We start from the raw sequence: 55243 nt of genomic DNA, 5'->3' as shown, positions 1-55243 counted from the left end.
ACCGTTGTCGGTATTGCCGGCGTCAAGGGCGTAGTGGATGCTGTCGCTTCCGTATGGGGGCCTTCGTACATCAATAGCAACACCTGTTACGGCGTTCCCTTGTACAACCCTCGGGGTGGCCTTGCGACTATGCCAGCGCGGGACTGCTGGTAGCAAAGGCGCTGCTGACCAGGGAGAAACCATGAAATGGTACAGGTACGTTCATCCAGCAATTTTCGTTGCTTCATTCGTGCCGCTCGTGTTCTCTATGGTTCCGTTTTGGCACGGCGTCGCAATACCGCTCATTGCTCTCATCCCCTTTGCGGCCAACGAAATCTGGCTTTCCCGAAAAGTCAGGAAGCCGTCTGGCGCTAAGACCCCGTAGGCATCCTGGCGGTGAGCCCTCGGCGCACGGACATTTGACCGGCGCCGAGGGTTTGCACGTCTGAAGGGCTTGGGCCACCTAGACGAGGCTCGTTACACCACCTAGACGAACCCAAACAGCCCCTAATTTCGTCCGATTCACCACCTAGTTTTGCCGTTCCGCCCTGTGGCGCCCCCGGCCGCACGTAGTGTCGATTCCAAGAACGAACACGCCGAAACTGGGGGAAGGTCACAGATGACAACCACACCGGAACGGGCCATTGATCCTGTCCTGCAGGCCTTGGAAGGCGGAAGCCGTCCCGGAGAACAGCAGGAGATCCACGGATGCCGCCTTTATGACCACATCCTCTCCAAGGACCTGACGGAGATTCCCGAGATCGTGGCCGCGGTTGGTGAAACCCATGGGCCGATCCTTGAAGTGGCCCCAGGTTCAGGCCGCCTCACTTGGCATCTCCGTTCCTTGAAGCGGGAGGTGGGTTTGGGAGAGGTGGGTACAGCTTGGGGCGCTTTGGTGGAAACGTATGGCTGCGTCGTCCTTGGGGCCAGTTATGCCACACTCCTTGAGCCGCACCGCAGGCGAATGCTGTTCCGCGAGGTGAGTCGGGGCTTGGCTCCGGACGGACGCTTCCTGATGACCGTGGTCAATGCTGATCACCGCGCCGAGGAGGAAACCATCAACGGCGGCACCACAATTTCCCAACTGGGGGAGGACGCATTCCTGATCACTGTTGAAAGCCGGGATGCCCTTAACGGCGCACGTCACCTGAACATGAGCTACGTCAGCTTCAACGAGTGTGGAACCTACCGGTCGTCTGAGTACACGAGTGATATCGCTTTAGTGAGCACCGAACTCCTCGAAGAAGAGCTCAATGCGGAGGGTCTCAGCGTTCTGGAGCGCCGGCCCATCGCGGTTGTCCCCGAAAGTGCCGACATTCAAGAGCTCAACCTTTGGGTGTGCGCCCGGAATCAACAGGGCCAGACAGAAGTAAAGGATCGTCCATGAGCAACAAATCGATGAGCTGGCTAATCCTGGCCATGGTCCTGGGATTCTATTCCCTGTACATCTTCATTTCCGGTGCCAGCGACTCCGTTTGGTCGCTCACCACCGGAGTCGTTTGCGCCCTCGCTGCCTGCACAGCCTACTGGCGTTCCCGGCTGGAACGCAGAGCGGACCGCGGCTGACAATGCCGCGGTCCGCTCTGACGGTAGAAAGCTACTTGGGCTTAGGACCCTTTCCGGGGCCTTGACCGTGGTCGGAGACCACCATCGCAGAGCCACCTCCTCGGCGAGTCGGCTCGGATACGGCGGTGAGCTTGCCGCCGTCGCCGAATTCAATGGCAGTAGCCGCGCCGATCTCAGCCGCAGATGTGAAAGCATCACCGGCCGGAACCAGATCGTGTCCCAGGGACTCCAGCGCCGGCCCATAAGCGTCAATGAACGCTGGTTCGGAGCTGACGGTGGTTCCGTTCCTGGGCGCTGCCCGTGGAGCCGCGAGGGCTTCGGAGATGCTCATGCCCAGGTCAACCCGGTTGATGATCGTCTGGAGCACAGTCGTGATGATGGTGGAACCGCCTGGCGAGCCGAGGGCAAGGAACGGGGCGCCGTCCTTCACGATGATCGTGGGAGACATGGAGGAACGCGGCCGTTTCCCCGGCTGGATACGGTTAGGGTCGGCGGCGTCGTAAACCGTGCTGAAGTCAGTCAGCTCGTTGTTCAGCAGGAATCCGCGGCCGGGAACAACGATTCCCGACCCGCCCGTCTGCTCAATCGTGAGCGTGTACTCCACCACGTTTCCCCACTTATCCGCAACGGTCAGGTTGGTGGTGGAGATGTTCTCGGTGTCGGATTCTTTGGCGAGCGGTGCCGCCGAAGTCGGGCACGCGCCGTCGTAATTGGCGACGTCACCCGGGGCTACCGGCTTCTTGGCCGCCGCTGCCGGATCGATCAGGCAAGAGCGTTCCTTTCCGAAAGCAGGGTCCAGGAGGGCCTGGGTCGGAACCTTCACGAACGCAGGATCGCCGACGTATTTGCCGCGATCTGCGAATGCAAGCGAACTTGCCTCGAAGTAGTGGTGCAGCGCGTCCGTTGCTTTCATTTCGGAGAGGTTGAACGGCGCCAGGATATTCAGCGCCTCCCCGACAGTGGTGCCGCCGCTGCTGGAGGGGGCCATGCCGTAGACGTCATAACCGCGGTAGGTCATGTGGGTGGGATCCTGATCCACCACCTTGTAGTCGGCCAAGTCCTTGGCTGTCATGAAACCAACAGGAACGGGCAGCGTCGGTTTGGCGACCTTGGGCGGCGCCTTGACGGTAGCGGCGATTTCCGTAGCCAGCTTGCCGCCATAGAAGGCGTCCGTGCCTTCCTTGGCAAGCAGCCGATAGGTCGCCGCGAGGTCGTGGTTCTGGAAGACGCTTCCGACGGCGGGAGCCTGGCCTCCGGGGAGGAACAGGTCCTTGGTCGAGGTGAAGTTGCTGAATCGTGCCTGGTTGTCCTTGGTTTGCTGGCGGAACGTTTCGTCCACCACGAAGCCCCGGGTTGCCACCTTGATGGCTGGCTTCAGCGCGTCACCCAGGTCCATGCTGCCCCACCGTTCCAGGGCGCGTTCCCACGTGGCCGGAGTACCGGGGACACCGACGGAGACGCCGCTTGTCACCAGCTGCGGGGTGAAGGGGTAGGGCTTCCCTGTGGCGGGGTCAATGAATGCATCGTTCGGCATCGCCGCCGGAGCAGTTTCGCGGCCGTCGATCGTGCCGACTTTTCCGGTCTTGGCGTCGTAGAACACGAAGTATCCGCCGCCTCCTATGCCGGCACTGTACGGTTCGGTGACTCCCAAGGTCGCGGCAGCGGCGACGGCGGCATCGGCTGCGTTGCCGCCCTTTTTCAGGACCTCAATCGCTGCTGCCGAGGCTTCCGGATCCACGGTGCTGACAGCTCCGCCATATCCGGTGGCCGTAGCTGTTTTCTCGGTTTCACGAGGATCGGCGGAAGCCGGGCTTGCTATCCCCACGCTCGTTGCGCCGAGTGCGAAGGCTGCTGCGACAGCGGCCAGCTGACGTCTCACATGTGTCATGGTTTCTCCCAGAACTTTCCCAGACGATGATGTGGGCGAACGGTTCGGTCACCCTACCCCGGGGTTCTGCGAGGGACAACGGTTGATTCTTGAAGCAGTGGGTATTGACCTACTGCTTGCCAGCGGCCTGTCGTGCGGCGATGGTCCGAACGGCGACGCCGACCAGGCCGATACCCAAGGCCAACAACACTGTTGGACCGGCACCGCCGTCGGGCCCCAACGCTGCGGTCAGGACCTGCTGGCCCATGAGCACCATCTCAGGGATATCGCCGGCAATGACCCGGGTCCCCAGAACCGACTGGACAGCTGTGAAAACCGCCGGGATAACCCACAGGAAAACAAGGTTCAGCACCCACACCACTACACGGCGGGTAGGCTTGAGCCCGCACCAAGCCAGGGCGCAACCCACCAGGACAGCAGGAACCCAATGGGCGATGGCCGGTACTTGGATGGGCAGGTTCTGCCGCCCTGCGACACCGACTGCCCACGCCACAGCCCAGGACGTAAAGGGGACGGCCACGAGTCCTATACCCAAGGCTGCGATGGCCCGCGTCTTTGCTGCGATCAGGAGAAGCGCCACAAGGGAGGCAGCGAGCGAGGAGATGACGCCGGCGAGGAGGCCAAAGTAGTAGTAGTCCGTGAGCCTTCCACCAGCGAGGCCGTTGTTCAGTGCCGTGAACGACTGGACCGTCGCTACAACCTGGACCATCAGGACACCGCCCACCGCACACCACGTCGCTACCCCTCGGTGAACGGGCTTCCAGAGCCTGATCACCAGTCCGGCCGCTGCTCCTCCGGTGGTCAGGAGTGCGATCAGGGTCAGGACTTCGTATTGGCTAAGGGGCAGCAGCGCCAAGGGCATCTGATCCGGCATGACCTGGTTGGCCCAGAGGTTCTGCAGGGGGAGCTTCGCGCCGGTAATCCACCACGGGGTGAGGCCGAGCGCTGCGGCAAGGAAGCCGATCGACAAGGCCACTGCGGCCTCGCGGGCGGCACTGCTATGGCGGCTTTCCGACGCCGGAGCGTGGTTCAGTGCCTGCGGGGCGTGGCTCACGGAAGCTCCTTTGTCTCTGTGGGATTCATAGGCGTGATGGGCATGAAGAGCGACGCCAAACCACATACTACATTGACTGGATTAACCGTTGACGCGGTGGTTTCCCATGATCATTGTTGGCTTCGGCCCCCCAAACCTAAACAACCAACCGCAGCGGCCGTTGCCCCAACTGCACCGTGATCTCCTGCCCCCAGGAAGCCGTCAACCGGTCGTCCTCCATGCCATCACCGAACACCACCAGCTGGTCGGATGCCACGGTAATGCGCAGCACTTCTCCGGCTTCCAGCACGCCTTCGGTCAAAGAAGCCCCGGTGACCGGTGATGGCCAGGCTTCGCGGACGAACCAGGCGAGGCGCGGATCCGTAGGGGAGGGCAGGGCCCGCCCGCCACGTTCCAAGGCGATGGACGCGCACCATCCGGTGGCCCCGGTTCCGGTGGAAACAATGAGGCCCGACGACGACTGCCGCTCGGTCTGTCCGCCGGCCTGGGTGAAGCTCGGCGCTGCGAGCGAGTACTTCGCCGACTGGTGCGAGGCGTGCCCGACGAAAACTTCGTTAAGCGCCGAAAGCTGCTGGCCGTCGTCGAGCGTTGCCGTCACGGTGGTGAGGTCCTGGCAGCGCAGCCGCCCGACATCTCCAGCAGCCAGGAGTGCAGCGGCGGCCGTTGGCGTGTGACGGACAAGGACGCCGGGGTTGGCCCCCGGCTCGGGGTCGATGCCGATCACCGGCTGCCCGTTCAGGTACTTGGCGACGTTCGCAACCAGTCCGTCCTGCCCGACGACTGCGATGATGTCCTCCGCCGTGAGGAGGAAGCGGCTGAGGTCCGCGCGTTCCACTTCGGCCTGCCGCCAGTCGGACGGCACCGCTTCCCGGACGGTTGCGAGGGCGGCGGTGAGGCGGTCGTGCCGATCCTGAACGTCCTGGATGCTGCGCCCGCGGGTGCTGAGGAAGAATTCGGCCTGGCCGCGGGTGGCGTGCCGGTCCAGGAGTTCCTGAAGTTCGGTCCGCCGGTGGACGAGGACGATGCGAGGGGTTGCCATGACAGATCCTTACTTGGTGACTTCAGCGGTGGCAGCGGGTTCCTTGAACAGTCCGGCAAGTGCTCCGCTGAGCAGGTCCGGGGTGATGGTGAGGTTACCAATGTTCGGCAGGCTGCCTGCTGCATCCTTGAGGGCCAGTGCCAGCAAGGTGGCTTGTTCCATTCCGCGGTAGACCTCCATGGTGGCGGCTTCGCGGGCAGCTGCCGCTTCGCCGACCAGCCGGATCTGGTTGGCTTCAGCCGCGGCGCCGATGCCCTTGCGTTCGGCAGATCCCTGGGCCTCGATCAGACCTGCCGCTGCCTTCTCTTCGGCGGCGCGACGGGCGTTGGCACCTTCCTGGGCCACCAGGTTCTCGCGGCGGACCGCCAGTTCGATCTGGCTTGCCATCTCGTTCTCGGAGATAGTGCGTTCACGTTCGACGGCGACTGCCCGCCTTTCGTAAACCGCCCGGTCCGCTTCGGCTTGGAGCTGTTCGCGGACGGGTGTCTGCAAGGCCCGTTCCACGTCGGCTTCGGGCCGGACGGCCAGGACCTGCACGCCGAGGATTTCGATGCCGGTGGACTGGAGCCTTGCATCGGCGCGGAGTGCTTCGGTGAGAACCAGGCGGAGTTGGCTGACGCCGCGTTCCAGGGCTTCGGCGAGTGTGGTGGTGGCGATCTGGTCGATCGCGTGGCTCTGGCACAGCTGGCCGATGATGGTGGAAACCTGTTCGCGACCGGTGGCCGGTGCCTTGCCTGCGGTCTGCAATCCGAAGTCCAGGCGTGTGGACACGGCTACTGGATCGATGAACCGGTAGGTCACGTTGGCCTGAACGCTGACGTCCTGGTGGTCCCGGGTGATGGCGTGGAAGAGGGTGGGCAGTTCCTGGTCGTCCACGGGAACTTCGCTCAGTACCGAGTTGGCGGGACGGAAGAAGAATGCCTGGCCCACTCCCTGGTGCTTGACCGTCCCCTTCTGCAGGTGGACGACGTAGCCGGTGGGGCTGCCGAGGAAGTGGCTGATCCAGGGGTAGCGCTTGATGATGGCCATGATGTTCTCCTTTACTTATTGTCGTCAATTTGACGATAACTAAACAGTAGGAGCTTCCCGCATTATTGTCAACATGACGATAACTTGCCTAGAATTGCTGCATGCCTGAATCCCATCCGGCGCCCCAGCGCTTCCCGGTGACCGTTGACGTCGTCGCCCTCACCGTGCGCGACGGCGAGCTGAACGTCCTGCTCATTACACGCCTCATCGAACCCTTCAAGGGCAAACCCGCGCTGCCGGGCGGCTTCGTTCTCGCAGGCGAGGACCTGCAGGAGGCGGCGGTGCGCGAACTAGCGGAAGAGACCGGCGTCGAGCGCCTTCCCGGGCACCTCGAACAATTGGGGAGCTACGGACCCAAGGGGCGCGACCCCCGCGGCGACGTGCTGACCGTCGCGCACCTCCTCCTGGCACCGGACTTCCCGGTACTGGCGGCCGGCAGTGACGCGGAGAACGCCGCGTGGTATCCGGTGACGAAAGTCCAAAGCGGAGAGCTGGAACTCGCCTTCGACCACGCCAAAATCCTCGACGACGCCCTTGAGCGGGCCAAGTCGAAACTCGAATACTCACCCCTCGGCGCGGCTTTCTGCGGCGAGGAGTTCACCATCGCCCAACTTCGGGCCGTGTACGAAGCCGTCTGGGGCACGCGCCTGGACCCGCGGAACTTCCACCGGAAGGCGACGGGGACGCCCGGTTTCCTGGAGGACACCGGCCGCATGACAGCGGGCGACGCCGGCCGCCCGGCTGCGCTGTTCAGGCTCGCCCCGGAGGCACGTCCGACGGCGGGCCACCCCACGCGCGCGGTCCTGAACCCGCCGCTGATGCGCCCCGCTGCGCCCAAGTAGGCGAAAGCTAACGCTCTCTTGGGAACCTAGGGGGACGTTATCCGTCCCTTAGTTTGTCGGCGTGGGCGAGAACCGCCGTCGCTGTCGCCTCCGGCTCCGGCGTCGAGACGATCCAGATGCGGTTCGGCAGCAGCAAAGCTATAGCCAGAGCTGTTGTGATCAACAGGACGCCACTGGGAATCGCCGTGGCGATGATTAACAAGCAGGCCACCCCCACAACGCCTGCGATGACCTTCCGGGAGTTGCGGCCGATCCGCGCCTCAGAGACGACTGACGAGTCCGAAGTCAAAGCCGGCAACCCGCTCACTGCGGTAGGTCCGGTTCCGAAGGGGCATCCGCGGCCTTCAGGCCAGGGTGCTTGCTGAACCCTAGCCGCAGCCATCCATCCAGGTAAACCGTGGCCGCGGCCACCACAAGACCCAGAAGAAGGGATGGCAGTGGGCCCAACGTGGATAAGAGGATCATGTAGGACCCGAATCCACTGATGAAGATAAGGAGCCCTCGCCGGGTTTTGGCGCTCATTAACTTTCCCCCAATCGCTGCCCGCATTGATGTGGACATGTGGCGAGCCTACCCGGAGCGCGCCAGGGAGCAAGTCAAATGCTGCCTACGCATGAATCCGGGAAGGCGCCACTTAGGAGGACGTTATCCGTCCCTCATTGCCTGCGTGGGCGAAGGGAGCCGGCTCCGTTGCTGCAATGAGCCGGTTCAGTTGGGCCCGCACCTCTTCCGGGGTGCCGTTGGCGTCCACGACAACAAAGTCAGCGAACCCAGGGAGAGCGCGGTAGGCGTCCCGAAACCCCTGCAGTTCGGCCAGGCTTTCTTTATCGATGCCGCGTGCCATGACACGCTGGTGCGCACGGCGCGGGTCGACGTCGAAATGAACTGCCAGGTCCGGGGTGGGCAGCGTCCGCAGCAGCCACGGCAGCAGTCGTCCGTGTTCCAGGCCCTTGCTTTCCCGGAGCGCGAGCTGGCAATGCAGGTGGCGATCCATGACAACCAGGCCGTCGGTCCGTCGGGCGCGTGCATGGTTGACGAGCACGGTGAAAAGGCGCACGCCTGTCTCAATGAAATCTGCCACGCGCGGCGGAAGCGGGTAACTGAACCGCTCGGCCAGCAGGGATAACTGCCTCCGGCCGGCGTGATTGCTCAGCAGCAGGGCATCCCGCCCCTCAGCGCGGGCCGACTCGACCAGGGCGCGGGCCGCCGTCGTTTTTCCTGAACCGTCGATTCCTGTCAGAACAATGAGCATGAGGCCTCCCCTCGTTTCCTGTCCAACGAAGGGGAGCGGGCTCTTGTGCCGTGAGTCGGCACACAGCTCGGCGGGCGTCCTGAGGGCGGTCCCGGGGGCATCTCCGCAAAACGGTAGTAAGTTTCCTGACGAACTGCTTCGCCAAAGAGGAAAGCACGCCTATCATGATGCTATGTACGTACTCCTGACGGGCAAAAGATTCGTTTGGATCCTTTTCCCTGAGGGTACGTAAGAAATACGGAGATGAATTTCTCCAACCGGTGCCCGTTGGCATGGGTGGCGCTCCACACGGTGTGGAGTACCAGCGGACGCCTTCCTGAATAGACAACAGTTATTGAAAGGGATGCGTAGCTCAATGAACACACTCTTGATAATCGCCGGCGTAATCGCGATCATCCTGCTTCTTGTAGGCGGATTCAACCAAGCACTCAGTTTCCTGCTTTGGGTAGGAATTATCCTGCTGGTGCTGGCACTTATTGGTTGGGTCGTCGGCAGGGGCCGGTCGCGCGTATGACAACTGATCCAAGCGAAGTTGCCGGTTTTTCCCAGGTTCGCGACGGAACCACCACCCCTGGCCATCCCATTCCCAGGGAGCCGGGGGTGCCAGAAACCAGCGGCCCGGGAGACGCCGGTGACGCATCGTCGGGAAGTCAGGATGACTCCGTCGATGCTGGTCCCAGCGAATCTGCCAATCCACCCGGGCCGGCAGAAGAAAAGGATGAAAAGACAGCGGACAACCGCGGTCTGACAACCGAAACCAATCCCACGGATTGATCGGATCAGCGGGGCGGTGGGCGGGAGATATCCGGTCCGCCGCCACGCTCCTTTAGGGTCCCAAAACCACGGTTTGTCACTAATTGCTGAGCGTTGTCAGTTAGCGATTGGGGTAGAAATGCGAATCGGTTCAATCATCGGGCTATTGGTTGTCGTCTGGCTCGTTATAGGGGCAGTTGCCGCCGGGCAACGCGGCTACTACAGCGACCCGCCCGCCCAGTGCTCGCAAGTGGCAACCATTGCGCTGAATATAGTTGCCGGCCCACTGAATTACATGGGCATGAATCCTCAGGGTGGGTGCGAGATTCCGAAGCCGTCATGAGTAAATCTACGCGGCTCCGAACCGTTCTCCTCACTCTTCTGGTGGCTGCTGCCGGCGTGCTGGCCGGCTGTTCGCAGCAACCCTCAGCCGACGCCCTGAAAGGGCCGGCTGATGAGGTTTCATCGGCCGTGCGGGCGGCCAGCCTTGCGGTGGATCTCAGGATTTCGGACAGTACGACGGCGGCCGCCGCTGCTACCGCTGCCGACGACATGCTGGGCGATGTGGAGTCGGCCACGAACGAGGTGCACGGACTCACGGCGCAAACCCAGGAAGAACGCGTACTTCGCAACGATGTCCTGGCTGCCTTCTCCTCCATTTCCAGGGCTCTCCTGCACGCGCGGGATGCCCTTTCTTCATCGTCGAACGGTCCTGACGACGGGCAAGGGAAAGCCAGGCTTTCCACCGTGCAAGGAGAACTTCGCGTTACCACCGAGCAACTGGACAGTCTGATGACCAAGGCCGGCATCCAGTGAAACGGCTCCTCGGTGTTGCACTCGGCATCCTGACGGCGATCGGGGGCTTTGTCGACATCGGGGACCTCGTGACGAACGCCGTGGTGGGCTCACGGTTCGGCATGTCGCTGGCATGGGTGGTGTTGGTCGGCGTCGTGGGTATCTGCCTCTTCGCCAACATGTCCGGCAGGGTGGCTGCAGTCTCCGGCAGGGCCACTTTCGAAGTCATTCGGGAGCGCCTTGGACCCCGGGCCGGATTAGCCAATCTGGGTGCGTCCTTCCTGATCAATGTCATGACGGTAACCGCCGAAATCGGCGGCATTGCCCTTGCCCTCCAACTAGCCAGCGGGGTGGCCTATATTCTCTGGGTTCCTTTTGCGCTGCTGGCCGTGTGGCTGGTGGTTTGGCGGGTGAAGTTCAGCATCATGGAGAACGTCACAGGACTTGTGGGTTTGTCCTTGGTGGTGTTCGCCGTCGCCCTGTTCCTTCTCAAACCTGATTGGGGTGCCCTGGCCGAGCAGGCGTTTTCTCCGTCCGTTCCGGCCCAGGAAGGCGCCGGCGTGTACTGGTACTACGCCATTGCCCTCTTCGGAGCTGCGATGACGCCGTATGAGGTGTTCTTCTTTTCCTCCGGAGCAGTGGAGGAGCGCTGGAAGATCAAGGACCTGGCCCAGTCACGCCTCAACGTCCTTCTCGGTTTCCCGCTCGGCGGGTTCTTGTCCTTTGCGATCGCCGGGTGTGCCGCCGTCGTTCTTCTCCCAGCCGGAATCAGCGTCACCTCGTTGTCGCAGGTCGCGCTTCCCGTGGCGCAGGCGGGCGGCCAGCTTGCACTGGCTGTGCTGATTCTGGGGGTGGTGGCAGCGACTTTCGGGGCGGCCTTGGAGACAACGCTGTCCAGTGGCTACACGCTTGCACAGTTCTTTGGATGGTCGTGGGGCAAGTTCCGCCGCCCGGCCCAGGCAGCCCGGTTCCACGTGTCGATGATCGTGGTGTTGCTGGCCGGGGTGGCGGTGCTGGCCACGGGCGTTGATCCCATCCTCGTGACTGAATACTCCGTGGTTTTCTCGGCGATAGCGCTTCCGTTGACCTACCTGCCGATACTCATCGTGGCCAACGACCCGCAGTACATGGGCAAGTATGTCAACAACCGCGCGGTGAACATCGCCGGAGTGATCTACCTGTTCATCATCCTGGTTGCCTCCATGGCGGCCATCCCCTTGATGATCGCCACAGGAGCTGGAGCATGAACAAGAGCAAGCCCAAACGCTTCCAACCGCAGCAGCTCCACGCTGCACCCTATCCGGCGGGCCTTGTGCTCGACGCCCAGCTGCACTTGTTGGACAGGCAGATATTGGACGTCGACGGCGTCCCTGTCACCACAGTCGACGACATCGAGCTGAGCGGGCCCGAACCCGATGAGAAGATCCCGGAGGGATCGGCGCCCCCGCAGATCACGGCTTTGCTCACCGGGCCGGTACTGGGAACCCGCATTTTCGGCGGCAGGCCGCCGTCGAGCCGTTTGATCCGTATTCCGTGGAAAGTGGTGGCGGGCGTGGACACGGTGGTGTCGCTGGGGGTCCGCGCCGACTCGATGGATGCCTCATGGGTTGAGCGGTGGCTGCGAAACCATGTCATTGCGCGGATCCCGGGAGGCAGGCATGAACCTTAGCGACGTGTTGGGCAGCGATGTAGTGGATGGGGCCGGCCAGCGGTTGGGCGAGGTGTCGGACGTCCGGTTCGCGTTGGATGCGGGAGCAGGCCAGCTCCTTAGCCCGGCCAGACTGGTGGGCATCGTGGTAAGTCCGCGGACGGCGTCGTCGTTTCTGGGCTACGAGCGGCAGGAAATCAGCCAGCCTTGGCCTGTTGCTCAGCTGCTCCGTTGGCGGCACAAGGGGTCATTTCTGGTGCTGTGGGAGGACATCGCGGAGATGGGTCCGGAGAGGGTTGGGCTGCGGCCCGGCTTCACCGCCTACGATGCGCGGCTGACACGATAGACCATCGAAAAGGGAATTGCTAAGTTTACTGATAATTTTGGCGTAGCATGGACATGCCACTAAGCATCCTTATAGGTTCGAAGTGTTCCATCAACACGTTCGCCGCATCGGAAAGGACTAGTCATATGGACAAGCAGGACGCCACACCCGAAGAGGAAGTAGGAGGCTACGGCACTCCTACGGCAGAGCAGGAAGCCGGCGGAGGCCAGGCCCAGCCGCGCGTTGAAGAAGACATCGACGAGGCTGCATTGGGTGAGGGTACCGGTGCGCCGAACCTCAGCCACTTGAATCCGGAAGACTCGGACAGCTCCGGCGAGCCGGGCGCAGGCCGCTTTGGCGGCATCGATGAACAGTCCCACGCAGAGCAGTCATCCGTGCCGGATGACACTGAAGAACTGCCCGATGGCAGCGGAAACGACCTTCCCCAGGAAGAGTCGCCGAACGATGATGACGAAGAAAGTTTTGACGCCGGCTAAGAGCTTTGGCTGGCGCGCTTATACTGGCGCGCCACTGGTTAAGCAGCCAGCCGGTTGGTGCGCCGCCGGAAATCCCGAATCTGGAAACAGAGACTAGATCGAAGGAGCAAGACCCATGGCAACGGTGAACAAGTCAATTGACGTGGACGTGCCCGTGTCTGTCGCCTACAACCAATGGACGCAGTTCGAGTCCTTCCCGGAATTCATGAATGGCGTGGAGTCCGTGAAGCAGATCGATGACACGGCCCTGCACTTTTCCACCAACGTGGGAGGGGTCAAGCGCGAATACAACGCCCAGATCATCGAGCAGGTTCCTGACGCATTGGTGAGCTGGACAAGCGTTGACGGGCCGCGGAATTCGGGCACAGTCAGCTTCGTGCCCCTCGAGGATGCCCGCACCCGGGTCAACGTGGCCATCGACTGGGAGCCTGAAGGCCTCGCCGAAAAGGCCGGATCCGCGCTTGGCGTGGATGAACTGCGGGTGGGCGCCGACCTCGACAAGTTCAAGAAGTTCATAGAAGCCCAAGGGCACGAGTCCGGCGCCTGGCGCGGAACAGTGTCTGGTGGCGATGTGGGCGACGCAGGCGGAGCGCCTCTGTAAATCTTGCTGCACGCGAGGGCCGGCCGTTTCCACGGACCGGCCCTCGCGGCATACTTGGAGTAACCGTGAAGGGGAGTACCGAAAGCCATGGCAACGTCCAGCAGCGTAGAGGCAGAGCAGAAATTCGACGCCCTGGAGTCCACGCCGCTTCCGATGCTGGACGCCATCGACGGCGTGGGCAGAGTCGGTGACCCGGTAAGCCACACACTGGAAGCCACTTACTTCGACACCAGCCGGCTTTCGCTCGCACGCCACGGAATCACGCTGCGGCGCCGCACCGGAGGACACGACGCCGGCTGGCACCTCAAACTGCCGCTCGGCCCCGGAAAACGAACCGAAATCCACGCTCCTTTGGGCAGTGCAGACACCGTTCCGGTGGAGCTCATGGACAGAGTGCTCGCCTATACCCGGGCGCACGCCGTCCTCGCAGTGGCCACCCTGCATACGGATCGTATGAGCTACGCCCTGTACGGAGGCCAGGGCGAGCGTTTGGCCGACTTCGTGGATGATCGGGTCCGGGCCCATGTCACGGTGGGGGACGACCGCCGGCTTGAATGGCGGGAATGGGAGGTGGAGCTGGCGGCCTCCGACGGAACCGGTGACTCCCTGTTGGCTACCTTGACCCGCCAGCTTTCCGCAGCAGGTGCGACTCCCAGCCATCGAAGCTCCAAACTGGCCACCGCCTTGGGCGGCTTGGGTGGCGAATTGCCCATGGCTGGGAAAGCTGACCGGAAGCCAGACGCCGCCAAGGGCGCCGGTAAGAAAAGGGCAGCGGACGCCGTGCTCAGCTATTTGCAGCGGCAGCTCGCCGGCCTGCTTCTCCAGGACGCCCACGTGCGGCTGGGCCGTGACGATTCCGTACATCAAATGCGGGCGTTCACCCGACGGATACGCTCGGTCCTGCACAGTTATCGTCCGCTTTTTGCGCCCGGGCCCGTCAATGACCTGGAACGCGGGCTGAAATCCTTGGCGGAGACCCTGGGCCGGTACCGCGACACCGAAGTCCTGCATGAGCGCCTGCGGGATGCCCTTGATGAGCTGCCGGAAAACCTGGTCCTGGGCCCGCTCCACGATGAGCTGGACCAGCGGATGATGATCAGGGCCGATACTGCACTGGCCGCCATCCGGACGCGTCTGACCAGCCCGGGGTACTTCCGTCTCCTCGACGACCTTGAGGCGTTCATCGAAGCGCCGCCCCTGACGGAAAAGGGGCGCGCACCGGCAAGGAAGACCACCGCGAAGCTCGTCAACAAAGCCGTGAAGCGGCTCCGCAAGCGCCACGACGCGGCGGTATCGGCCGCCGTCGGGCAATCACGCGACGAAGCCCTGCACCGCGTGCGGAAGTCCGCCAAGAAGCTGCGTTTCGCGGCGGCGGCCGCAGAGAGCGTCCATGGCAAGCCTGCAGCGAAGCTTGGCAAGGCTGCGCACAAAGTCCAATCGGTTCTGGGTACCCACCAGGACAGCGTGTTGGCCCGCAGAGAATTGCTGGACCTTGGTTCAGCGCCCGGGACGGCCAGCGCGGCCTTCACCTACGGGGTGCTGCATGCAAGGGAATCCGCCGTTTCAGACGCAACGGAGCGCAAGTACCTTAAGGGCAGTGCCAAGACCTTGAAGCTGCGCCTTAAGAAGTAGGTTCCGGGTTGCCGGCCGGTGTGGCCCGGGCACGCTCCGCGTCGTGGAGCCGGCGCGACGCAGCCACGGCGTCCATGTTGTCCTCAGCCCATTCCTTCATGTCGAAAATAATCGGCAGGAGTGAGCGGCCGCGGTCCGTGAGCCAGTAGTCGGTCCGGACGGGGACGGACGGCGTAACTTCCCTGTGGATCAGGCCATCGCGCTCCAAAGAACGCAGCGTGGATGTCAGCATTTTCTGGCTGGCCCCCGGAATGTGCCTGCGTAACCCGCTGTGGCGTTGCGGTCCCTCTTCCAGCGCCAGCATCACCAAAGTCACCCATTTGCTGCTGATCGCTTCGAGCAATTGCCGGGCCGGGCAGTTCTCCAGGGAGGCGTTGTACTGGTGCCGGGCTTTCTGGCGGGTCTGCTCAGCCGTGAGTGTCATACCCCCAATCATTGCAGGCACTTCGACGTGCCTTGGGCACAAAAAAGTGCGTTCTTATGCTGTGCCGGGGAACCGGGCGAGGATCAGTAAGGGGTCGGAACGTCCCCCGTTTGAAAGGAAAACCATGCCCTCCATCCTCCATATCAACGCCTCTCCCCGTTACGGCAGCAGCGATTCGCTGGGACTTGCCCGTCACTTCATCGATTCGGTCCAGTCTGCGGCTCCGGAGACTTTTGAACTGGAGACACTGAACCTGTTCGACGACGATGCACTGCCGGCTTTCGGTCGGGTCGCCGCCTCCGCGAAAATGGCGGTCTTCATGGGCCAGGAACAAACGCCGGAGCAGATGGCAGCGTGGGAAGCGGCACGGTCGGTCTTTGACCAGTTCGCGGCGGCGGATGCCTACGTGTTCAACATTCCCATGTGGAATTCGGGGATTCCCTATGCCTTGAAGCAGTGGATCGACATCGTCACCCAGCCCGGTTGGAGTTTCGGTTTCCACCCGGAGCATGGGTACACCGGTCTCATGGAAGGGAAGCTGGCGATGGCCATCCACACCAGCGGTGTCTACGCCCCAGGGGTCCCGGCAATGTTCGGTGCCGACTTCAGCAGTACGTATTTTGCCGATTGGCTGAACTTCGTGGGGATCCAGGACGCCGCCCACATCCGATTTGCGCCTACGGTCCTGAATACGGACGTGGACGGCAGCCGCCACCTCGCGGAAAGGGAATTGAGCGACGCGGCACTGTTGTTCGCAGGGAAGCTCGATGCCGTTCGGGCCTCGGAACTGATCAGCAAGTGAGGTGAACCGGGGGCGTTGTCCGGGTTGCCTCCACAACGCCCCGGTTCCCTCTAGTTGCCCACAGCAACCAGACGTAAACTGGCCTTCGGTTTCACTTCGAAAGCTCGGAGACAGCATGCTCTGGAAGGTACTGGTTCGCTTCCTGCGGCCGCATCAGCGGTTGCTGGTGGGCGTCGTCATTTTTCAGTTGGCGCAGTCGATTGCGTCCTTGTACCTGCCGACGCTCAATGCCGACATCATCGATCACGGCGTAGCCACCGGGGATACCGACTACATCCTCCGCATGGGCGGGCTCATGCTGCTGATCACTCTCCTGCAGATCGCGTGCGCCGTGGTTGCGGTCTACTTCGGGGCGAAGGCTGCGATGGGCATGGGCCGCGACGTGCGTGACGCGATCTTCAGCCGGGTGGGGGAGTTTTCCGAACAGGAAGTCACCAGGTTCGGTGCTCCTTCCCTGATCACCCGGTCCACCAACGACGTCCAGCAGGTCCAACAGCTGGTTCTGATGTCCTGCACGCTCATGGTCGCGGCGCCGATGCTGAGCATTGGCGGCGTGATCATGGCCGTGCGCCAGGACGCGCAATTGTCCTGGCTGATTGCCGTGTGCGTGCCCGTGCTGTTGGTTGCCGTCGGGCTGATCGTGACACGGATGGTTCCCCTGTTCCGCAAGATGCAGGTGCGGATCGACGCCGTGAACCGGGTCCTGCGCGAGCAACTCACCGGCATCCGCGTCGTGCGGGCTTTCGTGCGGGAGGACATGGAAATCAGCCGGTTCGCCAAAGCGAACGACGACGTCACCGACGTCGCGCTGCGGGCCGGCCGTTTGATGGCGCTCATGTTCCCTGTGGTCATGCTGGTCATGAACGTATCCAGCGTGGCAGTGATCTGGTTCGGGTCCTTCCGGATCGAGGACGGCTCCATGCAAGTGGGCACCCTGATCGCATTCCTGAGCTACCTCATGCAGATCCTCATGTCGGTCATGATGGCCACGTTCATGGCCGTGATGATCCCGCGCGCGTCGGTTTCTGCCGACCGCATCGGGGAGGTGCTGGATACCGACTCCAGTGTCCGGCCGCCGTCGAACCCTGTCACCGGCGGCATCCGCCGCGGCGAGTTGGAAATGCGCGACGTCGGATTCGCCTACCCGGGTGCCGAGCGGCCCGTGCTGAGTGGCCTGACTTTCACGGCCCGCGCAGGGCAGACCACCGCGATCATCGGCAGCACCGGAGCCGGCAAGACCACGCTGGTCAACCTCATGCCCCGGTTGTTCGACGCCACAACGGGCTCCGTCCGGATGGACGGTGTGGACGTCCGCGACCTCCACCCGGACCTGTTGTGGGGGCACATCGGATTGGTGCCGCAGCGGCCGTACCTGTTCTCCGGCACGGTCCGCAGCAACCTGCAATACGGCAAACCGGACGCCACCGAAGACGAACTGTGGCAAGCGCTGCGCGTGGCCCAGGCTGACGACTTCGTACGCGGCATGGACGGGGGCCTGGATGCGGCCATCTCCCAGGGTGGGACCAACGTTTCGGGCGGGCAGCGTCAAAGGCTCGCCATTGCGCGGGCCCTGGTGAAGCAGCCGGAGCTCTACATTTTTGATGACTCCTTCTCCTCGCTGGATACCGCCACCGACGCGCGGCTCCGGCAGGCCCTCAAGCGCCATACCAACGGCGCCACCTTGGTGATCATCGCCCAGCGTGTGTCCAGCATCGCCGACGCAGACCGGATCCTGGTGCTCGACGACGGCAGGATCGTCGGCCAGGGGACGCACGAAGAATTGTTGGAGACATCCGAAACGTACCGCGAAATCGTCTCGTCCCAGCTGGCAGCGGAGGAGGCAGCATGAGCACGTCCACCGCTGCAGCCGGCGGCCGCGGACCCCAGCGCCCCGCAATGGGCCCGGGAAGGGGAGGCCCGTTCGCCGGAATGAACATTCCGGCAGAGAAAGCGTCGAACTTCAAGGCTTCGGCCCGCAGACTCCTGGGAACCCTGCATCCGGAACGGCTCTGGCTGGCCCTGGTGCTGGTCTTCGCCGTGGCCAGCGTTGCGCTGTCCGTGATCGGTCCCCGCTTGCTGGGCGAAGGGACCAACCTGATCTTCGCCGGCATCGTGTCCAAGCAACTGCCCGCCGGGGTGTCCAAAGAGCAGGTCATCGCGGGCCTGCGGGCCTCAGGTGAGAACAGCAAAGCCGACATGCTGGGCGCCATGACCCTCACACCCGGCGTCGGAATCGACTTTGGTGCGTTGTCCTCCGTACTGCTGTGGGCACTGGCCCTGTACGTCCTTGCCTCAGCGTTCGGCTGGATGCAGGCCTACGTGCTCAACGGCGTCGTGCAGCGGACGGTGTACCGCCTCCGCCAACGCATCGAAGCAAAAATCCACCGCCTGCCCCTGCGCTACTTCGACTCCATCCAGCGCGGTGAACTGCTGAGCCGGGTAACCAACGATGTTGACAACATCTCCCAAAGTTTGCAGCAATCGATCAGCCAGGTGGTCTCGTCCCTGCTGACTGTGCTGGGCGTTCTGGTCATGATGTTCCTGCTCTCGCCCTTGCTGGCGCTGATCGCACTGGTGACCATTCCCCTGACGCTCGGCACGACGCTCCTCATTGCAAAGCGCTCGCAGAAGCTGTTCGTTGCCCAGTGGAAGAACACCGGTGAGCTCAACGGCCAGATTGAGGAAACCTACACCGGACATGCCCTGGTGAAGGTGTTCGGGCGGCAGAACGAGGTCCAGGAAAAGTTCCGCGCCAAGAATGGTGAGCTGTTCCAGGCCAGCTTCGGAGCGCAGTTCGTCAGCGGTCTGATCATGCCGGCCATGACGTTCATCGGAAACCTGGTGTACGTAGGCATTGCCGTGGTTGGCGGCCTGCAGGTGGCTTCCGGTTCCATGCAATTGGGTGATGTGCAGGCGTTCATCCAGTACTCACGGCAATTCACCATGCCCCTGGCGCAGCTCGGATCCATGGCGAACATGCTGCAATCCGGCGTTGCCTCCGCCGAGCGCGTGTTCGATCTCCTGGACGAGGACGAAGAGTCGCCCGAACCTCCTCCTTCGGGCGCTTCGGCCGGGCGCGGTCGCCTGGTGTTCGAGAACGTCTCCTTCCGCTACTCCCCGGACAAGCCCCTGATCACGGACCTCAGCCTGGTGGCAGAACCCGGCCAGAGCATCGCCATCGTCGGGCCTACGGGGGCGGGCAAAACCACCCTGGTGAACCTGATGATGCGCTTCTACGAGCTGGACTCGGGGCGGATAACGCTCGACGGCGTCGACATCGCCTCCATCTCGCGGCAGGAGTTGCGCTCGCGGATGGGCATGGTCCTCCAGGACACGTGGCTGTTCGGCGGCACCATCCGGGACAACATCGCCTATGGCCGGCCCACGGCTTCTGAAGCCGAGATCGTCGAAGCGGCGCAGGCAACGTATGTGGACAGGTTTGTCCGGTCCCTCCCCGAGGGCTACGACACCGTTCTCGACGACGAAGGCGGCAACGTCTCGGCCGGCGAGAAGCAATTGCTGACCATCGCCAGGGCCTTCCTGTCCCGGCCATCGGTGCTGATCCTGGACGAAGCCACGAGTAGCGTTGACACCCGTACCGAGGTGCTGGTGCAGAAAGCCATGAATGCCCTCCGCTCGGACCGGACCAGCTTCGTCATTGCCCACCGGCTCTCCACCATCCGCGACGCCGACCTGATCCTGGTGATGGAGGACGGGCAGATCGTGGAGCAGGGCACGCACTCGGAGCTGCTCTCTGCCGGTGGGGCCTACTCCCGGTTGTACGAGGCCCAGTTTGCGGCGCCGGCGTCGGAGGAAGTTTGAGCTTTCCGGTTGCGGGGCAGGTGGCTTCCTGACCCTCTTATGGGTTGCTTCCTGACCCACTTTGGATGCGGAAATGCCGTATTTCAACGCTATTTGGTTGTTTTCGGATCACGCTGCGGCCAAAGAGGGTCGGGAAGCGCACGTGCCGGCTAAGGCAGCCTCGAAGGCCGGAGCACGTTTGCCTCGCCCGCCTTGCCCGGGTCGAGCGGCACCGGGCTGGTCAGGACAGCCGGCCCACGATGCAGCAGTCCGCCGGAAACAACCTGGCACCGCACGCCGCCGCGCCCGCGCATCGCCTTGTGGGCACCCGGGGCGAGCATCTGGTCCATCCAGGCGCAAGGATGGGCTGGTCTGCCGGCCTTCAGCGTCACCACGTCTCCGCCGGACTCCAGCGTGAATCCGTGGCCGAGCAATGGAGCCAGTTCCACTCCCCGCAGCACGACGTTCCGGCGCGTCAGCAGCGGATCGAAAGGCCCGGCGTCGAGTTCGGCAGCAATGGCTTCCAGTGCCTCAACGGCGAACACCGTCACTGCGGCGTCCATGTGGGCGGCCTTGCCGAAGAACCTGTCGCCAACAATCCCCTTGCCGGCAACCAACTCAGCGTGGTCGGCGTCGGCAGTTGGAACGTCCGCGGCGCCTTCGCGCGCACGGCCAAAGTAGGCGTGCGCCGGCGACACCAAAAGGTGCAGCACTTCGACGTCGTACCTGTAATCAGTCATGCTTCAACGCTAGCCCCTGTCCGCGTGGAACGCAGGGGCATTGTTCCGCGGTGTAAAGCGTGCTTTACTTTGCCTATGAGTAAAGCGTCCTTTACATCCCGGCGGGTCCCGGCCCAGCACTATGTCTTGGCCGTCATCCTCGGCGCCATCCTGACAATCACGGTTGCGGTGGTGGTGGGAGCAACAAACCCGGATGATTTCTGGCCCGCCGCAGGGATCGGGGCGCTATGCGCCGGGTACCCTGCGATGTCCCTCGGAGTGCGGGTTTTCGTCTCCAATAACACCGTCACCCGGGATCCGAACGGGGAACAAAGCGTGGAGCTGCAATGGATGCGCCAGGCCGGGGCCGGGGCCTTCATTGACGTGCTGGTCGCGACGATTGTTGCTTCGCTGGTGCTGGCCATCGGCCGTTTCCAGGTTGATGCGGTCCCACTGCTTCTGGGGCTCGTTGGCCTCAGTACGCTGGATGCCGGCCTCCGTTACGTGGCCATCCGCCACCGTGCTCTGAAGTGAAGAACAACCTTGCCGAGCGCCGAGCCGGCCGCAACTGGACCCAGGCGGACCTGGCCGCCGCGCTCGGAGTGTCCCGGCAGACCGTCATCTCCATCGAGCGAGAGAAGTTCGACCCGTCATTGCCCTTGGCGTTCCTCATTGCGCGGACCTTTGGCTGCGCCATCGAGGACGTCTTCACCGCGGAGTGACACCACGGTAAAGATAAAGTGGCACCGTGAACTTTGCTGAAGCAGCCGACGGCGTCGAACTCGCCTGGACATCGGAGGGCGAAGGCGAACCCATGCTGCTTATCGCCGGGCAGGCCACGTCCATGGACGGTTGGGGCCCGACGGCGGAGCTTCTGTCGCGCTATTACCGCGTCATCCGCTTTGATCACCGCGGGATTGGCCACAGTGGGAGGGGTGACGCTGAGCGGTACACCACTCGACGTCTCGCCAACGATGCTGCGGCCGTGCTCAGCGCGGCCGGGGCGGAGTCAGCACACGTGTACGGCCATTCAATGGGCGGACGCATAGGCCAGTGGCTGGCCATCGATGAGCCGCAAAGGGTTCGTACCCTGATCCTGGCGGCAACGAGTGGCGGGAGCATGCCGGACAGCGCAGCCGAGCCGGACAAAGCCGCCCTTGACGCCCTTGACGCCCTGGTCAGTGGCGACCTCGCCCGTCTGGAGCCGCTCTTTTTCGACTCTGAGTGGGTCAGGAACAACCCCGAGGCGACCCACACTTTCTTCAATTCCCGCGCGTCGGCGTGGGCCAAGGCGCGTCATTTCAGGGCCAGCCGCGAGCACGATGCCTGGAGCGAACTGGGTGCGATTACGGCTCCCACCTTGATACTCCATGGCACCGAAGACAGACTTACTCCCTTGCCCAATGCGCTGCTGCTACGCGGGCACATAGCCCGTTCGGTCCTTGTCCGCGTACCGGGTGCGGGACACGGGCTGCACCTTGATCACCCCGGGACCGTCGAGTGGATCCGGCAGTTCATCGCGCGCAGGAGCGGCTAGCTAATACTGCGGGCCGGCCTGGGACGATTCCCCGGCAAGCCGTTGTACCAGCGCGTCCACGATTGGCAGTTGCCCTTTGACGAGCTTGGTCCGGGCCACGGCTTCCTCAAGCCATTGGGCGTCGTCGATTTCGGGAAAGTCCTTGATGGTGCCAGAGCCTTTGGGCCATTCCATGGGGAATGTGTTGCTGACAATCTCTTCGGGCTGAAAACCACTGGCTTCCGCGATGAACGCCGTGATCAGTTTGCCCGAGGGCTGCCGGAATGTACCCAACAGAACGTAGTCCCCAGATGGCGGCGGAGTGCCGATTTCTTCAGTGAATTCCCTTCGTGCGGCAACCAAAGCGTCTTCGTCGTCGGAGAATTCGCCCTTGGGAATTGACCACGCGTGCTGATCTTTCCGCGCCCAAAAGGGCCCACCCATGTGGGCTATCCAAAGCTCCAATTGTCCGGCGGTATTTCGCCGGTAAAGGAGGATTCCTGCGCTGCGGATAGTGATGTCGCCTCCCGGGGTAAAGGTGCTGCACACATTTGTTGGAACACCTCAAGGCTACGCCGCCAGGCGCGGCCGTTATCCAATCGATGTTAATTCCCGGATCTTGGGTACCAATTTCGCTTCCCGCAAGGCCACGGCTACTCGATAATCGAGGAGTTGTACGTTCTCCGGGGGGAGGAGCGTATTGCGGCCAGCGGGACCAGCCGCTGGCATTCTGGGCGCATCAGCAGGAGGAAACAGCTATGGCATTGTCAATGAGGCTCCTTCCACGTGGGGGAAGAAAAGTTATGGGGGTAGCCGTAATTGCTGCGGTTGCCCTGTCCATGTTTGCCGGCACAGGACCATCGCATGCGGCGGACACAACGCCTATGGCAGATGATCCCGGCCCGGTGGGCAGTTTTGCCTGGAAGGGATTCAATTGGCAGAAGCGTTTTTGGGGTGGAGCGCCCATGTACAACGCGACGTGGGATGCCAACAATGTCAGCAACCCGGATGCCAACGGCTACGTGAAGCTGTCCATAAGCAATCCGACAGGTTCGGCGCCCAAGGGTGCGGAATTCCAGTCCACCCGTGAAGGATTCGGTTACGGTACATACAGCACCACGGTGGAAAAGGATGTCAGCGCACTCCAAAAGGAAGTGGTGTGGGGCTGCCTTTTCACCTATGACCCCAATGCCGTTCCCGGCTACACCGAGATCGACCTCTGTGAAGCGTCGGCGTGGGGCGGGGGCGCCGCATATGGCGAAAGCTGGCCGGTGACCCAAGGGCACGGTTACTGGTTCGATGCCACCTTGCCTCCGGGCCAAGGCAACAACACGGTCACCTTCGATGTCACGAATGCCCCCATCCTCACCCACCGGATGGTCTGGGAGCCGGGCAAGCTGACCTTTGAGACGTTTGCCGGGGAAGGGTACGACGGGCCACTCCTCAAGAGGACAGTCCTGGAAGGCTCCACTGTTCCCACTCCTGCCAAGGAACAGATTCACTTCAACCTGTGGGTCACCGGCGGCGGCGGTGGAGACGCTGCACATGTTGCACCGGAAACCGTCACGATCAGGGACTTCTCCTTTGTCCCGGCGAACCAGCTCACGGGTCCGGTTCCGACTATCACCGGCACGGCAGCGGTGGGCTCGACACTCACCGCAGTCCCGGGCACCTGGCCTGCCGGAACAACCTTGGCGTATCAATGGTTCAAAAACGGCACGGCCATTTCAGGAGCCACGGGACCCACCCGAGTCCTGGCCGCTGCGGACCAGGGCGCCAGCCTGACTGTGCGTGTGACGGGAAGCCTGGCCGGGTATGCCACGGCTACTAAGGAGTCGGCCCCGACGGCGGCAGTGGTGGCCGGAACCTTGCTGGCTCCGACCCCCACCATCACAGGTACGCTCACAGTTGGTTCGACCCTGACAGCAAACCCCGGAACGTGGACTTCCGGTACCGCACTGACGTACCAGTGGTACCGCTCCGGGACCTTGATAGCTGGAGCGACGGCCAAGAACTACAAGCTTGTGAGCGCAGACCAGGCGGACACCATGAGCGTCAGAGTCACCGGAACCAAAGCCGGCTACACCGCGGTGTCCAGGGTTTCAGCAAGCACCGCGGTGATCCCCTAGGAGGCGGACGGCAGGTTCTTCTGTGCGCGGACGGGAACAATCCTCTTGATCGCGAGCCCCAATGCCAGCATGGCGAACGCGGCCAGGGCGAACCAGAAAAGGTCGCCTGCTCCGGTCAGGGCGAGGGTACCGGATCCCATTCCGGCCGCGGCTGCTCCGGCTGCGGGGGTTACTGGGCTGTTGTACATGAGTCGATTACCAAACTTTCTTTCTGTTGAGTGCTGCGTCCAGGTAAGCCTTGGCGTGGACTGCCTGGAGGAAGATGTCGATCACTGTTTCGTACATGGTTGCGGCCAGCAGCATGTGCCTCCAGCCCCGGAACCGCACCGTGATGACGCGTTCCAGGATGAAGATGCCGGTGACTGCAATCCAGAAGGGCTGGAGGTTCAGACCCATCCCTGAAATGAGCGCGAAGAGGATGGAGCCAAAGTAGGCCAGCGTCACTACGACGCCGATCATTGAAAGGAACTGGCGGCCCCAGTAGGGCCTGGTCACTTTGGTCCATCCGTATTGCACGCAGTTCTCCACCGCGCCCCGCTTCCACCGGAGCCGTTGCGCCCACAGTTCGCGCCACGTGGGCATGACCTCCGTGACCAGCGTGCAGTTGGCTGGTGAAGCGATCCGGTAACCCAGTGTCAGCAGGGCGAAGGAGAGTTCGTTGTCCTCTGTCAGGACGGACGTGTCGTAGATGCCGCCCTTGCCGTTTCCGGGAGGGAGTGTGCCGCCAAGGCGGGCAGCTGCGACGTCGCGAAGAGTCTTGACGCGGAAAAGGGCGGCGGTCCCTGTGACTACCAAGCACTTGCCGTGGAGGCGCTTGACGTCCCGGGCGTAGCGGGCGTATTCGTTGCGCTGGAGGTGACCTACAAAGCCGCCACCGGGACCTCCGCTGAAGACACCGCCTACCGCGCCGAGCAGTTCGTCGGCGAGCAGGTTTTGTGTGGCGTTCTCAATGAAGTCAAGGGCGAGCTGGGAGTCTGCGTCCTGGACCAGGATGAGGTCCTCGGGGTCGGCGTCGGGCAGCAGCCGGCTGAGGGCGAAGTTCAGAGCTCCGGCCTTTTTGTCCTTGTTTCCCACCGTACGGATGACCTCAGCGCCCTGGGCGACCGCGAGGTCCTCGGTATCGTCGGTGCAGTTATCGGCCACCACGATCACGCGGTCCGGGCGGCGGGTCTGGTTGTTCAGGGAGACAAGTGTGTCGGTGATGCCGGCGGATTCGTTGTGGGCCGGAACCAGGACAGTTACCACGCCGCCGGCGGCACGGTGGGATCCGCGGGGCGCGGTGGCCGGGGCCGGTGAGGCAGCGGTGTCCGTTGATGCGTGGACCGTGGTTTCCGTGAGCATTGTGATCCCTCCGTTCGTTAGCTGGAAGCGTTGACTCACTTAGAGTTCCAACGCCAACGCAAGAAACGCGCAGGCAAAGCGTCAAGGAAAAATCAAGGTTTGCTCAGGGTTTGCTTGAAGCGTCACGCAAACGGCCACGGGATCAGGTGCAGCCTTAAACGCAAGAGGACGACGTCGGGAGGTCCCGGCGTCGTCCTCTTGCGTTTGTTGTCGAGCAGCTTAGCGGCTCAGGCTGACCGTAAAGGTCTTCGGTCCGCTGAGGGTCACGGCAATGCCGCAGTTTTCTGCCGCAGCGCGGTGGGAAAGGGACTGGATGGCGGCATCGATGGTGTGGTCGATGGCCGACTTGTCCCAGATTTTCAGCGTGATGGAGTCAGTATGTGTCGTCATTGTCAGTACTTTCACTCAGGCTGGTGACAGCCCCAAGCTTCGTCGCCCGGGGCCGCATCCTCGTCGGTGAGGATTGCTGATTCAGCTTGTATGGGAACGGATTCCCTCATTCATGGTTCATGCTGCCCACCGTGATTGACAAGCGAATCCAGCCAAGTGTGACCGATTACACGTTGCTTGTTACTCCGTGTAACCGGTGCTGACAGTGAGCTCCCGCCAACGATCCACCTCGGCCCGCTGGGCTTCCGCTACGGCGTCAAAGGCCTTGGCGGCGTCCTCACCGAGCAGCAGGAAGCCAGGAGTTTCAGAGGCCTCGACAGCGTTGATAATCACCTGGGCTGCCCTGTCCGGATCACCCTGCTGCGTCCCATGCACCGTGTCATTTTCCTTGCGTCGCTTGCCGGCAGTCTGGGCGTAGTCGTCAATGGCTTCTGCGGATTGCGTGAGCGACCTTCCGGCGAAGTCCGTCCTGAAACCACCCGGTTCCACGGCCGTGACTGTGATGCCCAACGGCGCCAGTTCCTTCTGCAGGGAACCGGAAATGCCTTCCAGCGCGGCCTTTGTTGCCGAGTAATAGCCCGACCCGGGTGGGCAGATGCGGGCGCCGATCGAGGAGATGTTCACGATCGCACCCGAACGCCGGGTACGCATCCCGGGCAGGACGGCCTTGATCATGGCGACGGGACCGAACACGTTGGTATCGAACAGCGTCCTGACGTCCGCGTCGGCGCCCTCTTCGATCGCGGCGCGATAGCCGTATCCGGCGTTGTTGACCAGGACGTCCACACCGCCGAAGCGCTCCACGGCCTGCTGCACGGCCGCTTCCACCTGCGACTGATCGGTGACGTCGAGCGGGACGGCGAGTGCCGTCGTCGGGAATTCCGCGGCGAGGTCCTGCAGAGTGGCGGTGTCGCGCGCGGTCACGACGGCGTTATCGCCTTTCGCGAGGACCGCCCGGGCAAGTGCGCGGCCGAGACCGGTTGAGCAGCCTGTGATGAGCCAGGTAGTCATGATGTTCCTTTCATGGTTGACCTATCCCACTGAACGCTACTCCCCGGCGCCACGGGAGTGACGGCCCATACAGGCATTGCCGGTGCCACCCGGGACAGAGGACGCCGCTCAACCGACGTGCACCCACGGGCGGCGGCTCACCTCCGGTTCGGCCTCCCTGAGGACCTCGCGGGTCACCGGGGCTATTTCGCCCTCGCCCAGGAACAGGAAGCGCAACAGGTTGGTCATCGGGTTGCCCTCAGTCCAGCGGAAATATATGTGGGGCATCAACCCTGTGACGTCACGGATATGCAAAAGCACCGAGGCAATGGTGTTCGCCACCACCGGACCATGCACCTCAAGGATCCGGTAGCCGTGCCGTTCGATGCCCTTGACGTACAGTTCGGTCTCGAAATCCGAAGTGTCGTCGAGCACCACTTCAAGGAACAGGCCGTGGTAGTTGAGGGGGAGGTGGCTGACCTCGATGGCCGAGACCAGCTTCGAGCGATAGGCCTCCGCCGTAAGCCGGAGCGGTTCGTGCGCGATGAGCCGTATGGGTTCGGTGCCGTCGTCAAGGATGAATTCCAGGGCGTTGCGGTCCATGTGGACCTGTGTGGCGTGCAGCTCGAAGGACCTGCGCACCCGGGACAGCAGGGAGATGCCGATGATGCCGGCGATGAACACGGCCGCAATCCGGATGCCTTCGGGTCGCTCCACGACGTTGGCCACCGTGGTGTAGACGAACACGGCGGCGATGGCGCCGAAGCCGATCATGCGTTTGCGCTGATCACGACGGCGGGTGGACAGTGTCACGGCAACGGCGGCTGACGTCATCAGCACCAGGACACCGGTGGCGTAGGCACCGCCCTGGGCGTCCACGTCGGCGTTGAAGACGAAAGTGATGAAGAACCCCACCAGCGTGAAAACCAGCACCAAGGGGCGAACCGCCTTGGCCCATTCCGGAGCCATGCCGTAGCGGGGAAGGTACCGCGGTACAAGGTTGAGCAGGCCGGCCATGGCGGAGGCGCCTGCGAACCACAGGATGGCGATGGTGCTGATGTCGTACACCGTGCCAAAACCCAGGCCCAGGTACTCGTGGGCGAGGAACGCGAGGGCACGGCCGTTTGCCTGGCCGCCGGGCTCGAACTCGCGCTCGGGGATGAGGACCACAGTAGTGAAGCTTGAGGTGATGAGGAACGAACTCATGATCAATGCGGCGGTGGTCAGCATTCTCCGGGTTCCCCGGATGCGGCCTGTTGGCTTGGCCTCAGTGTCATCGGGGTCGCCCTGCACCTGCGGCATCACGGCGACACCCGTCTCGAATCCGGAGAGGCCCAACGCGAGTTTCGGAAAGACAATGCACGCGATGGCTACGGCCATGAGCGGGTTGCCGTGGGATGTCCACAGCAGCTGCCACCAGTCACCTACGGCGGTGGGATGCGCCAGGACCTCGACGACGGTGGTGGCGACCACCACCACATTCAAGCCCAGGTAAAGGACCACAAGAACGACGGCGACGCCTATCGCCTCCTTGAAACCACGGAGGAAAACAGCGGCCAGGAGTGCCAGGAGGACCAAGGTGACAGGAACATTCTGGCCCTGCAGCCAGGACGGCATCACGGGGTTCTGGATGAAGTGGGCCGTGGCATCCGCCGCGGAAAGGGTCATGGTGATCATGAAGTCCGTGGCGGCAAAGCCGAGCAGCACCAGCACCAGCAGTTTGCCTCCCCAGCGTGGAAGCAAACGCTCGAGCATGGCGATGGAGCCCTCGCCGCGGGGACTTTCCCCTGCCACGCGCCGGTAGACCGGAAGCGCGCCGAACAAGGTAACGGCAACCAGGACGATGGTGGCCAGCGGTGAGATCACGCCCGCGGCCAAGGCAGCGATGGCCGGCTGGTAGCCAAGGGTGGAGAAGTAGTCCACGCCCGTCAGGCACATGACCTGCCACCAATGGTGCTTCTTTTCGTGGGCCGCACTGACCACGCCGGGGCCGGGATGCCGGCCTTTGCTGTCCTGCAGCCCGAACAGGAGCCACGTCCGGAATGATGTCCAACCCCGGGGCCTGGGAGCCGAGGGGTCAGCCGGTGGTCTGCTTAACGTGGTCATGGGTGCCCTCCCAGACGCTCGTCGATCTGAGCTGAACATAGCACCGCGCACGAGGCGTGATGCCGGAAGGGGCCAATTCTTGATAAGACCTTTACGCGAGGGGTGAGCTCCCGGGGTTATTGGCGCGAGCCAAAGGGGTGGGAGCTAACCCCTCACGGGCGGGAGGTCCAAGGTGTGTTGATCGGTGATGAGGCCCAGGCACGCGTCCTCTCGGTGGTTTCCTGACCCGCTTTGACATTCATATTCCCCCAAATTAACCATTTCTGGTTGTTTTTCGGGCCAACCTGAGGCAAAGAGGGGCGGGAAGGAACGCATGGCCGGAGTGGCGGCAGGTTTCTACCAACTCAGCCAACGATTCGCGGCGGCACTGTGCTCAGCCGCCGCCGCGGGAATGTTCCTGCAAGCCCAGGGAGCGGCCACCGGCCAGGCCTCCAAGGATGCTTTCCACCAAGGCATCGTGATGTGCTGTGTCCTGCTGGGCGTCGCCTTGCTCGCCGGCGGACTGGACTGGTTCCGCGAGGCGCGGGACCGCAGAAACGCACGTGCCGCCGTCGTGACTTCCGGGAAGGAAACCGCGACGGCGGCGGTAGCACTTACGTCGGAACGTCCGACGGCGGCCGGTGCTCAGCGTTCGGAAGCCACCGAATCAGTGGACGCCTGAGCTACGGGAGCCGGCGGGGCCGTCGGCCCGGTGGTGGGGACACCGGCGTCGCGCAGGGCCGGGAAGCCGCCGTCCACATGGACGGCGTTGGCGTAGCCGAGGACTTTGAGCTTCTGCGCGACGGGACGTGAACCGTTCACGGAGCCGCAGAACACCACGATTTTCTGGTCGGTGCCGCTGACCTGGGCGAGGCGGTGTGCGGATTCGGGGCTGAAGTCTTCCTCAACGTGCTCGCGGTTGACCACTACGGCACCGGGGACTGCGCCGGTGCTGGCGCGCCCGCCTTCGCTGCGGACATCAATCAGCAGCGCGCCTTCTTCGATGAGCTTGGCGGCGGCGTCGGCGGTGATCAGCTGGGTGTCTTCCTGTACTGAATCCTGGACTGTGGTTTCGGTGGACATGGTGCTCCTTTTGTAGGTGGTGGACGTGTTGGTGGTGGGTGGAAAATCGGAAAAGTTAGAGCCCCCAGGCCTCGGCGAGCAGTTGGTAGGAGTTCTGCCGGTCGGCGGGGTCGTGGGCAATGGTGGTGATGAGCAGTTCCTGGGCGCCGGTGACGCGCTGCAACGTGCGCAGCTTGGCGCTGACTTGGTGGGGGTCGCCCACCAGCCTCGTGTCCACGCGGTCTTTGATCAGCTCCTCGGCTTCCGCGTCCAAAGGAAGATCCAGGGCATCGTCCGGCGAGGGGTAGGGGATGGCGCCCTGGCCGCTGCGGATACCGTAAACCCACTGGGCGTAGCCGCGGGCGAGTCGCTGTGCTTGATGTTCGTCCGGGGCCACCAACACGTCTGCCGAGACGATCACCTGCGGTTCCTGCAAGATGGCGGACGGTTCGAAGTGGGCGCGGTACTCGGCGATGGAGTCCAGCACGCCCGCAGGCGCAACGTGATAGTTCGCACCGAAGGGCAGGCCCAGTTTTCCCGCTAACCGTGCGCTTGGCCCGGCTGTTGAGCCGTGGACCCAGAACTGCGGCGCCTGTCCCAGAGCCGGCGTCGCGGTGACTTCCTCGCCATGCTTGGTCCTGTACTCCCCGGTGAAGAAACCGATGATGTCCTGGACGTCGTTCTCGAAGTTGTCCGTGTCTCCAGGGAAGCGGCCCAGCAGTTCACCTTGCAAGCGGAATTTCCTGGGAAGGACGGCGCCGAAGATGGGGCGCGGCGAAGGAATCAGCAAACCGTCAACCACGCGATCGCCGGGTGTGTCCGTAGGGGGAACTACTCCAGGAGCCGGTTCGCTGGGCGACTTCGGCGGGCCGGAGCGACCAAAGCCAAGGTCCACACGGTCCGGGAACACGGCGGCGAGCGTGCCGATGCTCTCCGCAATCTGGAGCGGCCTGTAATTCCCCAACAGGGTGGCCGCCGTGCCGACACGGATGGTCGTGGTGGCCGACGCAACCAACCCGGCCAGGATATGCGGGGCAGAACCGGCAACGCCTGTGTTGAGGTGATGTTCTGCGAGCCAGTAGCGCGAGTAACCGGAAGCTTCGGCAGTAGCTGCGAGGTCAAGCGTGCTGCGCAGTGCCTCGCCGGGGCTCTGCCCGGCTGACACCGGGCTGAGGTCAAGGACGGACAGGGGAGTAACTGGAGGCTTCGGCATGGCACGACACTACGGAGCGCAGTGCCCCGGCCAAAGCCGATCCGTCACCCCGCTCAACCGGGCTAAATCCGGCGAAATCCGACGAAACGGACCGTCACGGAGGGCTCACAGATGCACATGGAGCAACGGACAAATTCGAACATTTCGCACCGAAGCCGCACAGTCATTTCCTGTCAAACCCTTGACCGGATGGTTGAGGCGCTGGTAAACCTTGTTGGCGGAAAGCGTTTTCTCGCATCGATCACTTCACTCGCTCATATGCGGAGAGATTGCTTGTGGCTGAGTGAAACGTTCCAAAATGTGCGTGCAGACCCCCTGCCGCCCAGCATCAAAGGAGATGTTCTTTGGCTCACCCCTCGAAATGTTCCTACCCCACCGCCCGTCGTCATGCGCGGAGGGCAGTTCCACTGGCGGCCTCTGCCTCCCTGGCTGCCGCCGCCATCGCGCTGACAGGCGTCCCGCTTGCCCAAGCAGCACCCGCCCAACTCCAGCAGTCAGCACAAGCCGGACTTCCCGCCGTCGTGCCTGCCGCCAAGGACCCCGCTTCGCTGAAGCGCCAAGTGGAAAACCTGGACCGCGCACCCGTAGCCGTCCTGACGGATCAGGGCGTCACAGTGAGCTGGCGTATGCTCGGCCTGGACAAAGACAGTGTCGGCTTCCAGGTTCTGCGCGACGGCGTCAACATCACCCCCGAACCCCTGCGCAACGCCACGATGTTCGTTGACCCGCACGGGACGGCGCAGTCCAGCTACGTGATCAAGACCGTCGGCAACGGCCAGGGCCGGGACAAGCTGACCGAGGCGGTCACGCCCCTGGCGCAGAACTACCTGGCCATCAAGCTGGACAAGCCGGCCGACGGTGTGACGCCCGACGGCAAGCCCTACACCTACTCGGCCAACGACGCCACCGTGGCAGACCTCGACGGCGACGGCAAGTATGAGGTTATCCAGACGTGGGCGCCATCCAACGCGAAGGACAACTCGCAATCCGGTTACACGGGCAACGTCTACGTGGATGCCTACAAACTGGACGGAACCAAGCTGTGGCGGATCGACCTGGGGCGCAACATCCGCGCCGGCGCACACTACACGCAGGTCCTCGCGTACGACTTCGACGGCGACGGCAAGGCCGAGGTCTCGTTCAAGACGGCGGACGGCACGACGGACGCGGCGGGAACGGTGATCGGCAACGCCAACGCCGATTACCGCAACAGTGCCGGCTACGTATTGTCCGGTCCCGAGTTCCTCACGGTCTTCAAGGGCGAGACCGGAACGATCATGGACACCGTCGCTTACGAGCCGGCCCGGGGCCCGGTGGCAGGGTGGGGCGACAATTACGGCAACCGCGTTGACCGCTTCCTCGCCGCCGTGGCCTATCTCGACGGCGAACACCCCTCGCTGATGTTCAGCCGCGGCTACTACACCCGCACAGTGCTGGTGACCTATGACCTCGTCAACGGAAAACTCGTGAAACGCTGGACCTTCGATTCCAACCAGGCCGGGGACGAGTACAAGGGGCAAGGCAACCACAACCTCTCCGTCGCCGACGTGGACCAGGACGGCAAGGATGAGTTCGTCTTCGGCTCAATGACCATCGATGACAACGGCCAGCCGCTGTACAACACCAAGCTCGGTCATGGCGACGCGATCCACACCGGCGACCTCGACCCGTCCAGGCCGGGGCTGGAGACATTTGCCGTCCACGAAAGCATGGGCCAAAGCGGCAACCGTGGAGCGACCTTCCGGGATGCTGCTACGGGTGAAATTCTCTGGAGCATCCCTGCCGTCAAGGACACCGGCCGTGGTGCAGCGGGTGACATCGATCCCCGCTATGAAGGGGCCGAGGGCTGGGCCGTGGGTGGTTCCGCCGCCTGGGACTCGCCGGTGGGCCAGCTGAGGTCGGCCAAGGGTGAGCTGATCTCCGAGAACATTCCGGCCGCCAACTTCCTGGCTTGGTGGGACGGGGACCTGCTCCGCGAGATCGTTGACCACGACTACGATGCAACGGTCTCCCGCGGCGTTCCCACCATCTCCAAGTGGAACTGGGAAACCGAAACCAGCGACCGCCTCCTGACGGCGGACGGTGCCCGCAGCAACAACACCACCAAGGGCAACCCGTCCATTCAGGCCGACATCCTGGGTGACTGGCGCGAGGAGATCGCCTGGCCGTCCACGGACAGCACCGAACTCAGGATCTACACCACCACGGCTCCCACCGAGGTTCGCCTGCGCACGCTGATGCACGACACCGTCTACCGCACGGCTGTTGCACGTGAGAATGTGGCGTACAACCAGCCGCCCCACCCGGGCTTCTTCATCGGTGAGGGGATGCAGGCCCCGGCGGCGCCCGCCGTCGTCTACACCGGCACCAAGTAGAACAACGCGGGGTTACTTATGGCCTTTGGGATACCCCCTATGGGCCGTAAGTAACCCCGCGTTGCTTTCTCCGGTCAGTGCTGGCCGAGGGTGCCACCCAGTGGGGGGACGGCTCCGGGGTCGTCCCCGTCCCTGCGTTCGGCCTTGCTTCGGGTATCGCTTTCGGCGGTGCCATCCGAGTCTCCATCGACGTCCGCCAACCCGTTGGTCTGGTCGAACGGGTGGTTGATGGGGTCGATAACCGGTGTGGTATTTGTGGTGTCGGTTCCTGTGGTGTTTGTGGTGTCGGTTCCCGCGGTGCCGGTCTCCGGTGCCTGCTTTTCGATGTACTCCTTGAACTTCTTCAAGTCTGACTCAGCCTGCCTCTCAACAATGTGCAACTTGTCCCCCAGGAATTCCAGGACGCCGTGGGGTTCGTATTCCAACGACAAGTGCAGGGAAGTCTGGCTGGGGCCGGCTTCCTTGAACTCCACCCACCCTGCGTTCTTGACACCCTCGACGGCGGCCCACGCCACGGCACGGTCCACGTCCTGCTGGACGATCCTGGCTTCCCACGTGCGGTGGACGCCTGCGATCTCGGCGACCCATTCAAGGCGGTCGTCGCCGAGCCGCGTCACTCGCTCCACTCCGCCCATGAAGTGCGGGAATTCCTCGAACTGTGTCCATTGCCTGTAGGCCGTACTGATCGGAACGTTGACCATGATTGTCTTGTTCACTTTCGTGGTCACTTTGTCCTCCTCCTGCTCGATTCGGTATTGATCAGCATGCTTACATTATCGGGCTTTTCGGAGGGGAAGAACAGGCCTGATAGCCCTCGGGAGCAGGCGCTAGGAGATCACCCGGCCGTTCTGGACCAGGTATTCGAGGTGCTCCGAAATATCGGCAAGCACGGAGATATCGGCCACCGGATCCGCGTCCAGGACCAGCATGTCCGCGTCGGCGCCCGGCGCCACCACGCCAAGTTCACCTGCGCGCTCAAGCAGCAGCGCCGCCGTCGTGGTGGCTGAGCGGATGGCGTCGATGGCGGGCTGGACCTTGCCCAACAGCCTGAACTGTTCGTTCTGGTGGCGGTGCATGCCGCCCAGAAGATCGGATCCGAAGGCCATCTTGACGCCTGCCTGGTGGGCCCGCGAGATGGCTTCGAGTCCGCTGGTGAGCACAGAGTCCACCTTGGCCCACATCTCCTCGGTGAGGCCGAATTCCTTGCCTTCTTCCTTCAACGCCCAGTAGGTCACCAGCGTGGGAACCAGGAAGGCATCCTTCTCGAGAAAGAGCCGCAGGCTTTCGTCGTCCAGGAGGTTGCCGTGTTCGATCGAACGCACGCCGGCTTCCAGCGCGCGGTTGATGGCCCGGGCGGTGTAGGCGTGGGCTGCGACGTAGCGGTTGGCAGCCTCGGCCTCTTCCACTGCTGCCCGCATTTCCTCCATGGAATACTGCGTGGAGTCGATGCGGTCAGTGGGGGAGGAGACGCCGCCGGACGCCATGATCTTGATGTGGTGGGCGCCCTTGCGGATTTCGTCGCGGGCAGCGGCCCTGACGGCGTCCACGCCATCAGCCACCCGGCCGATGCCACAGCAGCCGCGGCCATTGGGATCATGATCTTCGCCGGGGAGCCGCATATCGCCGTGACCGCCGGTCTGGCTCAGCGCATGGCCGCAGAAGTGGATTTTCGGGCCTTCCAGCAGCCCCTCCTCCTGCGCCATGGCCAGACCGAAGTCGGCGCCCGAGAGGTCACGGACAGTAGTAAAGCCGCGGCGCAGCATCTCTCCCATGATCCGGGCCGTCTGCGCGTAGACGTACGACGCCGGCGTGTAGGCCAGGGAACGGAAGTCGGCGCTTGACGCCACGACGTGGACGTGGGCGTCGATGAGGCCCGGGATGACGAACTTCCCTGTGCCGTCGATGACCCGGGCGTTCGAAGGCGCCTCGGCGTTCGGTCCTACGCTGCTGATCTTTCCATCAATGCTCACGACGTCGGCAGTCGAGTAGGTGCCGGCGTCCACGTCCAGGACGCTGGCGTTGCGGATGACGAGGGCCGTGGTTTCAAGGGTGGTGCTCATGCTAAACGGTGTCCTTCCCGGGGACTTCGGGGTCTTCAGGTACTTCAGTGGGATGGGCTTCAAAGGCTTGGACCAGCGCGGGCAGGTTCGCGTTGATGACTTCGACGGCGGTGTCCACACTTTGCCGCGTGTACTTGCCTTCCGCATCAAGGAGCGCCAGGACGCCCACCACGTTGTTGCCAGGATCGAGGACCGGCACGTTGATCACGGCTCCGCAGCCGAGCTGCTGGATAAGTCCGGAGTCTGAAAAGACTTCGCGGAGTGCTGCCAGGTCAGGGGCAAGGAACGGCTTCTTTTCTTCGATGACGGTTCCCAGCCAGCCAGGGGAGATCTCGACGGTCTTCTCTCCGCCCACCGGGTATTCCGCGGGATGGCTGGTGAACAGCCGCTTCAGGCCGGAACGTTGCGGGATCCACTGCAATGCAGTGAACAGGATGACTCCCGGATCCTTCTGCAGGGAGGTGAAGGCCTCTTGGAACGTGGTGTCAGTCTTCATGGTGTTTCCGCTCATTTGCTCGCTGTTCCTGCCGCTGCCGGGTCATGTTCGGCGCGGGCGTTGATGTCTTCCAGCGACTTGCCCGCAGTGGAGGCGCCGAAGATCACGACGCCCAGGACGCCGATTGTCAGCACCACGGTGGTCATGGTGAACACTCCGCCGAAACCGAGGGAAGCCGCGAAGATTCCGATGATGGACGGGGCCAGGATGCTGCCGACGCGGCCCACAGCACTGGCTAGGCCAACGCCGGTGGCGCGCATCCAGGTGGGGAAGAGCTCCGGCGTGTAGGCGTAAACACCTGCGTAGGTGCCGTTCAGGAAGAAGGACAACGTTGCCGCGGCCACCAGGATCATGCCGGAATCGTTGGACTGGCTCAGCCAGAAGGCGCTGATGGCCGATCCCGCCAGGTAGAGGGCGATGGTGTTTTTGCGGTCGATCCGGTCACACAACCAGGCCGCCGAGAAGTAGCCGGGGATCTGTGCCAGGTAAATGAGGATGGAGAATTCGAAGCTCTTGGTGACCGTGATGCCACGGCCTACCAGCAACGTGGGAATCCAGGAGAAGAAGCCGTAGTAGGAGAACGTGATGACGAACCAGATCAACCAGATCACCGCGGTCCGGCGGCGCATTGCCTTGGACCACATGAATTTCAGGGCATTCCAGACGCTGATCTTTTGCTCGTGCTTGGTGATCTCTTCTTCCGCGGATGGCAAGGGCGCCAGGGGCTTCCCGGTGGCTTTCACTACGCTCTGCTCAAAGCGATCCACTACTGCGGTTGCCTCTGCGATGCGCCCGCGGCTGATGAGGAAGCGGGGGGATTCGGGCAGGCTGCGACGCCACCAGAGCAGGAGGAGGATGGGAACGGCAGTGATGACCTGCGCCCAGCGCCAGCCATCCTCGCCCATCGGAACCACGAACCGGCCGATGAGTGCGGCAGCCACGAAGCCGAAAGAGAAGAAGCCGGCCAGGGTTCCAATGAACCAGCCGCGGCGCTTGGGAGGGATGAACTCGGAGAGGAAGGGGGCGATGATCACGCTTTCGGCGCCGGCCCCCAATCCTGCAAAGATCCGTGCAATCAGGAAGATTTCAAAGTTGGGGGCCATGGCCGCGACGATCGACATGAGGCAGTAGAAGGCAAGAGCCCACAACATGACCTTCTTGCGGCCGAAGCGGTCACCCATCCAACCGGCCAGGATTGCGCCGAAGAAGAAGCCGAACGGGGCCGCGGAGCCAACCAATCCGAGGCTGGCGGTGCTGAGGCCCCATAGTTCCTGGATGCGCGGGAGCAGGAAGGCGACTACTGCACCGTCCATGCCGTCGAACGAGTAGCCGAGGCCTCCGATAAGGAGAAGCTTGTAGTGTGGTCGACTGAGAGCCAGACGATCCAAGCGTGCTGTGAGAGACATGGTGATTCCTGCCAAAGTGGGCCAAGTTGTACATTTTTAGGAATATGCACGGATCTGTGCAGAAGCGATGTATCGAAGTTACGGCCAAAGTGTGAGGTAGGTCAATAGGTGGAAGAAGATTTCGACTCGTCAACGTTGACCGAGTGGCTGGACAGCCGTGTCCAAGGGCGGAAGCTCGCGGCACGCCAATTGCAAGTCATTGGCATCCTCCGATCCCAGCCACGGCTTGCGTCCTACGGCTCCGTCAGCGACATCGCCGGGGCTGCCGCCTCGAACGCCTCCACGGTGACAAGAACCGCGCAAACACTGGGATTCAAGGGGTGGGCAGACTTCCAATTCGAGCTGCGTTCACGCTTCCTGGCGTCCCTTAGCGCAGTGGAAGTTGCCGCCGAACACAACGGCCACATCAACAGCCCGGCACAGGCTGCCGTGTCCACGGATCGCGCCAACCTGGCCCATTTTGAGCGAACCCTGGATGCCAACACCCTTCATGACATTGCGCAGGCGATTGCCGGTGCACGGCAGACTTTCATCGTTGCAGCAGGCAGTTACGCCATCCCGGGCAAGGCGCTGGAACACAACGCGATCATCGCCGGCTACAACGTCCGGCTCCTCGATGCCGACGTCGCTGCCCTGACCAACGCCATTGCACGGCTTGGTGCAGAAGACCTCGTCATCGCGATCAGCCTTTGGAGGGTCTACGACAGCACCATGCGGGCGGTCGAGATCGCGCACAACCTTGGCACCCCCATCGCCTCCATCACGGACAGCGCAGGATCACCGGTGGCAGTGCATGCCGACCATCGGATCGTGGTGCCTACGGAAGGCGCGGGATTCTTCCCATCCCTGACAGGTGCCGTATCCGCGGTCCAGGCGATCGCCGTCGAACTCGCTTCCCTGGACCGTGAGCGGTCCAACCAGAACATCGCTGCATCGGAGCGTACCTGGGACCAGATGCGGATCATGCACCCGCGCTCCAGCTCCTAGCGGGAGAGTAGTCTTGTAACCCCGGCCGCCTCTCGAAACGGACCAGTGTCATGGCGCGACTGATCATCATGGGCCCTCCAGGTTCCGGCAAAGGCACGCAGGCTGAGCACCTTGCGCGGCATTTCGGGATTCCCGCCATCTCCACGGGGGATCTGTTCCGCGCCCACGTCCGGGACAAAACCGAACTCGGGCTGGAAGCCAGTGCTTTCATGGACAAGGGCGAGTTTGTGCCGGACCACGTCACCACGGACATGCTCAAGCAGCGCATGGAGGAACCCGATGCTGCCGACGGCTTCCTGCTGGATGGCTACCCCCGGACTGTCATTCAGATCGGGGCCCTGGACGAGATGCTTGCAGCACGTGGCCAGCCCTTGGAAGTTGTCCTGGCGCTCACGGCCCCGGACGGCGAGCTGCTGTCCCGGATGCTCCGCCGGGCCCAAGAACAGGGTCGGAGCGATGATACCGAAGACGTGATCCAACGTCGGCTGGAGCTGTACCGCGAAGAGACCCAGCCGGTTTTGACGGCGTACTTGAAACGCGGGATTCTGTTGACCGTGGAGGGAACCGGCGAGCGGGAAAGCATTACGCGGGCCGCAATTGCCGCCGTCGAAGGGGCGCTGGCGGCTTAGCCCCAGGGGACCGCTTCGCGCGCAGTTCGACGACGGCGACCGCACCGCCGTCGACTTTAACGAGGACGACGGCGGGAGCTATGCTCCCGCCGTCGTACGCCGTTCGGCCTGCTGCATTGCATTATTGGCGCGGCGCTCAGCCTTCATGCTTGGAATGCTCGCCCAGGCGGTGCCATGAACGGTTGTGGTAGACCAGGGCGTCGCCGGATTCGCCCGCTTGGACGTCACGCATCACGCGGGACTCCAGGGCGTGAACGGCGATGATGCTGGAGGTCCCCACCTCCATGCGATTGATGACGGCGCAACGCACCCAGGCGCGGACATCGTCATAAACCGCTTCTCCGGTTTCAAGGGTAGACCAGCGGTGCGTTTGGTCAAAGCGGTCGGCGCCGGGGGTGGCTCCGAACTTCGCCAAGTCGATGTCGTGCGCGTCCAGCAGGTGCACGACGACGGTTTCGGCGCGTGAAAGGACCTCAGAAGCCGAGGACAATGCCGAGACCGAGAAAATCAGCAACGGAGGTTCCGCACTCACTGACACGACCGACGACACCGTCAGCGCCACCGGTCCTTCGCCGGCATCCGCCGTGATGACGGCGACACCTCCCGGGTGGCCACGGAACAGTGCTTTGAATTCGTCGGCCGAGAGGGAGGACGGGAAGCTTTGCTGCGGAGCCCCGACCCACGTGTCCGGCGGGTAGGCGTGAAACATGGTTATGACACCTGGGCGGCGGAGCGGGCGAGTTCCTCGCGGATGATGTTCGTCCCTGCGCTGAGAGCGCTCAGCTTGGCCAGTGCGACGTCCCGGGGGAACGGTGCCATGCCGCAGTTGGAGCTGGGGATGAGCTTGTCCGCATCGACGAACTGCAGGGCCTTGCGGAGGGTGTCGGCGACCTCCTCCGGGGTCTCGATGGTCTCATTTGCGACGTCGATTGCCCCGAGCATGACTTTCTTGCCGCGGAGGAGCTCGATGAGGTCCATGGGCACGTGGGAGTTCTGGCACTCCAGCGAGATGATGTCGATGCTGGAGCTCTGCAGCAGCGGGAACGATTCCTCGTACTGCCGCCACTGTGAGCCGAGCGTCGCCTTCCAGTCAGTATTCGCCTTGATCCCGTAGCCGTAGCAGATATGCACGGCGGTCTCCGTGCGCAGTCCCTCTGCCGCTCTCTCCAGGGCAGCCACGCCCCAGTCTTTGACCTCATCGAGGAAGACATTGAACGCGGGCTCGTCGAACTGGATGATGTCCACTCCGGCCGCCTCCAGTTCTTTCGCCTCCTCGTTCAGGATCGCGGCGAACTCCCAGGCCAGCTTCTCGCGGCTCTTGTAGTGGTCATCGTAGAGCGTGTCCACCATTGTCATTGGACCGGGAAGAGTCCATTTGATCGGCCGGTCGGTGGTTGCGCGGAGGAACTTTGCGTCTTCGACGAATACCGGCCGCTCACGGCGCACCGGTCCGACGACGGTGGGCACGCTCGCGTCGTAACGGTCGCGGATACGCACGGTCTTGCGCTGTTCGAAGTCGACCCCGCTGAGATGCTCGATGAAGGTAGTGACGAAGTGCTGGCGGGTTTGCTCGCCGTCGCTGACGATGTCGATGCCGCGCCGGGTCTGTTCCTGGATGGCGATGCGCAGGGCATCCTGCTTGCCTTCGAGCAGCGCATCTCCCTCCAGTTTCCACGGCGACCAAAGAGTCTCCGGCTGTGCGAGCCACGATGGTTTCGGCAGGCTTCCGACAACGGTGGTGGGCAAAAGTGTGTTCATGATTGACGTGTCTCCGGGGGTCAGTTGACGAGAGCGGGGTATTTGGCGGTCCACCGGTCCAACAGGTCCTTGTGGGGAGTGATGAAGTGCTCCTCCGTGTATTTCGCCTGCTTGACCGCTAGCTGACTGCGCTCGACGCGGTCGTAAGCGATCCGGGTCCGCGAGTAATCCTGTTCTCCCAGGCTCGGCTGGTAGATGGCGGCGGCGGCGGAGTTCGCGTTGTAGACCTCCGGGCGGTAGATCTTCTGGAAGGTCTCCATGGTGCTGATCGTGCCGATGAGCTGCAGGTTGGAGTAGTCGTTGAGCAGGTCGCCGCGGAAATAGAAGGCGAGCGGCGCGACGCTGCCGGGCGGCATGAAGTAGCGGACCTGCAGCCCCATCTTTCCGAAGTACAGGTCGGTCAGCGAGAAGTCGTCCTGTTGGTACTCGACGCCCAGGACCGGGTGATGGTTTCCGGTGCGCCGGTATGTCTTGCTCGTGGAGACGCTGATGCAGACCACCGGCGGCTGCGGGAAGCGTTCCTGGCATTCCGGGGAATCGAGGAAGTGCTGGAACAGTTTGCCGTGAAGATCGCCGAAGTCCTCGGGAACGGTGGGCTTGCCTGAGTCGCCTGCTGCTGCCGGCAGTACGACGCTGAAGTCGAAGTCGCGGACGTAGGAGGAGAAGTTGTTTCCCACGATCCCTTGGTGACGGACCCCGTTCAGCTGGTCGACGATCTGGATGTCGAGAACCTCGAACAGGGGGAACTGCTGGTCCGTGGCTTCCGTGGGGAGCTGTATCTGTACGGAAACGATCTCAAGTTCGAGCGTGTAGCGGTCCCGGTGCGGGTTGTCCCAGGCTGCGAGATCGTTGAAGCGTCGCCGCATCATCGTCAAGGCGTTGCGGAGGTTCTCCTGGCGGTGCTCGCCCCGTGCCAGGTTGGCGAAATTCGTCGTGATCCGGGAGCCTTCCGACGGCGAGTAGTCCTCGTCGAAGCGGGTGGTGGTGATGCTGAAGCTGAAGTCGTCTGCCATGCGTTGCCAATCCGTGGTGATGGGCCGGAGACGGCCTTTCAGAAGGGGATGTATCCATGGTGCAACCTTCCTGGGGATATCGGGTAACTAGGCATTTCTATGCATTCATATAGAATTTCCCTATGCCCCAGATTTCGAGTGGTCTGACCCTGCAGCAGCTCCGTTACTTCATAGAGGTTGCAGCTGAGGGGTCGATCTCCGCGGCTGCAGACCTTCTCTACGTTGCGCAGCCGACAATGTCTGCCGCGATGAAGGATCTTGAGGCCCGGGTGGGCCGTGCGCTCCTGCTCCGTTCCGCCCGCGGGGTCACCCTCACCGCCGACGGGGTGGAGTTCCTCGGCTATGCGAGGCAGGTCGTCGAGCAGTTTGCTCTCCTTGAGCAGCGCTACCTCGGCAGCCCGCCGACGCGACGTTTGCTCGGGGTGTCAACCCAGCACTACTCGTTCGCGGTTGACGCCTTCGTCCGGATGGTCAAGGCCACTGACGTGGCCGAATACGAGTTCTCGCTGCGCGAGTCCCGAACCTGGGACATCATCGAGGATGTCCGGACGCTCCGCAGCGAGATAGGCATCCTCTACCGGAACGATTTCAACCGGAAGATCATCGACAAGCTGATCCGGGATTCCGGGCTCGCGTTCACTCCGCTTTTCCTTGCCGATCCGCACATTTTCATTTCACGGCACAACCCGCTCGCCTCAAAAGAGCGCGCGACCCTCGACGATCTCGCCGGCATGCCGCGGCTAACCTTCGACCAAGGTGCGAATAACTCCTTCTACTTCGCCGAGGAGATTCTCTCCACCTTGTCCAGCAAGCAGGAGATCCGGGTCTCTGACCGTGCCACGATCTTCAACCTCATGATCGGTCTCCACGGCTACACAATCTCGACGGGCATCATCAGCGGCCGCCTCGACCCGGAGATCGTCGCCATCCCGCTCGACGTTGACGAACGCATCGAGATCGGCTGGATCGGCCACGCAGCGATTCCGCTCACCGACCAAGCGCAGCGCTACCTCAAGGAATTGCGGGCCGTCGTCGCTGAGTTCGGCGTAGCGCTGATCGACTGACGGCTTAGCCCGTTACGGCCGGAAGCTCCGCTCCCAGGGCCCGGAGGTAGGCAGCGAATCCCTCCGGTGCGCGGGCGTGGGTCCGCCCGGAAGTCAGGACGCGGATGCTGTCCGTAGCGACCACCTGGAATCCCCGGCTGCGGAGGCGTTCCACGAGGACCCTGTCCTCGTGCGCCCGAAGCATCGGAAAGCCGCCCACGGCAAGATATGCAGAGCCGCGGACACCAAAGTTCGCGCCATAAATATGCTGGTGGTTCTCGCGGAACGGGTGGAGTTCCAGCCAGCGCCGCAGCACTGCGGGGTCAACATCGTCGGGGTCGGGCTCCACGGAACCCAGGATGGCATCCGCTCCGTTGTCAGCGAGCTCCACCTGACGTACAAGCCAGTTCTCCGGCACCGCGGAATCGGCGTCGGTGTTGGCGAGCCAGAGGTCCCCGGCGTTGATGGGGTGGCACGCGGCCAGCGCGCTGCGGAATCCAAAACCGCGGCTGGCGCCCGTGCTCCGCAACGCCACTTCAATCAGGGAAAAGCGGGCATCGCCGGTTACGTACGCGGCCGTGATCTCCGCTGAACGGTCGGTGCAACTGTCCAGGACCACCGTCATGCGGAGCCGGATGTCCGGGCGTGCCTTGTTGAGCGCGTCGGCGGCTGCCCGAAGCGCTGACAGCGCTTTGCCGATGTGCTGGTCCTCGTTGTGGGCGGGCACCACCACTGCTACATCCCGTATGCCCTCGGGTGCCGGATCTGTCATGTCGCTCCGCCCGGGGCGACGAGGATCTCGAGCATGAAGTCTTTCTCACGGTAAAGCCCATGCGTAGGCCAATCCAGTTGGGTGCGGGCCATCGCATGGACGGCTTCCGCATCAAGTTGCCAGCCGGAAATCGGGTGCCGCCAGTGGCACAGAAGCAGGGTGCCGCCGGGGCGGGTGGAGGCATGGATCCTGGCCAGGAGTTCGGTGAGCTCCTCCGGGGAAAGGTAGTAGCCGGTCTCGGACAACACCACTAGATCGAACGTGCCTTCGGGCCATTCATGCGGCATGGTGAGGTGCCGGGCTTCCGCCGACGGAAACCCGGAAAGCCGCTTACTTGCCTCCTCGAGCGCCGTGCTGCTGGCATCCACTCCGAGGAACGTTCCGCAGCGCTTGGCGAGCTCTTCGCTCAGCGTGCCGATGGAACAGCCCAGTTCCAGTCCTGCTTCGTAGGATTCCCGGGGGAGTGCAGCCAGGGTCAGGGCCCGCTTGCGGCGTTCGTACCAGCTGGTGGTGTAGCTCCAGGGATCCTCTTCGCGGGAGTGGACTTCGTCGAAGATCCGCTCGGCATCCTTGGCGCTGTTGTTTCCAGCCGTTGACGGGTGCCAGGCGAAGGTTTCCCAAGGCCTCTGGAAGTGTTCCAGGAACGTTCCGGAGAGCAGTGTCTCGTCGCCCGGCTGCCCGGAGAGAGGTTCCGTTTGCGAGGCGTGGGCCCGCATCGCGGCAGCTTTGGCTTCCTGCTCCGATGCTTCGAGCGGGACCCGCACCCACGTCCGCCAGGTTTCGTGCTCCGGCCCTGCCCACAGCCAGTACCAGATGGGGTATTCCAACAAACCGTGGCCATCGTTTTCGGCGAGCTGCGCGGCCGTGGAGCCCAGGACGTCGTGGTCGGTGTGCCCGTCGGAACGGAACGGGGCAACGATCGTCACGTTTTCCGCTGGACGCCCTGATGATGCAACGGCCTTCCGCACCGCGTCCGCGATCCGGTCTGCGTTGGCTGCCAGTCTGCCGTCGGGCAGTTCCAGGAACTGCCAGCTCGCGCCGGGAGCCAGCCCGGACACAGCCGCGTCGAACTCAGTGAGCCTGACAGCGGCAAGCTGTTCCGGCGTCGTCGTTGGCGATTCCGGGTGGGAGGCTTCACCGGCGGTGCAGAGCAGGACCTTGATGTCTGCGCCTGCTGCGTGAAGTTTTGCGAGGAATCCGCCGGCGCCCAGGGATTCGTCATCCGGGTGCGCAGCGAGCACCACGAAGGTCGTGCCCGCGAGTTCGTCCTTGTCCAGGGGGAGTTCGGGCAAGGCGGCCAGGCCACTGGCCAGCCAGTCAGACTCCGCCGTGCCGGTATCTGCATGCGTGAACGTCACCAACTGCGATCCCCTTTCAAGGCCAGGGCGCCCAACTGGGCATCGTCCCGCATGGCGTGGTGCTGCCTGATGTACAGGGACAGGTCCGCCATGCGCTTTGCATATGCTTCGTCGAATACCAGGGGGGCGGGGCCGAGGTTCTGCGTCACCAGGGTTTGGATGCGCTCGACGGCGGCGGCTACGGTTCCGCGGACACGCAAGGCATCGCTCCAGGGGCTTTGACCTTCGGAATCCGCGTCCTCCAGCTCGCCGGCGTCGATGCGTTCCGCGGTCTGGGCGAGGTAGCCGGTGACCGTGCTGATGGTGCGGTCGATTTCACCCAAGGTGGCCAGTGCGATCTGGTCGGGTTCACGGCCATTGCCGGAAGCCTTGCTCAGCGCGGTGGCGTAGTCCCGGGCCACGGTCACCGCCCCGCCCAGCCAGCATGCAGCGACTCCCATTCCGCCCCAGGCGAATCCGGGCCGGGAGAAGTACCAGCCCTCCCCGCCGACCGGTGTGGCCGGGACGTTGGCGAAGTGGACCGTGCCGCTCGGGATTTCCTGCAGTCCGCGTGCCGTCCATACCGGGGTTTCCGCGCTCACCCCGGGGTCCTTCAGGTTAACCGCGAAGGCGGCCCTGCCGCCGTCGTCGGGAAGATGCGCGGTGATCACCGCGCCGTCCAGCTGTTGGGCCAGGGAGCACCACGGCTTGGATCCGTGCAGGACGTAGCTGCCGTTCGCGGTGCGTTTGGCTTCGAGCTTCATGCCGGGTCCCTCCGCCGCGAACACTCCCCAGGCGCCTGCCGTGGTGGTTTCGCTTCCGGCCTGGGCGAGGATCGCGAGGGCGTCCAAGTGGGGCTCCAGCACTCGCCCGGCAGCGACATCCACGGCCGTCACTGAGGCCAGGAGTTCCCAGAGCTTTGCTGTGCTGCCCTCCCCGGGCATGGGAGCTGTCTGGCCGAGTTCCCCCGCGATGGCGAGCAGGGCCGGGACGTCGCCCACGGCAGCCTTGATTTTTTCCAGGGCCGGCTCCAGGGCTTGGAGCTGTACTGGTACGGAGCTGATGCGTACGGGCTGGGGGTCGGGTGCGCTCATGGACCCAGCCTATTCTAAGCAGCCTTAGTTTTGGCGCGGGTGGAAAGAAACGACGGCGGTAAGGTCCGCCTCGACTGCCACGCTCCGGACCCCCAACGCGCGCCACCCCCGTCAAAGTTCCCATAGGTCCCAACATGAAGCGCATCTTCACAGCTTTTGTCATGCTTGTCACATCTTGTTGTCATTAACCGTGACAGGTTCCGTAGCTTTGAAGGGTCAGCACCTTCCGAGCCAGGAGAACCAATGCCTCAGCCCAACGAATCCGCCTCCGTCCCCACCGACTCCCACAGCCCGCCGGGCCCGGGAACGAAGAAGCCAAGTTTCCTCAGCAACCTCGGTGCAGATCTCCCTGCCTCACTCGTGGTCTTCCTCGTAGCCCTTCCGCTTTCCCTTGGAATCGCCGCAGCCTCCGGTGCTCCGATCATGGCCGGGCTCATTGCCGCAGCCGTTGGCGGCATTGTCGCGGGCAGCCTTGGCGGCTCCCCTCTGCAGGTGAGCGGCCCCGCCGCGGGACTGACCGTCGTCGTCGCCGGTCTGGTTGCCGAGTTCGGCTGGCAGGTGACCTGCGCAATTACGGCCGCGGCAGGCGTCGTTCAACTGCTCATGGGTGTCAGCCGCATCGGCCGGGCCGCGCTGGCAGTGTCGCCAGTGGTGGTCAAGGCGATGCTGGCCGGCATCGGAATCACCATCATTTTGCAGCAACTCCATGTGCTCCTCGGCGGGCAGGCCGCTGGCTCCGCCGTCGAAAACCTCACCGCACTGCCATCCGCAGTCACCAACGTTGAGTTGCACTCGGCACTGCTGGGACTGGCCGTCGTCGCGATTCTGCTGACGTGGAAGTTCCTCCCCGCTGCGGTGCGTAAAGTGCCGGGACCCCTGGCCGCCGTCGTTGCCGTCACCGCGCTGTCCGTAGCGGTGGCGCCGGGCGTGGAGCGGATCAGCTTCACGGGTTCGATTTTCGACGCCGTCGCACTCCCCAGCCTGCCTGATGGCAACTGGCGCGCCGCCGCCATGGCCGTCATCACGGTGGCGCTGATCGCCAGCATCGAATCGCTGCTGTCCGCCGTTGCCGTGGACAAGATGCACGGCGGAATCCGGACCAACCTCAACCGCGAACTCGTCGGTCAAGGCTCGGCGAACATGGTCTCCGGCATGCTCGGTGGATTGCCGGTCACCGGGGTCATCGTCCGCAGCGCCACCAATGTCGAAGCCGGCGCGAAAAGCCGGACGTCCGCCATCCTGCATGGCGTTTGGGTCCTGGTCTTCTCGGCCTTGTTCGCCGGCCTCATCCAGCTGATCCCGCTTTCTGTCCTTGCCGGTCTGCTGTTGGTGATCGGCGCGAAGCTCGTCAAAGTGGCCGACATCCGCACCAGTCTTCGCACGGGCGACCTCCTGGTCTATGCCGTCACGCTGGTGTGCGTCGTCGCGCTGAACCTCCTGGAGGGCGTCATCATCGGCCTGGCACTCGCCGCCCTGTGCGTGCTGTGGCGGGTCCTTCGTGCCCAGATCCAGGCGCACGCCCCGGCAGGAACCGGGCTGCCCTGGCGCGTAACGATCGCCGGCTCGTGCAGCTTCTTCGCGCTGCCCCGGCTCAACCGCGTCCTGCACTCCGTGCCCGAAGGCCAGGACGCCGTAGTGGAACTCAACGCCGACTACCTGGATCATGCCTTCCGCGAAGCACTGGTGGCGTGGGAGAAACAGCAGAGGAACGGCGGAGCAGCCGTGGTGGTGGAGGAGCACGGCACCACCGCCTTCAGCGACGCCGAGGACAACTCGCCGCAGCGCCAGGAACCGCGCGAATTTCCGCTGCCACCGCGTACGTCATGGCAGCCCGCCGATGCCGCCGGCCAAAGGAACGACGACGGCGACTCCCACCCGCCGCTGCGCTCCATCCTCCTGGGCATCGACAAATACCACCGCCGCCACGCAGACAAAGTCCGGCCCCTGGTCCAGGACCTCACCGAAGGCCAGAATCCCGACACCCTGTTCGTGGCCTGCGTTGATTCGCGGGTGAATCCGAACCTGATCACCAGCAGTGGTCCCGGTGATCTCCTCACCCTGAGGAACATCGGCAACGTGGTGTGCAGCGACGATCATGACGCCTCCATTGACTCCACGCTGGCCTTTGCAGTGAAGGCCTTGTCCGTGGACTCGATCGTTGTCTGTGGCCACTCCAACTGCGGAGCCATGAAAGCCGTGATCGCCGATGCGGAAGGATCAGCTGCTGGCCTGGGACGTGGGTTCGATGCCTGGCTTGAACATGCCCGCCCCAGCTACCAGGCACTCCTGGCGGGACATCCTGTGGCCCGCGCCGCTGAAGCAGAAGGTTTCGGCCGCCTGGATCAACTCAGCATGGTGAATGTGGCCCTGCAACTGGGCAAGCTGGCGGAGCATCCCGTCACCGGTCCGGCGTTGGCATCCGGCACAGTGCAGGCGACCGGTCTGTTCTACGACATCTGTACGGCGAGGGTGGTCCTGGTGACCCCGGAAGGTATCGAGCAGTTGGATCCGAGCATGGCCGTCCGCTAGGCGTTGCCACTGCACCGCCACCGCCCACTTTCGATCCCGTACTGCCCCGACACTCCGTACCCGCGCCGTGTCGGGGCAGTTTCGCGTTCAGAGTGGGTGGTGGAGGTGCGGCCTGTCGGTTTCGACGACGGCGCGCTGGGTACGGATTAAGCACTGCAAGGTGGGGAATACTGGACGGAGAACCACGAATTCCGGCAGACGAGGGCTGCCGTTCGAGGAGGTGGCGGACACGATGAGTGCCGGGAACAACGCTTTCAGGCGGAAGCTGGAGCGCGGGGCCGAACTGCGGGCCGTACGCGGCTGGGGCGGCAACGCCCAGGAGGACGCCGAGCTTGAGGCCGCGGACGCCGAAGAACGCGAGAAGCGCCGAAAGGTGGATGACGCGGCCCGCGTCGAATACCTGATCCGGGACGCCATGAACCAAGGGAAGTTCGACAACCTCAAGTACGCGGGCAAACCGATCCCCGGGCTCGGCGAGCACTACGATCCCGACTGGTGGGTCAAGGGACTCATCCAGCGCGAACGGCTGAGCGGGATCGGCCCTCCTGCCATCTTGCTGCGCATTGAAGACGCCGAACTGGACGCGAAGCTGGATCAGCAATACGGCGAGAAACAAGTCCGGGACATCCTCGAGGACTTCAACAAACGCGTGATCGAGGCCCGGAGGCAGCTCCAAGGCGGGCCGCCGGTCATCACGAAACTCAGGGATGTGGATGCCGAACTCGAACGGTGGCGGCAGCGGCGTGCTGCCGCCTCTCCGCCGGAGCCGGAACCGCAGGCACCGGGCAAACGAAGCTTTTGGCAGCGCCTCTGGAACGGCTCGGGCTAATCCGGACGCTGCCCGCTTGGGCGGGGCGCACACAACAGCAGCCGACGGCGGGACCTGGGTCCCGCCGTCGGCTGCTGTTTGATGGTGGTGCCGTTAGGCGAAGCTGTCTTCCTTGGCCTCCGGAGTGGCCGCGGCGGGCTTTCCCTTGAGCAGCGCGGACAGGTGCGCCTGCTGCTGGCGGAAGTGGCCGTGCGCAGTGAGGCCGAACTCGTAAGCGGACTCGGCATGCTGGGTGAGGTCGACGCCGGTGATTTCGTGCTCGTGCGGGACCCGGAAGCCGATGGTCTTGTTGATGATCCGGCCAATGACCAAGGTGCCCACACCGGAGAGGGCAATGGTGATCACGACAGCCACGAGCTGCGCAACGAGCTGCTGGGGGCCGCCACCGTAGAAGAGGCCGCCGGCCACACCGTCCTGGGGGAAGGCGATGAAGCCCAGGGACAGGGTGCCGATGACACCGGCGCCGAAGTGCACGCCAACAACGTCGAGGGAATCGTCGAAACCGAACTTGTACTTCAGGTCAACGAACACCGCGCAGGCAGCACCGGCCACCAAACCCAGCCCCAGGGCGGCCAGCGGACTGATGTTGGCGCAGGAAGGGGTGATCGCAACCAGTCCGGCCACGACGCCGGACGCTGCCCCCAGGGAGGTGGGGTGTCCGTGGCGGACCTTCTCGACCACAAGCCAGCTCAGCATGGCCGCTGCCGGAGTTACCAGGGTGTTGACCCAGATCAGGCCGGCCTGCTCGGCAGTGGTGGCAGCGCCGCCGTTGAAACCGAACCAGCCGAACCACAGGATTGCTGCGCCGATCATGATGAAGGGGACGTTGTGCGGGCGGTGGTTGGGGTCCTTGGCGAATCCATGGCGCTTTCCCACGATCAATGCGAGGACGAAAGCGGCAGTTCCCGAGCTGACCTCAACTACCGCACCGCCGGCGAAGTCGATGACCTGGCCGAAGACTTCAGTCACGGCCCCGCCGGCGCTCATCAGGCCGCCGCCCCACACCATGTATGCCAGCGGGCAGTAGACAACGGTGATCCAGATCGGCACGAACAGTGCCCAGGCACCGAACTTGGCCCGGTCGGCTATGGCGCCGCTGATGAGGGCAACGGTGATGATGGCGAAGGTCGCTGCGAAGGTGGCCTTGATGAGGTCGGGCGTGCCCACCAGATCCTGCAGGCCGAAGTGTGCGAAGGGGTTGCCGAACAGGCCCAGGAAGCCGTCACCGGTAGTCATCGAGTAGCCCCAAAGGACCCAGACAACACCCACGATCCCCGCGGAGATGAAGCTCATCATGATCATGTTCAGTGCTGCCTTGGCGCGGGTCATGCCGCCGTAAAACAGGCCGAGGCCGGGGGTCATGAAGAGCACCATTGCCGCCGACAACATCATCCAGACGTTCTGCGCAGAGATCTCCACCTGCGTTCCCTTCTTTCAAGCCTGTCCGAAACGAGCCGTGATTTATCCGGCTCCCGTAAAGCCCCCCGATCAATATTCGGTGAGCTATGTTTCCGACTCAGAAGAGCTAAGTTGCAGGTAAGTTACAGAAATCTCCCGTTCGTGAAGATCAGGTCACTGGCATGTTTCGGGGATGTTAACGGCGCTTCTCCCGGGGTCCGGCCGGGTAGCCGCCGCGCCTGCTGGCGATGATGATGACCAGCGCTATCGCTGTCGGAACCGCCGCGGCCAGGGGCACCAGCTGGGCGCCCACCGTGGTGAGGGCGAACGCGCCATAGACAGCCCCGACGGCGATCCCCAGTTGGATGGTCACCACGGTGAGGCCGTTGGCAGCGTCCTTGTGCTCGCCGCCGGCCCGGAGAATCGCTGCCTGGTTGTAGATACCCACCGCGCCGAACGCGATACCCCACAGCGTCATCAGCCCGAACGCCCCCACCCAGGTGCCGCCCAGTGCCGGCAGCAGGGCGAACGCAAGAGTCAGGAGTCCGACGGCGGCAATCACCGAGGCACGTGGACGGGAGTCGGCGGTCATGCCGGCAATCCAAATCCCCACCAGGCTGGCGATTCCCACCACGGACAGGGAGATGCTGGTGGCCGATTCCGGCAGCCCGGATGCCAGCAGGAAGGGCGCCACGTAGGTGAACAGGGTGAAGTGGGCCAGGAGCAGGAGGGGCCAGGCGATGGCCACGGCGATGACGCCCGGCAGTTTCATGGCAGCACGCAGGGACGGAGCCTTCTGGCTGGCGTTGTCGTGAGCGCCGGGAAGGAGCCAGAAGGCCAACACGGCCAACAGCACGCCCACGCCCGCGAGAACCAGGAAGGAAGCGCGCCAGGTCATCAGTGAACCCATGAGTGTACCGATGGGAGCCCCCACTGCAAGTGCGATGCTGTTGCCGCTGAACACCACGGCCATGGATTTACCCACGGAGTGTGCCGGAACGATTCGTGCCACATAGGGTGCCATGCTGGACCACAGCATTCCGTGCGCGATGCCGCCGAGTAGCCTGGCCCCGATCGCCCACCCCAGCTCGGGGCTCAACGCCAGCAGGACATTGCTGAGCGCAAAAGCCAGCACGGTGGCGATCAGCAGCGTCTTGCGGGGAACCCTGCCGGCCAGGAACCGGGATAGGGGGAGCGCCGTGAAGACGATGATCGCCGCATACACGGCGGTCAGCGAACCAACTGCCGACTCGTCGACACCGAGGTCGCGGCTGATTTGCGGAAGCAAGCCGGAAGGAAGAAGCTCGGTGGTTACCGCAGTGAACCCGGCCGCTGCCAGCACAAGCAGTCCGCCCCAGGGGATCTTCCTGGGCTGCTGCCTTTCAGCGGGTGACGCCGTGGGCGATGGTGTTTCGACGACCGAAGGGTCCTGCGTCAAAGATTGCTCCTCAGGGATGGGTCAAGCTCGGGGTGCTGTTTCATGGGGGTCCGTACAACGGTATGCAGCCACGGCGGTGTGAGGGAGTCCCTGTCAGACACCCCCTTGCAGCAACACACTTTGTCTCCCGGCCATTCCTCACGCAGACTTGGCCTGTGAAGCCCTTCCTATTGCTGGCTACCCGCGCCGAAGACGCCGCAGCAGATGACGAGTACCAGGCTTACCTACGCTACTGCGGACTGAAACCGGACGAATTGATCCGGATCCGGCTGGAATCCGGGCCTTTGCCGCCTCTTGAACTGTCGGACTACTCCGGGGTGATCGTGGGTGGAAGTCCCTACACCTCAAGCGATCCTGTGGAGGAGAAGAGCGCAGACCAGGTCCGGGTTGAGACGGAACTCTCATCCCTCCTGGACAGGATCGTGGCGGAAGACTTCCCCTTCCTGGGTGCCTGTTACGGTGTCGGCACGCTGGGAGTGCACCAGGGCGCAGTCATCGACCGGCGCTTCGGAGAGCCGGTGGGAGCTACGGAGATCACCCTGACGACGGAAGGGGACAGGGACCCGCTGCTGCAGGGTGTCCCGCACCGGTTCGAGGCCTTCGTCGGCCACAAGGAAGCGTGCAGTCAGCTGCCCCGAAACGCAGTATTGCTGGCCAGCTCGGAGGCTTGCCCCGTGCACATGTTCCGCATCAAGAACAACCTCTACGCAACCCAGTTCCACCCCGAGCTGGACGCCGACGGACTCATCACGCGGATCAACATCTACAAGAACGCCGGATATTTCCCGCCCCACGAAGCCGATGAACTCATCGAGACAGCCCGGAAATCGTCCGTGACAGAGCCCATGCGCGTGCTCAGGAATTTCACGGAGCGCTACGCCCGGTAGCCCCTCCCGTTGTGAGGCCCGCTTTGCGCGCTATGCGTTGGGAATGCCACGCAGAGCGGGCCCCGCAACGCGACGTCCGACATCGGAAGCCCCCTGTGGACGTCAACGTCACCTGTGGCGCGGCTACCGTTGCGGCGCTGCCGGACTGGTGCTGGGCTGCTGGGCGGGTGGGGGAGCAGGCGCCACAAAGGGGCCGCTTGGGTAGAGCGCCGTGGCTTCCATCATGTAGTTCGCCCATTGCGGGCCGGCGATCATGTAGCCGTCCAAGGATTTGTAGAACTTGCCGTTGATGGTGACGTTCTGGCCCGCCCGCTGTTGTCCCGCCGTCGTGTCCCCAAAGAACGACGCCGTGGCGAGCGCCGTCGTGTACCCGGCCACCCAGGTGGCGCCGTTGTTGTTGGACGTTCCGGTCTTGGCGGCTACCGGGACCCTGCTTTGGACCTTGGGTTCGATGTAGACGCCGGATCCCATCTTGAGCACATCCTGGAGTACGGTATTTACGCCCCGTGCCACAGCCGGCTTGACGGCTTCACGGCATTCCGGCGTCTGTGCTTCGTATTCCCTGCCCTGGGCGTCGCTGATCTCCGTGATGGCGATGGGCTTGCAGTAGGTGCCGTCATTGGCGAAGGTGGCGTAGGCGCTCGCCAACACAAGAGGCGCGACGCCGATGGAACCCAGGAGATTGCCGATCTGGTGCATGTTGATTGGGGCATTGTCCAGCCCGCTGTGCAGGCCAACAGTGTCCACCATCCGCTGGATTCCGCAGAAGTCCAGCTGTGCCGCCGTGGCGAAAGTGGCCGTATTGATGGAGTTGTAGAGGCCGTAGTTGATGGGCATGGGGCGGTAGTAGCCAGGGTCGTTGTTCTGCAGGTCGTCATCCGCGCCAAGGTTTTGTGCCTTCTGTGCCGTACTGTAGCCGCCCAGCACCTTGCCGCAACTGGAACGCCAAGGGAAGCCCACGGGGTATACCCGCCGTGATGCGTCCACCACGGCGGTGGGGTTCTTGCCTTCGTTGAGCCACTCCGCATAGATGAAGGGCTTCATGGTGGAACCGGGCTGGAAACCTCCGGCACCGTTCAGGTCGTAGCCGTTCTCGTCTTTTGCATCCACGTTGAAGTTCAGCTGGGTGTCGAACTTCCCCTCTTGTGGAACGAACACCGTGTTCTGGGCCATCGCCAGGACCTTACCGGTACCGGGCTGCACGGTGGTCATGGCAGCACCCCATTTGTCCGGGTTATCACCGGCGGATGCGTCCACCTGTTGCTGGGCGATGGCCTGGAGCCTGCTGTCCAGTGTGGTGGTGATGGTGAGGCCGCCGCGATACAGGAGCCGTTCACGATCCTGCACCGTGTCACCGTAGGCCTCGTTGTTAAGGATGAGGTGCGAGATGTAATCGCAGAAATACGTGGCAATGGCAGCACCGGCACATCCTTGAAGGGATGGAGTGATGTTCAATTCCACCGGTGTTGCCACAGCCACGCCATGGTCCACGGGGGTGATCTTCCCCTGTTCGAGCATCCGGTCCAATACCAGGTTGCGCCTGGCCAGTGCTGCCGCCGGGTCGACCGTGGGGTCGTAGATGCTGGGACCATTCACCAGGCCTGCCAACAGCGCCGCCTGGGGCAGTGTCAGCTCCGCGGCGGAGGTGCTGAAGAAGTAGCGGGACGCAGCCTCGATGCCGTAAGCATTCCTGTTGAAGAACACGATGTTCAGGTATCCCTCAAGGATCTGGTCCTTGCTGAAGCGTTTCTCCAGTTCCAAGGCGAGCTTGATCTCGCGCAGCTTGTCCCCCACTGTTTTCTCGCCGCTGAGTACTACGT

56 protein-coding genes (2 of these 56 cut by a window edge) are annotated in these 55243 nt (G+C 63.4%); 26 read left to right on the top strand and 30 right to left on the bottom strand.

The genetic code is table 11. The features are described 5' to 3' along the window. The 3 genes from ACNAOU_RS18665 to ACNAOU_RS18655 all read left to right on the top strand — a co-directional run. Positions 1–153, top strand: the 3' portion of a protein-coding gene (locus ACNAOU_RS18665; RefSeq protein ID WP_306878232.1) for a hypothetical protein. It extends 849 nt beyond the left edge of the window; the window shows 153 of its 1002 coding nt (coding positions 850–1002); its start codon lies off the left edge, out of view; it ends in the stop codon at positions 151–153. A gap of 445 nt (positions 154–598) precedes the next feature. Further along, positions 599–1366, top strand: a complete 768-nt coding sequence (locus tag ACNAOU_RS18660; RefSeq protein ID WP_018778766.1) for a hypothetical protein — start codon at positions 599–601, stop codon at positions 1364–1366. Next, positions 1363–1545, top strand: coding sequence for a hypothetical protein (locus ACNAOU_RS18655; protein WP_018778767.1), 183 nt, complete (start codon positions 1363–1365; stop codon positions 1543–1545). Before ACNAOU_RS18660 ends, ACNAOU_RS18655 begins: the two co-directional genes overlap by 4 nt. Positions 1546–1576: 31 nt before the next feature. Here ACNAOU_RS18655 and ggt read toward each other — a convergent pair whose 3' ends face one another. The 4 genes from ggt to ACNAOU_RS18635 form a co-directional block, all read right to left on the bottom strand. Next, entirely contained in the window at positions 1577–3433 is a 1857-nt protein-coding gene (ggt, locus tag ACNAOU_RS18650; protein WP_018778768.1) for a gamma-glutamyltransferase, read from the bottom strand. Positions 3434–3542: 109 nt separating this feature from the next. Next, on the bottom strand, positions 3543–4487 hold the full coding sequence (locus ACNAOU_RS18645) for a hypothetical protein (RefSeq protein WP_018778769.1): 945 nt from the start codon (positions 4485–4487) through the stop codon (positions 3543–3545). Between the two features lie 136 nt (positions 4488–4623). Next, complete coding sequence (locus tag ACNAOU_RS18640; protein WP_422757466.1) at positions 4624–5526, bottom strand: hypothetical protein; 903 nt, start codon at positions 5524–5526, stop codon at positions 4624–4626. Positions 5527–5535: 9 nt separating this feature from the next. Next, complete coding sequence (locus tag ACNAOU_RS18635) at positions 5536–6555, bottom strand: SPFH domain-containing protein (RefSeq protein ID WP_039242937.1); 1020 nt, start codon at positions 6553–6555, stop codon at positions 5536–5538. Between the two features lie 101 nt (positions 6556–6656). Between ACNAOU_RS18635 and ACNAOU_RS18630 the strand changes: the two genes are divergently transcribed. Next, positions 6657–7397 carry an NUDIX hydrolase gene (locus ACNAOU_RS18630; RefSeq protein WP_018778772.1) on the top strand — a complete coding sequence of 247 codons (741 nt, stop codon included), beginning with the start codon at positions 6657–6659 and terminating at the stop codon, positions 7395–7397. 37 nt (positions 7398–7434) lie between these two features. Here the strand turns inward: ACNAOU_RS18630 and ACNAOU_RS18625 are convergent, their stop codons facing one another. From ACNAOU_RS18625 to ACNAOU_RS18615, 3 genes are all read right to left on the bottom strand, one after another. Continuing rightward, positions 7435–7686, bottom strand: coding sequence for a hypothetical protein (locus ACNAOU_RS18625; RefSeq protein ID WP_416429931.1), 252 nt, complete (start codon positions 7684–7686; stop codon positions 7435–7437). 14 nt (positions 7687–7700) lie between these two features. Further along, entirely contained in the window at positions 7701–7919 is a 219-nt protein-coding gene (locus ACNAOU_RS18620) for a hypothetical protein (RefSeq protein ID WP_416429932.1), read from the bottom strand. Positions 7920–8031: 112 nt separating this feature from the next. Beyond that, entirely contained in the window at positions 8032–8649 is a 618-nt protein-coding gene (locus tag ACNAOU_RS18615) for a dTMP kinase (RefSeq protein ID WP_416429933.1), read from the bottom strand. 1092 nt (positions 8650–9741) lie between these two features. On the opposite strand from ACNAOU_RS18615, the gene ACNAOU_RS18610 reads away from it, so the two are divergent. The 7 genes from ACNAOU_RS18610 (at position 9742) to ACNAOU_RS18580 (ending at position 14900) form a co-directional block, all read left to right on the top strand. Next, positions 9742–10218 carry a hypothetical protein gene (locus ACNAOU_RS18610; protein ID WP_422757465.1) on the top strand — a complete coding sequence of 159 codons (477 nt, stop codon included), beginning with the start codon at positions 9742–9744 and terminating at the stop codon, positions 10216–10218. After that, positions 10215–11444 carry an NRAMP family divalent metal transporter gene (locus ACNAOU_RS18605; protein ID WP_422757464.1) on the top strand — a complete coding sequence of 410 codons (1230 nt, stop codon included), beginning with the start codon at positions 10215–10217 and terminating at the stop codon, positions 11442–11444. The genes ACNAOU_RS18610 and ACNAOU_RS18605 overlap by 4 nt, the downstream gene beginning before the upstream one ends. After that, positions 11441–11866: a hypothetical protein gene (locus ACNAOU_RS18600; protein WP_039242929.1), complete on the top strand. Its 426-nt coding sequence runs from the start codon at positions 11441–11443 to the stop codon at positions 11864–11866. Before ACNAOU_RS18605 ends, ACNAOU_RS18600 begins: the two co-directional genes overlap by 4 nt. After that, positions 11856–12191, top strand: coding sequence for a PRC-barrel domain-containing protein (locus tag ACNAOU_RS18595; protein ID WP_020608537.1), 336 nt, complete (start codon positions 11856–11858; stop codon positions 12189–12191). Before ACNAOU_RS18600 ends, ACNAOU_RS18595 begins: the two co-directional genes overlap by 11 nt. 125 nt (positions 12192–12316) lie before the next feature. Beyond that, the gene (locus ACNAOU_RS18590) at positions 12317–12667 is read left to right on the top strand and encodes a hypothetical protein (RefSeq protein WP_018778782.1); all 351 of its coding nucleotides are present in this window, start codon (positions 12317–12319) and stop codon (positions 12665–12667) included. 115 nt (positions 12668–12782) lie between these two features. Then, positions 12783–13268, top strand: coding sequence for an SRPBCC family protein (locus tag ACNAOU_RS18585; protein ID WP_422757463.1), 486 nt, complete (start codon positions 12783–12785; stop codon positions 13266–13268). 87 nt (positions 13269–13355) lie between these two features. Beyond that, positions 13356–14900 carry a CYTH and CHAD domain-containing protein gene (locus tag ACNAOU_RS18580; protein WP_306878251.1) on the top strand — a complete coding sequence of 515 codons (1545 nt, stop codon included), beginning with the start codon at positions 13356–13358 and terminating at the stop codon, positions 14898–14900. Here the strand turns inward: ACNAOU_RS18580 and ACNAOU_RS18575 are convergent. Continuing rightward, on the bottom strand, positions 14890–15324 hold the full coding sequence (locus ACNAOU_RS18575; protein ID WP_018778785.1) for a winged helix-turn-helix transcriptional regulator: 435 nt from the start codon (positions 15322–15324) through the stop codon (positions 14890–14892). The genes ACNAOU_RS18580 and ACNAOU_RS18575 overlap by 11 nt on opposite strands. Positions 15325–15448: 124 nt before the next feature. Here ACNAOU_RS18575 and ACNAOU_RS18570 point away from each other — a divergent pair, with 124 nt between their 5' ends. From ACNAOU_RS18570 to ACNAOU_RS18560, 3 genes are all read left to right on the top strand, one after another. Next, positions 15449–16126 carry an FMN-dependent NADH-azoreductase gene (locus ACNAOU_RS18570; protein ID WP_422757462.1) on the top strand — a complete coding sequence of 226 codons (678 nt, stop codon included), beginning with the start codon at positions 15449–15451 and terminating at the stop codon, positions 16124–16126. A gap of 115 nt (positions 16127–16241) precedes the next feature. Continuing rightward, on the top strand, positions 16242–17975 hold the full coding sequence (locus ACNAOU_RS18565; protein WP_039242924.1) for an ABC transporter ATP-binding protein: 1734 nt from the start codon (positions 16242–16244) through the stop codon (positions 17973–17975). Beyond that, positions 17972–19948 carry an ABC transporter ATP-binding protein gene (locus ACNAOU_RS18560; RefSeq protein WP_422757461.1) on the top strand — a complete coding sequence of 659 codons (1977 nt, stop codon included), beginning with the start codon at positions 17972–17974 and terminating at the stop codon, positions 19946–19948. The genes ACNAOU_RS18565 and ACNAOU_RS18560 overlap by 4 nt, the downstream gene beginning before the upstream one ends. Positions 19949–20097: 149 nt before the next feature. On the opposite strand, the gene ACNAOU_RS18555 is transcribed toward ACNAOU_RS18560, so the two are convergent. Beyond that, positions 20098–20667, bottom strand: a complete 570-nt coding sequence (locus tag ACNAOU_RS18555) for an MOSC domain-containing protein (protein WP_064722729.1) — start codon at positions 20665–20667, stop codon at positions 20098–20100. A 75-nt stretch (positions 20668–20742) separates the two neighbouring features. Here ACNAOU_RS18555 and ACNAOU_RS18550 point away from each other — a divergent pair, with 75 nt between their 5' ends. The 3 genes from ACNAOU_RS18550 to ACNAOU_RS18540 are packed head-to-tail and all read left to right on the top strand — an operon-like array spanning position 20743 to position 22183. Beyond that, positions 20743–21180, top strand: coding sequence for a hypothetical protein (locus ACNAOU_RS18550; protein ID WP_422757460.1), 438 nt, complete (start codon positions 20743–20745; stop codon positions 21178–21180). Next, positions 21177–21368, top strand: a complete 192-nt coding sequence (locus tag ACNAOU_RS18545; RefSeq protein ID WP_018778791.1) for a helix-turn-helix transcriptional regulator — start codon at positions 21177–21179, stop codon at positions 21366–21368. The genes ACNAOU_RS18550 and ACNAOU_RS18545 overlap by 4 nt, the downstream gene beginning before the upstream one ends. 26 nt (positions 21369–21394) lie before the next feature. Beyond that, the gene (locus ACNAOU_RS18540) at positions 21395–22183 is read left to right on the top strand and encodes an alpha/beta fold hydrolase (RefSeq protein ID WP_422757459.1); all 789 of its coding nucleotides are present in this window, start codon (positions 21395–21397) and stop codon (positions 22181–22183) included. Here the strand turns inward: ACNAOU_RS18540 and ACNAOU_RS18535 are convergent, their stop codons facing one another. Beyond that, a complete protein-coding gene (locus ACNAOU_RS18535) occupies positions 22184–22681 on the bottom strand; it encodes an NUDIX domain-containing protein (RefSeq protein ID WP_422758695.1) in 498 nt (165 codons plus the stop codon). It abuts the gene before it with no gap. Between the two features lie 365 nt (positions 22682–23046). On the opposite strand from ACNAOU_RS18535, the gene ACNAOU_RS18530 reads away from it, so the two are divergent. Then, a complete protein-coding gene (locus ACNAOU_RS18530) occupies positions 23047–24291 on the top strand; it encodes a hypothetical protein (protein ID WP_422757458.1) in 1245 nt (414 codons plus the stop codon). Here the strand turns inward: ACNAOU_RS18530 and ACNAOU_RS18525 are convergent. The 5 genes from ACNAOU_RS18525 to ACNAOU_RS18505 all read right to left on the bottom strand — a co-directional run bounded on the left by ACNAOU_RS18525 (position 24288) and on the right by ACNAOU_RS18505 (position 29118). Next, positions 24288–24479, bottom strand: a complete 192-nt coding sequence (locus ACNAOU_RS18525) for a hypothetical protein (protein ID WP_018778794.1) — start codon at positions 24477–24479, stop codon at positions 24288–24290. The two genes, ACNAOU_RS18530 and ACNAOU_RS18525, sit on opposite strands and share 4 nt — an antisense overlap. A 7-nt stretch (positions 24480–24486) precedes the next feature. Further along, positions 24487–25632, bottom strand: a complete 1146-nt coding sequence (locus ACNAOU_RS18520) for a glycosyltransferase family 2 protein (RefSeq protein ID WP_227453572.1) — start codon at positions 25630–25632, stop codon at positions 24487–24489. A gap of 219 nt (positions 25633–25851) precedes the next feature. Further along, complete coding sequence (locus ACNAOU_RS18515; RefSeq protein ID WP_018778796.1) at positions 25852–26022, bottom strand: hypothetical protein; 171 nt, start codon at positions 26020–26022, stop codon at positions 25852–25854. A gap of 180 nt (positions 26023–26202) precedes the next feature. Beyond that, entirely contained in the window at positions 26203–27033 is an 831-nt protein-coding gene (locus ACNAOU_RS18510; protein ID WP_306878268.1) for an oxidoreductase, read from the bottom strand. Positions 27034–27141: 108 nt separating this feature from the next. After that, positions 27142–29118: an amino acid transporter gene (locus ACNAOU_RS18505; protein WP_422757457.1), complete on the bottom strand. Its 1977-nt coding sequence runs from the start codon at positions 29116–29118 to the stop codon at positions 27142–27144. A 313-nt stretch (positions 29119–29431) separates the two neighbouring features. Here ACNAOU_RS18505 and ACNAOU_RS18500 point away from each other — a divergent pair, with 313 nt between their 5' ends. Then, complete coding sequence (locus ACNAOU_RS18500; RefSeq protein WP_227453571.1) at positions 29432–29779, top strand: hypothetical protein; 348 nt, start codon at positions 29432–29434, stop codon at positions 29777–29779. On the opposite strand, the gene ACNAOU_RS18495 is transcribed toward ACNAOU_RS18500, so the two are convergent. Beyond that, on the bottom strand, positions 29743–30180 hold the full coding sequence (locus tag ACNAOU_RS18495) for a rhodanese-like domain-containing protein (protein ID WP_189076651.1): 438 nt from the start codon (positions 30178–30180) through the stop codon (positions 29743–29745). The two genes, ACNAOU_RS18500 and ACNAOU_RS18495, sit on opposite strands and share 37 nt — an antisense overlap. Positions 30181–30235: 55 nt before the next feature. Then, a complete protein-coding gene (locus ACNAOU_RS18490; RefSeq protein WP_422757456.1) occupies positions 30236–31372 on the bottom strand; it encodes an LLM class flavin-dependent oxidoreductase in 1137 nt (378 codons plus the stop codon). Between the two features lie 344 nt (positions 31373–31716). Between ACNAOU_RS18490 and ACNAOU_RS18485 the strand changes: the two genes are divergently transcribed. Beyond that, positions 31717–33747, top strand: a complete 2031-nt coding sequence (locus ACNAOU_RS18485; RefSeq protein WP_422757455.1) for a rhamnogalacturonan lyase — start codon at positions 31717–31719, stop codon at positions 33745–33747. Positions 33748–33821: 74 nt separating this feature from the next. Here ACNAOU_RS18485 and ACNAOU_RS18480 read toward each other — a convergent pair whose 3' ends face one another. From ACNAOU_RS18480 to ACNAOU_RS18465, 4 genes are all read right to left on the bottom strand, one after another. Then, positions 33822–34475, bottom strand: coding sequence for an SRPBCC family protein (locus ACNAOU_RS18480; protein WP_210078112.1), 654 nt, complete (start codon positions 34473–34475; stop codon positions 33822–33824). Positions 34476–34574: 99 nt separating this feature from the next. After that, positions 34575–35807, bottom strand: a complete 1233-nt coding sequence (locus tag ACNAOU_RS18475) for an amidohydrolase family protein (protein ID WP_422757454.1) — start codon at positions 35805–35807, stop codon at positions 34575–34577. Between the two features lies 1 nt (position 35808). Beyond that, positions 35809–36318 (bottom strand): GAF domain-containing protein, encoded by a 510-nt coding sequence (locus ACNAOU_RS18470; protein WP_064722705.1) that lies wholly within the window; start codon positions 36316–36318, stop codon positions 35809–35811. Then, complete coding sequence (locus tag ACNAOU_RS18465; RefSeq protein WP_055972435.1) at positions 36315–37709, bottom strand: MFS transporter; 1395 nt, start codon at positions 37707–37709, stop codon at positions 36315–36317. Before ACNAOU_RS18465 ends, ACNAOU_RS18470 begins: the two co-directional genes overlap by 4 nt. Before the next feature lie 108 nt (positions 37710–37817). Between ACNAOU_RS18465 and ACNAOU_RS18460 the strand changes: the two genes are divergently transcribed. Together ACNAOU_RS18460 and ACNAOU_RS18455 are read left to right on the top strand one after the other, a co-directional pair. After that, the gene (locus ACNAOU_RS18460; RefSeq protein WP_082924656.1) at positions 37818–38696 is read left to right on the top strand and encodes a MurR/RpiR family transcriptional regulator; all 879 of its coding nucleotides are present in this window, start codon (positions 37818–37820) and stop codon (positions 38694–38696) included. Between the two features lie 50 nt (positions 38697–38746). Then, positions 38747–39325, top strand: a complete 579-nt coding sequence (locus ACNAOU_RS18455) for an adenylate kinase (protein ID WP_422757453.1) — start codon at positions 38747–38749, stop codon at positions 39323–39325. Between the two features lie 136 nt (positions 39326–39461). Here ACNAOU_RS18455 and ACNAOU_RS18450 read toward each other — a convergent pair whose 3' ends face one another. From ACNAOU_RS18450 to ACNAOU_RS18440, 3 genes are read right to left on the bottom strand one after another with little or no spacing between them, the layout of a single operon-like run. After that, the gene (locus ACNAOU_RS18450) at positions 39462–40034 is read right to left on the bottom strand and encodes a flavin reductase family protein (RefSeq protein WP_018778815.1); all 573 of its coding nucleotides are present in this window, start codon (positions 40032–40034) and stop codon (positions 39462–39464) included. Between the two features lie 2 nt (positions 40035–40036). Further along, a complete protein-coding gene (locus ACNAOU_RS18445; protein ID WP_018778816.1) occupies positions 40037–41083 on the bottom strand; it encodes a methionine synthase in 1047 nt (348 codons plus the stop codon). 20 nt (positions 41084–41103) lie between these two features. Further along, the gene (locus ACNAOU_RS18440; RefSeq protein ID WP_039242901.1) at positions 41104–42096 is read right to left on the bottom strand and encodes a DUF1852 domain-containing protein; all 993 of its coding nucleotides are present in this window, start codon (positions 42094–42096) and stop codon (positions 41104–41106) included. A 122-nt stretch (positions 42097–42218) separates the two neighbouring features. On the opposite strand from ACNAOU_RS18440, the gene ACNAOU_RS18435 reads away from it, so the two are divergent. After that, a complete protein-coding gene (locus ACNAOU_RS18435; protein ID WP_018778818.1) occupies positions 42219–43160 on the top strand; it encodes a LysR family transcriptional regulator in 942 nt (313 codons plus the stop codon). A gap of 4 nt (positions 43161–43164) precedes the next feature. Here the strand turns inward: ACNAOU_RS18435 and ACNAOU_RS18430 are convergent, their stop codons facing one another. Genes ACNAOU_RS18430 through ACNAOU_RS18420 form a run of 3 tightly spaced genes read right to left on the bottom strand, consistent with a single transcriptional unit; the run spans position 43165 to position 46342 of the window. Beyond that, positions 43165–43911 carry a glycosyltransferase gene (locus ACNAOU_RS18430; protein WP_422757452.1) on the bottom strand — a complete coding sequence of 249 codons (747 nt, stop codon included), beginning with the start codon at positions 43909–43911 and terminating at the stop codon, positions 43165–43167. After that, positions 43908–45272, bottom strand: a complete 1365-nt coding sequence (locus ACNAOU_RS18425; RefSeq protein WP_422757451.1) for a PIG-L family deacetylase — start codon at positions 45270–45272, stop codon at positions 43908–43910. Before ACNAOU_RS18425 ends, ACNAOU_RS18430 begins: the two co-directional genes overlap by 4 nt. Further along, complete coding sequence (locus ACNAOU_RS18420) at positions 45266–46342, bottom strand: acyl-CoA dehydrogenase family protein (protein WP_422757450.1); 1077 nt, start codon at positions 46340–46342, stop codon at positions 45266–45268. The genes ACNAOU_RS18425 and ACNAOU_RS18420 overlap by 7 nt, the downstream gene beginning before the upstream one ends. A 243-nt stretch (positions 46343–46585) precedes the next feature. On the opposite strand from ACNAOU_RS18420, the gene ACNAOU_RS18415 reads away from it, so the two are divergent. Continuing rightward, positions 46586–48871, top strand: a complete 2286-nt coding sequence (locus ACNAOU_RS18415; RefSeq protein ID WP_422757449.1) for a SulP family inorganic anion transporter — start codon at positions 46586–46588, stop codon at positions 48869–48871. Between the two features lie 232 nt (positions 48872–49103). Further along, the gene (locus tag ACNAOU_RS18410; protein WP_079582075.1) at positions 49104–49700 is read left to right on the top strand and encodes a DUF1992 domain-containing protein; all 597 of its coding nucleotides are present in this window, start codon (positions 49104–49106) and stop codon (positions 49698–49700) included. A 93-nt stretch (positions 49701–49793) separates the two neighbouring features. On the opposite strand, the gene ACNAOU_RS18405 is transcribed toward ACNAOU_RS18410, so the two are convergent. Together ACNAOU_RS18405 and ACNAOU_RS18400 are read right to left on the bottom strand one after the other, a co-directional pair. Continuing rightward, positions 49794–51119, bottom strand: coding sequence for an ammonium transporter (locus ACNAOU_RS18405; RefSeq protein ID WP_039242895.1), 1326 nt, complete (start codon positions 51117–51119; stop codon positions 49794–49796). A 175-nt stretch (positions 51120–51294) separates the two neighbouring features. Beyond that, a complete protein-coding gene (locus ACNAOU_RS18400; RefSeq protein WP_039242894.1) occupies positions 51295–52536 on the bottom strand; it encodes an MFS transporter in 1242 nt (413 codons plus the stop codon). 155 nt (positions 52537–52691) lie between these two features. On the opposite strand from ACNAOU_RS18400, the gene ACNAOU_RS18395 reads away from it, so the two are divergent. Next, positions 52692–53423, top strand: coding sequence for a glutamine amidotransferase (locus ACNAOU_RS18395; RefSeq protein WP_422757448.1), 732 nt, complete (start codon positions 52692–52694; stop codon positions 53421–53423). Between the two features lie 123 nt (positions 53424–53546). Here the strand turns inward: ACNAOU_RS18395 and ACNAOU_RS18390 are convergent, their stop codons facing one another. Beyond that, on the bottom strand, positions 53547–55243 hold the 3' portion of the coding sequence (locus ACNAOU_RS18390) for a transglycosylase domain-containing protein (protein ID WP_064722695.1). The gene runs 487 nt beyond the window's last position; only the last 1697 of its 2184 coding nucleotides appear in the window; its start codon lies off the right edge, out of view — the gene reads right to left on this strand; it ends in the stop codon at positions 53547–53549.

Source organism: Paenarthrobacter sp. C1 (genome assembly GCF_049315185.1).
Lineage (GTDB): Bacteria > Actinomycetota > Actinomycetes > Actinomycetales > Micrococcaceae > Arthrobacter > Arthrobacter nicotinovorans.
Note: the sequence above shows the minus strand (reverse complement) of the source record. Positions and strands in the feature narration are given on the sequence as shown.

What these genes read in the sequence shown, in the direction of transcription:
- ACNAOU_RS18660 (WP_018778766.1), top strand. Translation starts at nt 599, where the DNA reads ATGACAACCACACCGGAACGGGCCATTGATCCTGTCCTGCAGGCCTTG.
- ACNAOU_RS18655 (WP_018778767.1), top strand. Translation starts at nt 1,363, where the DNA reads ATGAGCAACAAATCGATGAGCTGGCTAATCCTGGCCATGGTCCTGGGA.
- ggt (WP_018778768.1), bottom strand. Translation starts at nt 3,433, where the DNA reads ATGACACATGTGAGACGTCAGCTGGCCGCTGTCGCAGCAGCCTTCGCA.
- ACNAOU_RS18640 (WP_422757466.1), bottom strand. Translation starts at nt 5,526, where the DNA reads ATGGCAACCCCTCGCATCGTCCTCGTCCACCGGCGGACCGAACTTCAG.
- ACNAOU_RS18635 (WP_039242937.1), bottom strand. Translation starts at nt 6,555, where the DNA reads ATGGCCATCATCAAGCGCTACCCCTGGATCAGCCACTTCCTCGGCAGC.
- ACNAOU_RS18630 (WP_018778772.1), top strand. Translation starts at nt 6,657, where the DNA reads ATGCCTGAATCCCATCCGGCGCCCCAGCGCTTCCCGGTGACCGTTGAC.
- ACNAOU_RS18620 (WP_416429932.1), bottom strand. Translation starts at nt 7,919, where the DNA reads ATGAGCGCCAAAACCCGGCGAGGGCTCCTTATCTTCATCAGTGGATTC.
- ACNAOU_RS18615 (WP_416429933.1), bottom strand. Translation starts at nt 8,649, where the DNA reads ATGCTCATTGTTCTGACAGGAATCGACGGTTCAGGAAAAACGACGGCG.
- ACNAOU_RS18610 (WP_422757465.1), top strand. Translation starts at nt 9,742, where the DNA reads ATGAGTAAATCTACGCGGCTCCGAACCGTTCTCCTCACTCTTCTGGTG.
- ACNAOU_RS18600 (WP_039242929.1), top strand. Translation starts at nt 11,441, where the DNA reads ATGAACAAGAGCAAGCCCAAACGCTTCCAACCGCAGCAGCTCCACGCT.
- ACNAOU_RS18595 (WP_020608537.1), top strand. Translation starts at nt 11,856, where the DNA reads ATGAACCTTAGCGACGTGTTGGGCAGCGATGTAGTGGATGGGGCCGGC.
- ACNAOU_RS18590 (WP_018778782.1), top strand. Translation starts at nt 12,317, where the DNA reads ATGGACAAGCAGGACGCCACACCCGAAGAGGAAGTAGGAGGCTACGGC.
- ACNAOU_RS18585 (WP_422757463.1), top strand. Translation starts at nt 12,783, where the DNA reads ATGGCAACGGTGAACAAGTCAATTGACGTGGACGTGCCCGTGTCTGTC.
- ACNAOU_RS18580 (WP_306878251.1), top strand. Translation starts at nt 13,356, where the DNA reads ATGGCAACGTCCAGCAGCGTAGAGGCAGAGCAGAAATTCGACGCCCTG.
- ACNAOU_RS18575 (WP_018778785.1), bottom strand. Translation starts at nt 15,324, where the DNA reads ATGACACTCACGGCTGAGCAGACCCGCCAGAAAGCCCGGCACCAGTAC.
- ACNAOU_RS18570 (WP_422757462.1), top strand. Translation starts at nt 15,449, where the DNA reads ATGCCCTCCATCCTCCATATCAACGCCTCTCCCCGTTACGGCAGCAGC.
- ACNAOU_RS18565 (WP_039242924.1), top strand. Translation starts at nt 16,242, where the DNA reads ATGCTCTGGAAGGTACTGGTTCGCTTCCTGCGGCCGCATCAGCGGTTG.
- ACNAOU_RS18560 (WP_422757461.1), top strand. Translation starts at nt 17,972, where the DNA reads ATGAGCACGTCCACCGCTGCAGCCGGCGGCCGCGGACCCCAGCGCCCC.
- ACNAOU_RS18555 (WP_064722729.1), bottom strand. Translation starts at nt 20,667, where the DNA reads ATGACTGATTACAGGTACGACGTCGAAGTGCTGCACCTTTTGGTGTCG.
- ACNAOU_RS18550 (WP_422757460.1), top strand. Translation starts at nt 20,743, where the DNA reads ATGAGTAAAGCGTCCTTTACATCCCGGCGGGTCCCGGCCCAGCACTAT.
- ACNAOU_RS18530 (WP_422757458.1), top strand. Translation starts at nt 23,047, where the DNA reads ATGGCAGATGATCCCGGCCCGGTGGGCAGTTTTGCCTGGAAGGGATTC.
- ACNAOU_RS18525 (WP_018778794.1), bottom strand. Translation starts at nt 24,479, where the DNA reads ATGTACAACAGCCCAGTAACCCCCGCAGCCGGAGCAGCCGCGGCCGGA.
- ACNAOU_RS18520 (WP_227453572.1), bottom strand. Translation starts at nt 25,632, where the DNA reads ATGCTCACGGAAACCACGGTCCACGCATCAACGGACACCGCTGCCTCA.
- ACNAOU_RS18515 (WP_018778796.1), bottom strand. Translation starts at nt 26,022, where the DNA reads ATGACGACACATACTGACTCCATCACGCTGAAAATCTGGGACAAGTCG.
- ACNAOU_RS18510 (WP_306878268.1), bottom strand. Translation starts at nt 27,033, where the DNA reads ATGACTACCTGGCTCATCACAGGCTGCTCAACCGGTCTCGGCCGCGCA.
- ACNAOU_RS18505 (WP_422757457.1), bottom strand. Translation starts at nt 29,118, where the DNA reads ATGACCACGTTAAGCAGACCACCGGCTGACCCCTCGGCTCCCAGGCCC.
- ACNAOU_RS18500 (WP_227453571.1), top strand. Translation starts at nt 29,432, where the DNA reads ATGGCCGGAGTGGCGGCAGGTTTCTACCAACTCAGCCAACGATTCGCG.
- ACNAOU_RS18495 (WP_189076651.1), bottom strand. Translation starts at nt 30,180, where the DNA reads ATGTCCACCGAAACCACAGTCCAGGATTCAGTACAGGAAGACACCCAG.
- ACNAOU_RS18490 (WP_422757456.1), bottom strand. Translation starts at nt 31,372, where the DNA reads ATGCCGAAGCCTCCAGTTACTCCCCTGTCCGTCCTTGACCTCAGCCCG.
- ACNAOU_RS18475 (WP_422757454.1), bottom strand. Translation starts at nt 35,807, where the DNA reads ATGAGCACCACCCTTGAAACCACGGCCCTCGTCATCCGCAACGCCAGC.
- ACNAOU_RS18470 (WP_064722705.1), bottom strand. Translation starts at nt 36,318, where the DNA reads ATGAGCGGAAACACCATGAAGACTGACACCACGTTCCAAGAGGCCTTC.
- ACNAOU_RS18465 (WP_055972435.1), bottom strand. Translation starts at nt 37,709, where the DNA reads ATGTCTCTCACAGCACGCTTGGATCGTCTGGCTCTCAGTCGACCACAC.
- ACNAOU_RS18455 (WP_422757453.1), top strand. Translation starts at nt 38,747, where the DNA reads ATGGCGCGACTGATCATCATGGGCCCTCCAGGTTCCGGCAAAGGCACG.
- ACNAOU_RS18450 (WP_018778815.1), bottom strand. Translation starts at nt 40,034, where the DNA reads ATGTTTCACGCCTACCCGCCGGACACGTGGGTCGGGGCTCCGCAGCAA.
- ACNAOU_RS18445 (WP_018778816.1), bottom strand. Translation starts at nt 41,083, where the DNA reads ATGAACACACTTTTGCCCACCACCGTTGTCGGAAGCCTGCCGAAACCA.
- ACNAOU_RS18440 (WP_039242901.1), bottom strand. Translation starts at nt 42,096, where the DNA reads ATGGCAGACGACTTCAGCTTCAGCATCACCACCACCCGCTTCGACGAG.
- ACNAOU_RS18435 (WP_018778818.1), top strand. Translation starts at nt 42,219, where the DNA reads ATGCCCCAGATTTCGAGTGGTCTGACCCTGCAGCAGCTCCGTTACTTC.
- ACNAOU_RS18430 (WP_422757452.1), bottom strand. Translation starts at nt 43,911, where the DNA reads ATGACAGATCCGGCACCCGAGGGCATACGGGATGTAGCAGTGGTGGTG.
- ACNAOU_RS18420 (WP_422757450.1), bottom strand. Translation starts at nt 46,342, where the DNA reads ATGAGCGCACCCGACCCCCAGCCCGTACGCATCAGCTCCGTACCAGTA.
- ACNAOU_RS18415 (WP_422757449.1), top strand. Translation starts at nt 46,586, where the DNA reads ATGCCTCAGCCCAACGAATCCGCCTCCGTCCCCACCGACTCCCACAGC.
- ACNAOU_RS18410 (WP_079582075.1), top strand. Translation starts at nt 49,104, where the DNA reads ATGAGTGCCGGGAACAACGCTTTCAGGCGGAAGCTGGAGCGCGGGGCC.